The 57,671-nt window shown below is 36.4% G+C and carries 46 protein-coding genes, 4 tRNA genes and 1 riboswitch (2 of these 51 running past the window's edge); of the genes, 24 read left to right on the top strand and 26 right to left on the bottom strand.

Translation table 11 applies throughout. The annotated features are described in order from the left end of the window. Positions 1-18, bottom strand: the beginning of a protein-coding gene (locus tag ACO05K_RS14835; RefSeq protein WP_421945206.1) for a hypothetical protein. It extends 432 nt beyond the left edge of the window; the window shows 18 of its 450 coding nt (coding positions 1-18); it begins with the start codon at positions 16-18; its stop codon lies beyond the left edge, outside the window. An 85-nt stretch (positions 19-103) separates the two neighbouring features. Continuing rightward, entirely contained in the window at positions 104-2,476 is a 2,373-nt protein-coding gene (locus tag ACO05K_RS14830) for an ABC transporter permease (RefSeq protein ID WP_421945205.1), read from the bottom strand. 342 nt (positions 2,477-2,818) lie between these two features. On the opposite strand from ACO05K_RS14830, the gene ACO05K_RS14825 reads away from it, so the two are divergent. Next, a complete protein-coding gene (locus ACO05K_RS14825) occupies positions 2,819-3,364 on the top strand; it encodes a hypothetical protein (RefSeq protein ID WP_421945204.1) in 546 nt (181 codons plus the stop codon). Between the two features lie 65 nt (positions 3,365-3,429). After that, on the top strand, positions 3,430-3,813 hold the full coding sequence (locus ACO05K_RS14820) for a hypothetical protein (protein WP_421945203.1): 384 nt from the start codon (positions 3,430-3,432) through the stop codon (positions 3,811-3,813). A gap of 17 nt (positions 3,814-3,830) precedes the next feature. Here ACO05K_RS14820 and ACO05K_RS14815 read toward each other — a convergent pair whose 3' ends face one another. Beyond that, on the bottom strand, positions 3,831-4,145 hold the full coding sequence (locus tag ACO05K_RS14815; protein ID WP_421945202.1) for a hypothetical protein: 315 nt from the start codon (positions 4,143-4,145) through the stop codon (positions 3,831-3,833). A gap of 137 nt (positions 4,146-4,282) precedes the next feature. Here ACO05K_RS14815 and ACO05K_RS14810 point away from each other — a divergent pair, with 137 nt between their 5' ends. Next, positions 4,283-5,140, top strand: coding sequence for a hypothetical protein (locus tag ACO05K_RS14810; RefSeq protein WP_421945201.1), 858 nt, complete (start codon positions 4,283-4,285; stop codon positions 5,138-5,140). Between the two features lie 44 nt (positions 5,141-5,184). Here the strand turns inward: ACO05K_RS14810 and ACO05K_RS14805 are convergent, their stop codons facing one another. Further along, positions 5,185-6,327 (bottom strand): Gfo/Idh/MocA family protein, encoded by a 1,143-nt coding sequence (locus ACO05K_RS14805; protein WP_421945200.1) that lies wholly within the window; start codon positions 6,325-6,327, stop codon positions 5,185-5,187. A 217-nt stretch (positions 6,328-6,544) separates the two neighbouring features. Here ACO05K_RS14805 and treF point away from each other — a divergent pair, with 217 nt between their 5' ends. Further along, positions 6,545-8,137, top strand: a complete 1,593-nt coding sequence (gene treF / locus ACO05K_RS14800) for an alpha,alpha-trehalase TreF (RefSeq protein WP_421945199.1) — start codon at positions 6,545-6,547, stop codon at positions 8,135-8,137. Positions 8,138-8,205: 68 nt separating this feature from the next. Here the strand turns inward: treF and ACO05K_RS14795 are convergent, their stop codons facing one another. From ACO05K_RS14795 to ACO05K_RS14765, 7 genes are all read right to left on the bottom strand, one after another. Then, entirely contained in the window at positions 8,206-10,242 is a 2,037-nt protein-coding gene (locus tag ACO05K_RS14795; protein WP_421945198.1) for a glycoside hydrolase family 65 protein, read from the bottom strand. Positions 10,243-10,311: 69 nt separating this feature from the next. Beyond that, positions 10,312-11,820: a RagB/SusD family nutrient uptake outer membrane protein gene (locus ACO05K_RS14790; protein WP_421945197.1), complete on the bottom strand. Its 1,509-nt coding sequence runs from the start codon at positions 11,818-11,820 to the stop codon at positions 10,312-10,314. A 17-nt stretch (positions 11,821-11,837) separates the two neighbouring features. Beyond that, entirely contained in the window at positions 11,838-14,861 is a 3,024-nt protein-coding gene (locus tag ACO05K_RS14785; protein WP_421945196.1) for a SusC/RagA family TonB-linked outer membrane protein, read from the bottom strand. Positions 14,862-14,979: 118 nt separating this feature from the next. Further along, entirely contained in the window at positions 14,980-15,891 is a 912-nt protein-coding gene (locus tag ACO05K_RS14780) for a carbohydrate kinase family protein (protein WP_421945195.1), read from the bottom strand. Next, positions 15,888-17,084: a glycoside hydrolase 100 family protein gene (locus ACO05K_RS14775; protein WP_421945194.1), complete on the bottom strand. Its 1,197-nt coding sequence runs from the start codon at positions 17,082-17,084 to the stop codon at positions 15,888-15,890. The genes ACO05K_RS14780 and ACO05K_RS14775 overlap by 4 nt, the downstream gene beginning before the upstream one ends. Further along, positions 17,084-18,433 carry an MFS transporter gene (locus ACO05K_RS14770; protein ID WP_421945193.1) on the bottom strand — a complete coding sequence of 450 codons (1,350 nt, stop codon included), beginning with the start codon at positions 18,431-18,433 and terminating at the stop codon, positions 17,084-17,086. The genes ACO05K_RS14775 and ACO05K_RS14770 overlap by 1 nt, the downstream gene beginning before the upstream one ends. 1 nt (position 18,434) lies before the next feature. After that, positions 18,435-20,189, bottom strand: coding sequence for a glycoside hydrolase family 13 protein (locus ACO05K_RS14765; protein ID WP_421945192.1), 1,755 nt, complete (start codon positions 20,187-20,189; stop codon positions 18,435-18,437). A gap of 260 nt (positions 20,190-20,449) precedes the next feature. Here ACO05K_RS14765 and ACO05K_RS14760 point away from each other — a divergent pair, with 260 nt between their 5' ends. Beyond that, positions 20,450-21,448 carry a LacI family DNA-binding transcriptional regulator gene (locus tag ACO05K_RS14760; RefSeq protein WP_421945191.1) on the top strand — a complete coding sequence of 333 codons (999 nt, stop codon included), beginning with the start codon at positions 20,450-20,452 and terminating at the stop codon, positions 21,446-21,448. A gap of 43 nt (positions 21,449-21,491) precedes the next feature. Here the strand turns inward: ACO05K_RS14760 and ACO05K_RS14755 are convergent, their stop codons facing one another. Genes ACO05K_RS14755 through kaiC form a run of 4 tightly spaced genes read right to left on the bottom strand, consistent with a single transcriptional unit; the run spans position 21,492 to position 25,554 of the window. Further along, a complete protein-coding gene (locus ACO05K_RS14755; RefSeq protein WP_421945190.1) occupies positions 21,492-23,198 on the bottom strand; it encodes a PAS domain-containing sensor histidine kinase in 1,707 nt (568 codons plus the stop codon). A gap of 3 nt (positions 23,199-23,201) precedes the next feature. Continuing rightward, the gene (locus ACO05K_RS14750) at positions 23,202-23,516 is read right to left on the bottom strand and encodes a circadian clock KaiB family protein (protein ID WP_421945189.1); all 315 of its coding nucleotides are present in this window, start codon (positions 23,514-23,516) and stop codon (positions 23,202-23,204) included. A 2-nt stretch (positions 23,517-23,518) separates the two neighbouring features. Next, a complete protein-coding gene (kaiB, locus tag ACO05K_RS14745; protein WP_421945188.1) occupies positions 23,519-23,806 on the bottom strand; it encodes a circadian clock protein KaiB in 288 nt (95 codons plus the stop codon). Continuing rightward, positions 23,806-25,554: a circadian clock protein KaiC gene (gene kaiC, locus ACO05K_RS14740; RefSeq protein ID WP_421945187.1), complete on the bottom strand. Its 1,749-nt coding sequence runs from the start codon at positions 25,552-25,554 to the stop codon at positions 23,806-23,808. Before kaiC ends, kaiB begins: the two co-directional genes overlap by 1 nt. A gap of 205 nt (positions 25,555-25,759) precedes the next feature. Between kaiC and ACO05K_RS14735 the strand changes: the two genes are divergently transcribed. Continuing rightward, complete coding sequence (locus ACO05K_RS14735; RefSeq protein WP_421945186.1) at positions 25,760-25,912, top strand: hypothetical protein; 153 nt, start codon at positions 25,760-25,762, stop codon at positions 25,910-25,912. Positions 25,913-25,957: 45 nt separating this feature from the next. Here the strand turns inward: ACO05K_RS14735 and ACO05K_RS14730 are convergent, their stop codons facing one another. Beyond that, positions 25,958-28,072, bottom strand: coding sequence for an ATP-binding protein (locus ACO05K_RS14730; RefSeq protein WP_421945185.1), 2,115 nt, complete (start codon positions 28,070-28,072; stop codon positions 25,958-25,960). A gap of 243 nt (positions 28,073-28,315) precedes the next feature. On the opposite strand from ACO05K_RS14730, the gene ACO05K_RS14725 reads away from it, so the two are divergent. The 8 genes from ACO05K_RS14725 to ACO05K_RS14690 all read left to right on the top strand — a co-directional run bounded on the left by ACO05K_RS14725 (position 28,316) and on the right by ACO05K_RS14690 (position 39,565). After that, on the top strand, positions 28,316-30,736 hold the full coding sequence (locus ACO05K_RS14725) for a hypothetical protein (RefSeq protein WP_421945184.1): 2,421 nt from the start codon (positions 28,316-28,318) through the stop codon (positions 30,734-30,736). Between the two features lie 144 nt (positions 30,737-30,880). Further along, positions 30,881-32,128, top strand: a complete 1,248-nt coding sequence (locus ACO05K_RS14720) for an efflux RND transporter periplasmic adaptor subunit (protein ID WP_421945183.1) — start codon at positions 30,881-30,883, stop codon at positions 32,126-32,128. A gap of 1 nt (position 32,129) precedes the next feature. Further along, positions 32,130-33,587 (top strand): TolC family protein, encoded by a 1,458-nt coding sequence (locus ACO05K_RS14715; protein ID WP_421945182.1) that lies wholly within the window; start codon positions 32,130-32,132, stop codon positions 33,585-33,587. Positions 33,588-33,812: 225 nt separating this feature from the next. Then, the gene (locus ACO05K_RS14710; protein ID WP_421945181.1) at positions 33,813-34,478 is read left to right on the top strand and encodes an ABC transporter ATP-binding protein; all 666 of its coding nucleotides are present in this window, start codon (positions 33,813-33,815) and stop codon (positions 34,476-34,478) included. A 9-nt stretch (positions 34,479-34,487) separates the two neighbouring features. Next, complete coding sequence (locus tag ACO05K_RS14705) at positions 34,488-35,717, top strand: ABC transporter permease (protein WP_421945180.1); 1,230 nt, start codon at positions 34,488-34,490, stop codon at positions 35,715-35,717. 47 nt (positions 35,718-35,764) lie between these two features. Further along, positions 35,765-36,922, top strand: coding sequence for an ABC transporter permease (locus ACO05K_RS14700; RefSeq protein WP_421945179.1), 1,158 nt, complete (start codon positions 35,765-35,767; stop codon positions 36,920-36,922). Positions 36,923-36,939: 17 nt separating this feature from the next. Continuing rightward, positions 36,940-38,313, top strand: coding sequence for a sigma-54-dependent transcriptional regulator (locus ACO05K_RS14695; RefSeq protein WP_421945178.1), 1,374 nt, complete (start codon positions 36,940-36,942; stop codon positions 38,311-38,313). Beyond that, the gene (locus tag ACO05K_RS14690) at positions 38,297-39,565 is read left to right on the top strand and encodes a sensor histidine kinase (RefSeq protein WP_421945177.1); all 1,269 of its coding nucleotides are present in this window, start codon (positions 38,297-38,299) and stop codon (positions 39,563-39,565) included. Before ACO05K_RS14695 ends, ACO05K_RS14690 begins: the two co-directional genes overlap by 17 nt. A gap of 37 nt (positions 39,566-39,602) precedes the next feature. Here the strand turns inward: ACO05K_RS14690 and ACO05K_RS14685 are convergent, their stop codons facing one another. From ACO05K_RS14685 to ACO05K_RS14655, 7 genes are all read right to left on the bottom strand, one after another. Further along, the gene (locus ACO05K_RS14685) at positions 39,603-39,992 is read right to left on the bottom strand and encodes a DUF1398 domain-containing protein (protein WP_421945176.1); all 390 of its coding nucleotides are present in this window, start codon (positions 39,990-39,992) and stop codon (positions 39,603-39,605) included. Between the two features lie 282 nt (positions 39,993-40,274). Then, a complete protein-coding gene (locus tag ACO05K_RS14680) occupies positions 40,275-40,775 on the bottom strand; it encodes a helix-turn-helix transcriptional regulator (RefSeq protein ID WP_421945175.1) in 501 nt (166 codons plus the stop codon). A 675-nt stretch (positions 40,776-41,450) separates the two neighbouring features. Continuing rightward, positions 41,451-41,741, bottom strand: a complete 291-nt coding sequence (locus tag ACO05K_RS14675) for a hypothetical protein (RefSeq protein ID WP_421945174.1) — start codon at positions 41,739-41,741, stop codon at positions 41,451-41,453. A gap of 203 nt (positions 41,742-41,944) precedes the next feature. Next, positions 41,945-42,016: transfer RNA gene (locus ACO05K_RS14670), tRNA-Glu, on the bottom strand. A gap of 80 nt (positions 42,017-42,096) precedes the next feature. Beyond that, positions 42,097-42,172: transfer RNA gene (locus ACO05K_RS14665), tRNA-Met, on the bottom strand. Between the two features lie 77 nt (positions 42,173-42,249). After that, a tRNA-Glu gene (locus tag ACO05K_RS14660) sits at positions 42,250-42,321 on the bottom strand. A gap of 79 nt (positions 42,322-42,400) precedes the next feature. Beyond that, positions 42,401-42,476, bottom strand: a tRNA-Met gene (locus ACO05K_RS14655). Positions 42,477-42,589: 113 nt separating this feature from the next. Here ACO05K_RS14655 and era point away from each other — a divergent pair. The 3 genes from era to ACO05K_RS14640 all read left to right on the top strand — a co-directional run bounded on the left by era (position 42,590) and on the right by ACO05K_RS14640 (position 45,763). Then, positions 42,590-43,486, top strand: a complete 897-nt coding sequence (era, locus tag ACO05K_RS14650) for a GTPase Era (RefSeq protein ID WP_421945173.1) — start codon at positions 42,590-42,592, stop codon at positions 43,484-43,486. Positions 43,487-43,617: 131 nt separating this feature from the next. After that, entirely contained in the window at positions 43,618-44,919 is a 1,302-nt protein-coding gene (gene der, locus ACO05K_RS14645) for a ribosome biogenesis GTPase Der (protein WP_421945172.1), read from the top strand. Positions 44,920-45,175: 256 nt separating this feature from the next. Beyond that, complete coding sequence (locus ACO05K_RS14640) at positions 45,176-45,763, top strand: GNAT family N-acetyltransferase (protein ID WP_421945171.1); 588 nt, start codon at positions 45,176-45,178, stop codon at positions 45,761-45,763. On the opposite strand, the gene bla is transcribed toward ACO05K_RS14640, so the two are convergent. Genes bla through ACO05K_RS14625 form a run of 3 tightly spaced genes read right to left on the bottom strand, consistent with a single transcriptional unit; the run spans position 45,753 to position 48,611 of the window. Then, positions 45,753-46,475: a BlaB/IND/MUS family subclass B1 metallo-beta-lactamase gene (bla, locus tag ACO05K_RS14635; RefSeq protein ID WP_421945170.1), complete on the bottom strand. Its 723-nt coding sequence runs from the start codon at positions 46,473-46,475 to the stop codon at positions 45,753-45,755. The two genes, ACO05K_RS14640 and bla, sit on opposite strands and share 11 nt — an antisense overlap. 3 nt (positions 46,476-46,478) lie before the next feature. Then, on the bottom strand, positions 46,479-46,988 hold the full coding sequence (locus ACO05K_RS14630) for a GNAT family N-acetyltransferase (protein WP_421945169.1): 510 nt from the start codon (positions 46,986-46,988) through the stop codon (positions 46,479-46,481). Between the two features lie 21 nt (positions 46,989-47,009). Then, complete coding sequence (locus tag ACO05K_RS14625) at positions 47,010-48,611, bottom strand: S41 family peptidase (protein ID WP_421945168.1); 1,602 nt, start codon at positions 48,609-48,611, stop codon at positions 47,010-47,012. Positions 48,612-48,801: 190 nt separating this feature from the next. Between ACO05K_RS14625 and murQ the strand changes: the two genes are divergently transcribed. The 7 genes from murQ to ACO05K_RS14590 form a co-directional block, all read left to right on the top strand. Next, complete coding sequence (murQ, locus tag ACO05K_RS14620) at positions 48,802-49,617, top strand: N-acetylmuramic acid 6-phosphate etherase (protein WP_421945167.1); 816 nt, start codon at positions 48,802-48,804, stop codon at positions 49,615-49,617. A 100-nt stretch (positions 49,618-49,717) separates the two neighbouring features. Continuing rightward, entirely contained in the window at positions 49,718-50,284 is a 567-nt protein-coding gene (locus ACO05K_RS14615) for a hypothetical protein (protein WP_421945166.1), read from the top strand. 40 nt (positions 50,285-50,324) lie between these two features. After that, the gene (locus ACO05K_RS14610; protein WP_421945165.1) at positions 50,325-51,080 is read left to right on the top strand and encodes a Bax inhibitor-1/YccA family protein; all 756 of its coding nucleotides are present in this window, start codon (positions 50,325-50,327) and stop codon (positions 51,078-51,080) included. A 112-nt stretch (positions 51,081-51,192) separates the two neighbouring features. Continuing rightward, a riboswitch (SAM riboswitch) is annotated at positions 51,193-51,298 on the top strand. 121 nt (positions 51,299-51,419) lie between these two features. After that, positions 51,420-55,121, top strand: coding sequence for a methionine synthase (metH, locus tag ACO05K_RS14605; RefSeq protein ID WP_421945164.1), 3,702 nt, complete (start codon positions 51,420-51,422; stop codon positions 55,119-55,121). 40 nt (positions 55,122-55,161) lie between these two features. Next, positions 55,162-55,536, top strand: a complete 375-nt coding sequence (locus ACO05K_RS14600) for a four helix bundle protein (RefSeq protein ID WP_421945163.1) — start codon at positions 55,162-55,164, stop codon at positions 55,534-55,536. 10 nt (positions 55,537-55,546) lie between these two features. Next, positions 55,547-56,500, top strand: coding sequence for a methylenetetrahydrofolate reductase [NAD(P)H] (gene metF / locus ACO05K_RS14595; RefSeq protein WP_421945162.1), 954 nt, complete (start codon positions 55,547-55,549; stop codon positions 56,498-56,500). Positions 56,501-56,539: 39 nt separating this feature from the next. After that, a protein-coding gene (locus tag ACO05K_RS14590) for a pyridoxal phosphate-dependent decarboxylase family protein (RefSeq protein ID WP_421945161.1) crosses the window boundary here: on the top strand, positions 56,540-57,671 show its 5' portion. Its footprint extends 260 nt past the window's final position; 1,132 of the gene's 1,392 nt are visible here — the first part of the coding sequence; the start codon lies at positions 56,540-56,542; its stop codon lies beyond the right edge, outside the window.

The raw sequence follows: 57,671 nt of genomic DNA, 5'->3' as shown, positions 1-57,671 counted from the left end.
GGTGTTGTTCTGTTTCATTGTGATAATTGATTATTATATTATCCTTCCACTCTCCCAAGTAGTGGGACTATTAATGCAAGCATTTTGGGTTTACAAAGAAAATTTATTCTGACTTTAGCGCATCAACAGGATTAATACTAGCAGCCCTTATCGCTTGCATACCAATTGTTAACCAGGATATAAGCACAGCAGCAAGACCCGAAAATGCAAAAAACCAGAATTTAAGCTCAATCCGATATGCAAAATTATCAAGCCAGTACCTGCTAAGCAAGTAACTCAAGGGTAAAGAAAAGATTACCGACACCACCACTGGCTTTAGAAAGTCTTTTGAAAGGGAGAAAATCATCTGACCGGTATTAGCCCCCAAAACCTTCCGGATACCAATCTCTTTAAACCGTCTCTCGACGGTAAATGTTGCAAGACCAAAGAGGCCAATACAGGAGATGAAAATTGCCAGGACTGCAAAATATTTTGACAATGCGGAAACCCTTAACTCTGCATTATATTGTCTCTGGAAATCTTGGTCCAAAAACTTATAGTAAAAGCTGCTTTTCGGATTTAAAAGCGCATATTTTTCCTTGATGGCATCAATTGTTTCCTTAAGTTTCATCGATGCAATTTTTACAAAAATACGGTTGGTATGCTCCGGTTTAAAACGGATGAACATCGGGCCGATAGCTTTGTGCATCGATTCAAAATGAAAATCCTTCATCACACCAATAATCTGATAATTTGTGCCCCACAGGGTAAAGGTTTTTCCTACAGGATTTTTCATTCGCATGGTCTTTATTCCGGCCTCATTAATTATAATCTTGAGACTGTCGGACCCGTTTTCATCTGAGAATGTCCGTCCTTCAAGTATCTTAATGCCGAGTGTTTGTGTGAAATTCAAACCCACGTCTGCACGCTGGAATTTAACCACCTCACGCGAATCCCTTACTTCCCAGTTGAAAGCGCCGGTTGTATAGCTTAGATCCCCTAAAATTTCGCGGTCAACACTGGTAACATTCATAACTCCAGGTAAATTTCCAATCTCAGCGCTTGCCAGTTCAGCGTTGTTTTTCAGCTGCCCATCAGCCTCGAAATAAATTACATTTTCCCGGTCAAATCCCTGACTCGTGTTCTGTACATACTCAATTTGTTTGGAAACCACCAATACCCCCACAATGAGGGTGATAGATATGGCAAATTGAAAAAATACCAGTCCCTGTCTAACTGTTATGGTGCTTTTCCCTTGATGGCTAATACCTTTGAGTGCTCGTGAAGGCATAAATCCCGAGAGGTGCACAGCAGGGTAAATCCCGGAAATAACTCCGGTAATAATAGTTACAATAGTAATCAGGGCGATAAGATTTAAATTATTCACCAGACTTAGGTTTTTGCCCGTTATGGCATTAAAGTTTGGAAGCAGCAATTCTGCCAGCAGCAATGCCAGGAACATTGAAATGGTACTAATCAGAACAGATTCAGTAAGAAATTGAATTTTAAGGGCAGCCCGCGAGGCACCGATTACTTTCTTAACGCCAACCTCTTTTAATCTTTTTGTTGAACGTGCAGTGGAGAGGTTCATAAAATTAATGCAGGCCAGCAGTAAGATAAATACCGCAATCAAAGAGAAAAGACGTACATACTCAATCCTTCCTCCGCTAACTTTGCCTTCTTTAAAATTGTTATAAAGGTAGTTGTCCGAATACGGAACTGCAAATAGGCTACTGTTCTCTACACCCTTTGCTTTTAAATAGCCTTTTATCGTTTCGTTAAAATACTTAAGGTTTGTACCTGGTTTTAAAAGTACATAGGTACTTGGTCCATAATTGTTCCATTTCCGATAAGTTGCCCCGGCAGCATCAAGCATTACTTCAGCAGAAATCAAAAAGTCAAATTGCTCAGACGAACGGGCATCTGTGTTTTTAAAAATGCCGGTGATGTTACCCTTATTTTCTGACTGCAACTCTGTATTTGTCCAGGTAATTTCTTTTCCAACAGCATCTGAAGTATTAAAAAGCTTTATTGCTAGTGCCTCGGAAATAACAATGGCATTCTTATCCGCCAGTACATTATCTTTTCTACCCTGCAATAGCGGGAAATTAAACACATCAAAAAAATCTTTACCCGCAAATTTTCCGGCAGCATTTATTGTTTTTCCAGCGTTTGCAAAAACCTTGCTTTCTGCAAGCCAGTATGCAGGAGAGGTTGTTACCGCATAAGAAACCTGCGGGAAGTCTTCTTTTAAATTCTGTGCCAGGATACCTGGCGTTCCCTCTACCGTATTTACCACATCACTCAGGTGTTCGTTTTGCATGAGTTGATAAACCTGGCTATTGTGGAAACCATCAATCGTGGCCTCATCTTCCACCCAGAGGTAAATCAGCAGCGCACAGCAAAGGCCTGTTGATAAACTGAGAACATTAATTAAAAATGAAGTTTTTGACTTTAAAAAACTCCGGAATATTAATTTAAGCTGAAGGAAAAACATAATCCTGATTTTGAAGTGAGGGTTTCAAACCATATGCCAATCTAATAATCCCGAAATACATATCACTTTTACCTATTTTTCATGTAACAGGTGTTCGTATATGGATATTAATGTCCGTTATTGAACAGGCAGCTAAAAATAGTAAAGTCAAGCTAATCCAGTGTAATTTACCTCCATGATGCACAAATGCGAATCGCTAGAAGAGTTGTTTCTGCGATATAATATAATATCAGGATTTAATTTACAAAGTTTATAATTTTGCATGCTATAATTATTTTATCGGTGCTGTAGCGTTAATCTATCCATTTCCGTTTTCCTATCAAAACCTCAAGAACCCAACCGATGAAAAACATAACGCTTAAAACCAGCATCTTACTGCTCAGCCTAACCATATGCTTTAGCTGCAAAAAACCGTTTAGTACGCCTGCACCTACAAGATCTGATTCCTTCCTGCCTATGCAAGTTGGTAATCTTTGGTACATGAACAGCCAGAACTACACCGAAATCAAAGACAGCGTAATGATTAGCGGAAAACTTTATTATAAATTCGTTTCACTCATCGGGGGCGATGCCTTTGCTACCAGTTATCTGCGCATAGATGAAAGCGGTAAACTGATTTCAAGCGATCCGAAGTATCCGGATTTAAAAGTTATCCGTGGAGATTTCAGTGCCAAAGTTGGCGACCAGTTCTTTACCATCGGAAGCGGTACGGACACAGACCAGCAGGTGACTGTAACAGAGAAAACCGATAGCAAAATAAGTTTTTCTTTTGATTACATCTACCACGTTAACCTGAAAGGGAATCCTTATGTGAACAGCTACATTAAAGGCCAGGGCTACCCTGGAGACTGGACCAGGTTAAAGATAAATGGCGTGGTGCTGAGATAATCAGCTATGCTAACCAAAGCTAAAAACAATTCCCTATCTTAAACCTTAGCCCTAAACTAAAGCAAATGAAAAGAATCCTGGTTTTTATTTTTACGATCACTATGATTATCGGTTGTTCAAAAGAGAAGATGAGCGGCCAGGACGGACTGGAAATTCGATTATCAAACAGTAGCCAGCAAAACTTTAAGAACGTAATTGTTGATACCGGAACGGGAAAGGTAAGTTTTGGCGATTTGGACGCCGGAAAAAACACAGCCTACAAGAAATTTAGCAAAGCCTACAGATACGCGTTTGTACAACTGGAAATTAATGGGCAGACTTACACCCTCCAGCCAATTGATTATGTAGGGGAGGTGCCGCTGGAAGATGGCCGTTATGCTTATCAAATAAGCGTAAACGGGAATCAGAATCAATACGGTAATCTGAGTTTAAAATTAATTGAAGAATAATAAACGTATGTTCAGATCTAAGTGCCGGCTTTTGATTTGAAATTAAGAGAAGGCTCTCCCTGTTTTCGAGACTCTAGCGCCAGGCCATATGCTGCGAAATCTGTATAGCCAATAAACTGGCTCAAACTATTGAGGATAAAAGGAGAATTAAATTGAGGATGCTCTCCCTCATAAAGATAAAAGCGGCATACACCAGACCTTGAAATATAATTTTTAGTTTGCAAAAAGACTTGTTCGGATATTAAGCCGCAATGGCTTTCGTCAAACTGCTTCAGGCCACATTTTCTCAAAACTCCTAGTTTTAATTGTTTCTGTACAAGCAGCTTATCCATAAGTGCGTTATTTTTTGATTAATTTAGAAACAGCAAATAATCAAACAATTCGTTAAAAAAAAAGTTTTGTTAACCAGGATAACGGAACTAAAAAAAATAGCGTATTGTTATGCTCAAATATTCTGCCTGTAAGCACGATGAAAAGAAATAACCAAACCATAACACCTGTTCTGTTTAAGGCGTCAATTGAAAAAAAATTGATTAAGGAAGTTGAATCACTGATTAGAAAAGCCTTTTCTTTAAAAAAAGTAACAATTTATTTTAATCATGAGCCTGCAATAGAACTTAAACTGGATTCCGTTGGTTTTGAATACCTTTTTGAAACAGGCGACGAGCAGCAGGGTTTGGTTGTGTTAGAAGGACTGAATAAAAAAAGTTTGAGTACTGCAGAATTAAAACTTCTGAAAAATATATTAGTTATGTTGACGTCGCAACATCTTGCGCTTGGTTTATTTGATGAAGTACAGTCTAGATTAATTTTAGCAGAAAAAGAGGTTAAAGTACTTTCTACTGAACTTGAACTTGCTTATTCAGATTTAAACACTGCACATCAGGAACTTAGTGATGCTTATAACCTTGGTCAGCTAATTAGCAGAAATCTTTCTAGAACCAGAATAGAACTCAAAAGCTTCCTTGAGCAAGCTCCGATTGCATTTGGTATTCTGCGCCATAGAAGACTGAAAATTGAAATTGCAAATGCACTGATATTAAAGTTATGGGGTAAAAATAAATCTGTTATTGGGAAAACCCTGGAAATAGCCCTTCCAGAATTAGCCGGCCAACCTTATTTAGGTATATTGGATAATGTTTACACAACAGGTGAACGTTATGTAGGTAGAGAGGCACCCGTAAGCCTCGAAGTAAAAGGAAAAATCCAGATGGTTTATTTCAATTTTATTTATGAGCCAATAAAAAATGAAAAAGGCATCACCAATGCGATTATGATAATCGCAACTGACGTTACCGAAATGGTGCAAAATAGATTAACCGGGTAAGTGCTTATTTAAGCAGCAAGTTTTGTCAAGTATAGGTTGAAACACTATTTTATCAAAACTTTCTTACCCGTTTTAGCCGAAGTCTTGGCCGCTTCTAAAATCTTAACTACAATTAAATTATTTTCTAAAGAAGATAAATCATTTAGTGGTTTAATTTCATTTTTTAATACCGCAGCCAAATAACCTAAACTACTGGCGTAATTAGGTGCCAATGGTTTTGCTTTATATACCTTATAATCGGCTTTGCCATTTTCTTTTAACCTTAAATTATTTTCGTTAACGGCCTGTATGTAACCTTTATCTCCAAACACTTCCATGTCTTTAATACTGAAAGGCCAGTTCCACGAAGCTTCGATTATTCCGGTAGCGTTAGGGTATTCTAATAGAATTGTAGCATCATCATCAACATTTGGATAGGTTTGCGGTTTGATTTGATGCGTGATGGCTGAAACGGATATTGGGGCTTTCCCATTCATTAACCAGGTCATAAGATTAGCGCCATAACAACCAAAATCTACCAAAGCACCTGCACCATTCTTTTTAGGATCGGTTAGCCAGCTTAAAAATTCCTTACTTACGCCAATTTCCTTTGGCCCCTGGTGACCATCGTGAACAATCATTTTTCTCACATCGCCAAGTAAATTTTGCTCTTTAATATTTACGAAGGCCTCCTGATTGCTTGGATACCAGGTGGTTTCGTAATTGGTTAATAAGTGAATGTTGTGTTGCTTTGCCAATTGTGCCATGCGCTCTGCATGTTTAACAGATATGGCCAAAGGTTTTTCTACCATTACAGAGATACCCAGCGGAGCCGCTGCTTCTACCACAGCCAGGTGATCGCTAATTGCATTATAGGCCAATACGGCATCGGGTTTTCTTTTTTGTAAAAGGGAAGGCAAGTCGTTAAAAAATATACTGTCGGCAAGCTGATAACGCTTTTTAAATCGCTGCACCAATTCAGGATTACTTTCTGCAATGCCAATAATGTTAACCTCTCCTTTTTTATAGCTGTTCATAATCAGGTAAATGTGATCATGATTTAATCCGGCTACTGCAACATTTAACTTGGTTTGAGCTGTAGCTATTGATGATATTAAAAAAGTGATGAGTATTGTAAATACAAATTTAAGTGTATATCTGTGGCTCATGGTTAAACGATTTAGAATGGTTGGATGATTAATTTTCAATGTAGAAATTTAATTTAAAGAATTTTTTAATGGAGTAAAAATATTACAATTTAAGCTTGAAATCTCCTAGATAATCATCAGCAGTTTTGAAACCAGATGGCTCTTCTTTTTTACATAAAAATTCAAACTCATTATTAATGTTTGTTGTTACATTTTAAATAAAAGCTGAAAGTTTTAACCCTAAAATTGATTAAGTTTATACAACTAAATATATAATATGAGCAAGGAAAAAAGGTGCCCTATTTTAAATCGAGTGTACTTTAAAACGATAATTTTTATCTGTTTTCTGATGATTTCTATTCAGGCAATTGCTCAGAAAGAACTCAGTCCGAAACAATTGTACCCCGGATTATTTGAAAAGGTTCAGCTTGAGAAAATTTATCCTGATGGTAAGTCTTTTGTTGATGCGATTCCGAAGATAAAGCCTGCTGAAATTGTAGCCGCTTACCAAAAGCAAAAAGATTTGAAAGAATTTAGTTTAAAGAAGTTTGTAAACGAACACTTTTCCATGCCTGAAAATCATAATGCAGTTTATCAATCGGATATTAATGCAGGTATTGAAAAACATCTGGATACCTTATGGACCGTTTTGAAAAGAAATCCGGATACGGTTTCTAAATTCCAAACCTCTTTACTTCCATTACCAAAACCTTACATCGTTCCCGGAGGAAGGTTCAGGGAGATTTATTATTGGGATTCTTACTTTACCATGTTGGGTTTGCAAAAGGCAGGAAAAACTCAAACCATGAAGGATATGATTGATAATTTCGCGTTTCTGATAAATAAGTATGGTTTTATCCCCAATGGAAACAGAAGTTATTATTTAACCCGTTCTCAACCACCATTTTTTGCCGCAATGGTGCAGTTGTTAACTCAAAATAACAGCGATGTTAAGTTGAGCGATTATAAGGATGCGCTGGAAAAAGAATATAATTTTTGGATGAAGGGCGCTGCGGAATTAAAAAAAGGCGAAGCGGCAAATCATTCGGTAAAACTAGCTGATGGAACGGTCTTAAATCGTTACTATGATGCAGGCGACCAACCGCGTGAAGAATCTTACAGAGAGGATTTTGAGGCAGCAAAGTTAACTAAACAACAACCAGCAGTTTTTTTACGTAATGTTCGTTCGGCAGCAGAGTCGGGGTGGGATTTCAGCAGCCGTTGGTTTGCCGATGGAAAAAACTTCAGCACCATAATTACAACTGATTTACTACCCGTAGACTTAAATACCCTAATGTATAATCTTGAAATTGCAATATCAGAAGCAAATAAGCAGGTCGGGAATCATTCGAAATCACTTTTGTTTGGTGCAAGAGCGCAAACCCGTAAAACGGCAATTTTAAAATATTTCTGGAACACAGAACTGGACTTTTTTACTGATTACAACTGGAAAACCAAATCATTATCTAATCAGTTGACATTGGCTGCTTCATTTCCGCTTTACTTTAAATTGGCCACTCCGGCTCAGGCAAAAGCCGTTTCTGCAAGGGTCGAAAAAGATTTCTTAAAAGCGGGTGGGTTGATTACAACCTTAACTACAACGAAAGAGCAATGGGATGCACCAAATGCATGGGCACCGTTGCAGTACATCAGCATACAAGGCTTACATAATTATGGTTTTGATAAGCTTGCCGATGACATCACCAATAGGTGGATAAACCAGAATATTGCTGTTTTTAAAGAAACAGGGAAATTGATGGAAAAGTACAATGTTGTAGAAACAAACAGTAAAGGTGGTGGGGGAGAATACCCACTGCAAGATGGTTTTGGCTGGACGAATGGTGTACTTTTAAAACTGATGAAAAAGTAACGATTCAACTAAACCTTTAAATCTAAGGGATTGCAAATCGTTATTAATTTGCAATCCGTTAAATCCTATCAATTTTTATTGGTAACTGAAAAAGTTTTCTTTTCGGTGCCTACACCTGTAATCTTTATTGATTTCCAATTTGCAGGTAAAACGGACGGAATTTGAGCAATGCCTTTATTGTTAATATCCAGTCCTCCAAAACCCATAAGCACACTTTGTAAAACACCACCGGCACCAGTTGCAAAATAAGGATTAGTGCCGCCTTTTGTTTCGGCAATAACTCTAAATGGAGGGTTTAAGTTAGGTTGATAAGCTTCTTTGAAATATTTATAGGCTTTTTCTGCATTATCCGTTCTTGCGTAAAGCAAAGCAAAAATTGCATGTGTCATGGCCGGTGTACCTTCATCAGGTATTCTGGTTTCGTAATATGCCAAATCTTTTAAGATTTGACTTTTATCTGTAATGGTTTTTAAAGGATAGGCAAGCAAATTAACATCGGCCTGTTTTATGCCTTCGCCTTTGTAAGTTGCATGTTCTTTAGTTACACCATCTGGAAATTTTAGAATCGGAATATTGTTTTCCACCAATGTCCAATCTTTATTTTGTGGCAATCCTAAAACTGCTGCGGCAAGATTTGCGTTTTTTAGGTTTAGTTTTGCTGCGGCATTGGTGAAGGCATTATTATCTACGTTTTCTGCCCATTCATCAGCTGCAACCACGTTTTTAATATCGAACTGATTTGGACCATTTCGTTCCACTCTGCTCGCCCAAAATTCTGCTGTTTGAGATAAGATTGGCCAACCTTTCTCTTTAAGCCAGACTTTATCCTGGGTTACGCAATAATAACTCCATGCGGCTAGGGCAACATCAGCCGAAATGTGGTGTTCGAAAGGGCCACTTAATGCCCAAACCGGCGTTTCTTCAACACCCGTATCTGCACTTTCCCAGGGATACATGGCGCCTTTAAAGCCATGAGAAAAAGCATTTTTCTTTGCAGCTTCCAATCTTTCAAAACGATACTCAATTAAAGATTTTGCAATATCAGGATGTAGCACTAATAGGGCTGGAAACATCCAGATGTCGGTATCCCAGAAGATGTGTCCGTTATATCCTAAACCAGATAGTCCCATTGGAGATAGAGAATATGAAGTTCCCGCCCGCGAAAATGAAGTGAGATGATACAGCATACTGTGAACATCTTGTTGTGCCTGAGGATCGCCATCTATCTGTATGTCAGATTTCCAAAGTTCGTCCCATGCCGAATTGTGAAATTTCACTAACCTATCGTGTCCTTCAAGTTTGGCAAAAATGGTCATTCGTTCTGCTTCGTTAAGCGGATCTGCATGTTGTGCTGAGCTAATTGTACTTCCAACAACAGAATAGGTATAGCTTTCACCAGCTTTTAACGTTTTATTAAACTTCATTAAATGGCTGTTATTGTCCCACATTTCATGGATGATTTTTGGTTCATTTCCGTGCTGCTCATTAAATAAAAAACTGTTTGAGGCACATAGCTGTAATTTGCCGGTTGGGCTTTTTGCTGTTGATGTTAACAAACTTAGCGTAACATGTGGCCTGTCAATTTCATTGTAGTAGTTCTCCACATCACGAAGTGCATCAGGCGTTTCCATAACACTCGCTGCAGTTAATTTAAAATCTTCCTTTGCGGTGATGGTTACATCCATTAAAACCGAAAATGGCAATTGCCTTAAAGCGTAGTAAGTGTATTTAATGCTTGCTTTGTTGCCATAATTAAGTTGAGTGGTGAAAGAAGCATGCTGCATATCAAGTTCTTGCTGAAAACCCTGTGTGTTTTGACCATCAAGTCTTTTTCCATCAATTTCAATGTACATATTAAGCAGATTGAAACCATTTAAAAAGTTGCTCACACGGCCACGACCATAGGTATCATACGCACCTGCCAAAACAACGTTTTTTACCTTAAAGGGCTGCGGTGCAGAAACTATTCCAATAATTCCGTTTGCAACCGTTACACCATAGTAATTATTAGGGTCGATTTTATCGGCTTTGATTTTCCAGGGATGCTGTGCTTTTAATATAAAGCTGAAGAATAGCGTTGTTAAAAGTAGCGTGAATGTTTTCATAATTGGATTTATACTAAAAAACTAAGCCTGAAAGAATCAGGCTTAGTTTTGTTTAATATTTGGATTAATCTAGTATCCGGGATTTTGGATTAAGTTTGGATTACCAAGCTGATTATCAGGGATTGGGAAAACAAGGTATTTTGCCTCGCTTGCCGGTTTTTCCTGCCATGCGGCAAGGTATTTTCCGAAGCGGATTAAATCTTGTCTTCTGAAACTTTCCCAGTATAATTCACGACCACGTTCATCTAACAAAACATCTAATGTTAGACTGGTTAATGCTGAAGCCCCTCTAACCGTTCTTATTGAATTTACCAATGTTAATGCCTGAGCTGTTAAAGATGTTCTTAATTGTGCTTCTGCTTTCATCAATAAAACATCAGAATAACGGAAATAAACCCAGTCATTTTCTGGTTTTCTTGAACCCGAATTGGCATAATCAACAGGATATTTAATTACACGAATACCCGCTACTTCCAGGTGATTTGGATCGCGTTCGATAATTGAAACTTCTGGTGTAAAAGCTAAAGGATTTCCTTTCCTATCTTTCAAAGCAACACCGTTTTGGTCAAATTGCTGACCAACAAGAAAACCGACTCTTATGCCCGAAACATTTGTCTGGCCAACGTAACTTCCACCTCTTCTGGTATCTGTTGCTTCGAATTTTGCATAGAAATTCGAAAGTGAAGAGAAGCCATTGTAGCCGTTAGGATTTTGATTGTAGTGTGTAGTACATTTCCATTGACCATCTAAATCGCTTCCATTTGCACCACCGATGTTTTGAGCAGTGAAAATGTTCTCTTTCGATAAAATATCGTTAGTGGGTGCAAAATTATCGAAGTAGTTTGGTGTTAACGTGTAGCCGCCTGTTGAAATTTCATCGGCAAGTGTAATCACTCTTGCCATATCTGCCGCATCAAAAGTTGGCGTTGTACGATTTAAGAAAGCACCTTTATTTAAATAAACTTTCATTAAAAGCGTTCTGGCTGCGTTTTTATTGGCAACAATAGCTGGGCCAACCGGCAGATCAGGAATAATTGCATTTAGCTCACTTATTAGATAAGCAATTTCATCAGCTGCGCTTCTTACTCGTGAAGGTTTAGTAACATCCTCTCCCGGGTCTCTGTATGGAACCTGTCCCCATCCATCTAAAATAGAGAATTGAGCAAATGCACGTAAAAATCTAGCCTGAGCTGCCTGGGCAGGCGTTGGACTAGCGCCCAAAACACTCGTTGCTACATATGAAATACTATTTAAATCTCTGAAAACATCAGAAATTCTGGAGTGATCTGGTGCCCATTTGTGTAAATGCAACGAGCGCCATGCACCATTATCATCCCAATCGCCTGCACGTGTTGGAACAATAATTTCATCAGATGTTACTTCCTGTAATGCCGACCAATTCCATGGTGCCTGATAAGGGCCAATCATGGCTGCATATGTTGCACTTAATAAACTTGAAACATTACCTCCACTCACGCCGGCACTACTTACCTGGCCATTCAGGTTTTCATCTAACTTGGTACAACCCGCAAAACTTAGGGCAACCACAGTAAAACCGATAATATATTTATTTTTCATATCTGTATTTTTAAAAATTAAAGAGAAAAATTAACACCGAAATTGAATGTTCTTGCAGTTGGGTAAGCTGTATAATCTATACCTGCTGATGGAACACCACTTACACTCTTGTTTACGTTAACTTCCGGGTCGAAACCTGTATATTTTGTTATTACAAAAAGGTTTTGGCCGTTTATGTAAACATTAAGTGCTTTGATTGATTTTCCGATGTTACCGAAATTGTAATTCAGGGTAGCGTTTGCCAGTTTTACGTAATCACCTTTCTCAATATATCTTGATGATGCTGCAATTGGATTAGCCAACGATTCTGCCACTGGTAAACTTACAAGTGCCGAAGAAATATTTCTTGTTCCTAAATTTGAAATCGCTAATACAGAGTTTGCGGTATTGTTATAAATGCTCTGACCAAATGCACCATTAAAGTTAGCTGTGAATGATAATTTTTTATACCTGAAATTGGTACTTAAACCCATAATAACCTTAGGGTTTGGATTACCAACATAATAATTGGTAAAACCATCGTCAGTGTAAAGAGAAAATCCATTTGCATCTAAACCATTATACTGTCTGGTAACCATTGCAAATAATGGTAGGCCATTTTGAATAACTTCCGTAGTTACACCACTTAAACCCTGACCATTTAACGAACCTGTTTTAATAATTCCGTTAATGTTTTGAACCTTATTTTTAATGAAAGTTGCATTACCACCTAACGACCATGAAATATTATCTGTTTCAACAATGTTTCCGTTTAATGTAAGCTCGATACCTTTGTTGATAATCTGTCCAGGTAAATTTACCCAAGTCGGTACATTACCACCAACAGCTGGTACGAATGAAATTTGAGGGAATAATAAGTCGTTTGTTTCTTTATGGAAGTAATCAACTGAACCTGTAAACCTGTTTTTCATAAATGCAAAATCAACTCCTACGTTGGTTTGTACATCCGATTGCCATTTTAAGTTCGGGTTTGCATTGTTGATGGCTACTAAAGTTGGCGCTCCGTTTGAGTTACCAAAATCATAACGTTGTTGTGCAGAACCCGACGGGAAATCCTGATTACCTGTTTTACCATAACCAACTCTTAGTTTTAATTGGTCAAGCCATTCGGTATTAGCCATGAAAGCTTCTTTTTTAATGTCCCATGCTGCTGCGAAAGAAGGGAAGTAACCGTAACGGTTAGATTTACCAAACTTAGTAGAACCATCTGCCCTAAAAGTTGCAGTTAAAATGTATCGGTTATCATAGTTGAAAATCGCTCTTGCAAAATAAGATTGCAATTCTGTTGTTGGATTGTTAAATGCAGAGAATGTACGGTTTGCTGGTGCAGTTGTTTGAAAAGCATCAGTATAATCTGCAGCAATTTCTCCAAAACCTGTAGCGGTGTTTGTAGTTCCTTTATTTATAAAGTTTGAATACTCGTAACCAATAATTGCATTTAAGTTTAATTTGGTTGCGATTTCTTTATTAAAGTTTAAAGTATTTGTAAACTGCTGGGTAATTAACTCGCTATTTGAGTAACTGGCATAACCACCTAAGAAACTTCCTGATGGCTGAATACCCTGTAGATTTAAGAAACTTCTAGTTGATGCTCTTCTGATACCAGTGCTGTAATTTACACTCGCTAACATACGATATTCTAACCATGGTGTAATTTTGTAGTAAGGCGATACACTACCCAAAATAGTCGAAACTTTTGCCTTATCATCATTTGCTGCTAATGCCGCTAAAGGATTGATGGTAGTAGAACCATAATCAATAAATAAGTTGCCATCAGGTTTGTAAAATGACTGCGTTGGATTCCATGATAATGCCTGGCTAATCAAACTTCCTGTAAAACCTGCATCTGTTGTAATTGGAGCAATTTTTTCAAGGTATTGATTGCTAATCATGTTAATGTCCAACCCTAATTTTTTGCTTTCTAAAAACTTAAAGTTTCCGTTAAAGCCGGCGCTGTATTTTTTAAAATCTGTTGTTTTGATAATACCTTGCTGATCCTGATAACCTAACGAAGCACGGAATGTATTACCGTTAGCACCACCACTTATACCTACAGAATAGTTTTGATTATAAGCCGTTCTGGTTATTTCATCTAGTGCATCAACACTAGTACCAAAATTACCGTTCGCAAGGTTGTATTTTGTTAAAGCTGCACGATATTCATCACCAGATAAAACATCAACTCTTCTTGCAATGTTACTTACACCTGCAGAAGCACTGAAATCGATTTTAGTATCGCCAGATTTACCACGTTTAGTCGTGATTAAAACCACACCATATGCAGCACGAGAACCATAAATGGCCGTTGCCGAAGCATCCTTTAAAATTTCCATCGATTCTATATCGGCTGGATTAATAAAGTTTAACGGGTTTCCGTCTGGTGCGGTACCGATACCTGCACTTGTAGATGGTCTGGCCGAACGTCCATCAAGCGCTACTCCATCAACAACATAAAGTGGCTGACCTGTACCTGTAATAGCCGAGTTACCCCTGATTCTTACGGTTGAAGCACCACCTGGCTGACCGCTGTTGTTAATCATCTGCACACCTGCAACTTTACCCTGAATTAACTGATCAGGAGCATTTAGCGGACCTTTGTTAAAGTCTTTCGCAGAAACAGTAGTTGCTGCGCCTGTTAAATCACTTTTTCTTACTGAAGCATATCCAACTACAACAACCGCATCAAGGTTATTTAATGATGCTAAAGTAATGTTCAATATTGCTTGGTTATTAATGCTTACGGTTTGTGTTTCAAAACCTACAAAACTTACTGTTAACCTTGATGTTGGAGAAGGTGCCGTTATTTGATATTTACCTTCTGCATCACTTTGTGTTCTTGTATTAGTACCTGCAACCTGAATTGTTGCACCTGCTAATGGGGCTTTATCACTATCGTAAATTACACCTTTTACAACGGTTTGGGCATAAGCTACTGTGCTTAAAAAGACCATAAAGAAACTTAAAATTGTAAGTTTCTTCAGTACATGCAATTTCTGTTTCATTGGTGAGCCAGACCAATTGCTTGGTAGAGTCATGTTCATAATAGATTTATTTAATTGGTTAGAAAATTTAGTTTTTTGTGTCGATTTGTGCTTTTTAAATCTTAAGGGGGATGATATTTCATATTTCGTTTCTTAGTTTATGTTAATGATAGATTATTTATGATTTGTATAAGGCGCTTGCCTTTTCAATTTTAAGTTTCGCTGTTCTCAGTGCTTCACTAATGCTATCTTCAGTTGATTTTTCATTGAGAAAAGCGGATAAAAAACCTGCCCAAAATGCATCTCCAGCTCCGGTAACACCAGCAACAGTTGATACAGGCATTGCAGATTTGTGCTTCCAGCTGTGATTTTTTTCTTTATACCATACGCCATTTTTTCCACAGGTAAGGCAAATAATTTGTGCATTTAAATCATCTAGCCAGGCTATTGATTGTTCTATTGTTAAAGATTCTCCCGTGAAACGTTCCAAATCGTCAACACTGATTTTTAGCAAGGGATTTAGTTTGAGCAATTTTTTAAAAACATCTTTACCATCATCATCCTGCCAGATGGACGGTGCGAAATTCCAATCGATTGAGATAAATTTTCCTGCTTGTTTTGCTCTTGTTAAGGCATTTAGAATATTAGCCCGTGCAGGCTCTTTACTCAGCGCAAATGCAGTTGTATGTACTATCGCTGCTGATTCAATCACTGAATCATCGATTCTTTTTATGGCTAAATCTGCATTTCGGTATGGAACAAAATCAGGGGTTTGTTCATTTTTACCAACCAATACAATGCTTGTTTGGCGATTTATGCAACGATGAATGTAAGTTTCTGCTATTCCTGCCGATGTAAGTTCGTTTATTAGAAACTTACCCAAATTATCGTCTCCAACCGTAGCTACTAATTCTGAATTAATACCAAGCCACTTTAAATTGATGCATAAATTGGCCGCACTACCACCTTGATTTGTCGAAAATTTAGCTGCAAAAGCCAGCGATTCAATATTATTATCAGAAATAAGATCGACAAGCAATTCTCCTACAACTAATACTCTTTTCTCCGAAACATTTCCTGTCGAACTCATCCTTTTTTATTAAAAATTAAAAGTTTATTAAAATCATTATTTACTAAAGCCTGCGCTCCAATTATTGCTCCGGCCGCACTCCAGGTACAATTAGGTATGCCACATGGATTGTGGATGGTTCCATGTAAGCATTCATTAAATAAATCATCTTTCATGTTTGATTTATCGATGTCGGTTAATAAATCTTGTGCAAAATCATTTTCATTCTGAACCTTCAAAGCTGCCACAAGCCAGCCATTCCAAACAGGCCACAAACCTCCATTATGGAAGTAACCTGGTTTATTCCGGAAGCCATAAGCATGATTATTTTTTAATTCTTGCATGTCATAATCATTATCCTGAATAGTTGGGTGAAAGGACGGCAACATAGATTGCCTGTTTTGATATAGATTTTTGATGTAATTAATTACTGATTTATTTTGATTATCATTTCCCAAACCAAGTAACAAGCAAAAGGTATTTGCCTGTAAATCGAAGTATTTATAAATCCTTGCGGGATTAAAGCCCATTAACCAAAAATCATCTGATGCTTCTTCTAACTGGTGAGCTAAATTGGCAGCATAAACGTTTTTCTGTTCTTCGTTTTTCCAATAATTCGCTGTAATCGATTCAGTAATATGCAAGGCTTTATCCATCCAGCTTTTATTATTCGATAATTTCGAAGCTAACTTTAATGCCCAAACGCGTAATAACTGATCGAACAAGATATAACCATGTTGAATATATTCATCAGCCCAATCTCCGCTTTGCGGTACATAAACTAAATTTTTCCCGTTAAATTCCCAGCTTTCCAGTACAGCAAAACATTTATCAACCTCATTATTATATTTATTCCAAAGCGTATTATCATCAGTTAGGATTGTGTAACTGGCTAAACCAATTACTGCCCAAGATGGATTATCGGCTCTGCCGGATGTTCCTCCGTAACTCACAGAACCATCTATTGGCGAAACATTTGATGGCATGAAGCCGATTTTATGCTGATTGTTAAAAAGCGTTTCTAAAGTTACTTTTGCTGTTTTTATCAACGCTTCATCTCCACTTAATAATGCCGCAATCGATGTTATTACACCATCTCTTGTCCACACCCGTTTATAATTATCCTGTTCTTTCACAGCTGCAACAAATCCGTAGGGAGTTGATGCCTCATGCAAAAGGTTTAAAGCCAGGTTATATGGTTTTGAGTCGATCATTATAAAGTGTCTGGACTGTTTTTTCTTTTAATTAATAATACCATGAAGCCTGCAATCGTGATTAATATGCCGGCAAATAGTATTGCGTTTTCAGGCTTATGCCCGAGCAAATACCTGTATATGTATTTGAAGGTAATGGTTTCCAATAGCATTGGCATAACGATAAACATATTTAAAATGCCCATGAAAATTCCTGTCTTTGCTTTCGGGATACTTCCAGCAAGCATGGCATAAGGTGTTCCCATCATACTTGCCCATGCAATGCCTAAACCAATTATCGGGATAAATAAGAGTAAAGGATTGTGAATCATTGGCAGGCATATCAAACATAAACCACCAAACAGCAAGCTTATTAAATGAACCTTTTGCGCTGTTATTTTTCGGGCAAAAAAAGCAAGTGGGAAGGCAACTATAAACGTTACTACATTATAACCGCCGTTTACTGTGCCTGTAAGTAATTGTGCAGAAGCAAATCCATCTGAAGCGGCATCGGTAGTGTTGTAGATGGTTTTAGCAAGGCAAAGCGTAATAAATTGCCAGTATATAAACATCGCGTACCAGTTGAACAGATAAACTATGCCCAATTTCTTCATGGTTGGTGGCATAACTTTGAAAGCTTCTGCAATGTCTTTGAAAACCATTTTCACACCACCAGGCTCGGCTTTTATTTTTTCAATTTCCTGAGCTGATAAAGGTGTTTCTTTTGTAGTAAAACAACTGTACATAATTGAACCAATGGAAACTATCCCACCGATAAAAAATGCAGCATAAGTGGTATATGGAATGTTATTTCCGCTTCTGGCATGAATGCTGATTAAACCTGCGGCGATTAAAATTCCAGGCGTAAGGTTTGCTAATGTAATTCCAAGCCCGGTAAAAAAACTTTGTGTTAAAAAACCAAGTGCATGTTGTTCTGAGGGTAATTTATCGCTAACAAAGGCACGATAAGGTTCCATGGTAATGTTGTTACCGGCATCTAAAATCCATAAGATTCCGGCAGCCATCCAAATAGAACTGCTGTAAGGCATTGCAAAAAGACAGATGCTACAGATGATAGCGCCAATTAAAAAGAAAGGTCTTCTTCTGCCAAATCTGCTTGTGGTTTTATCGCTCATTGCACCCACAATTGGCTGAATAATTAAACCTGTCATTGGTCCGGCTAAGTTTAACAGCGGAATTTGATCTGCATTTGCACCGAGGTAAGAATAAATCGGTGTCATATTGGTTTGTTGCAAACCAAAACTGTATTGAATACCAAAGAAGCCAAGGTTCATGGCAATGATTGAACCGAAGTTTAACTTTATGGCTGATGCGAAATTATCAGCCTTTTCTGCTTGAGCAACTATCATATTAAGGCTGATTAATTTTAAAAACTACCGACTGCCAAGGCTTCAGGCTAATTTTGTTGTTGGTTAAAGCTGTAACTCCATTATAGTTGTTAATAAGTAATTTCGCTGCGGTAGTATTGATTTGCTTATCAATGGTATAAGTAAATGCTTTTGTAGAGAAATTTAGTAAAACCAAAACCTTATCTTTTCCATCGGTTCTGGTATAACAGTAAATATCAGGGTTTTCAATGTCAAAAACTTTGTAATCGCCATAAACCAATACTGGCATCGATTTTCTCAAAGCAACAATCTTTTTGAAGTATGAAAGCTCACTTGAGGGATTCTTTTCTTCGGTAACGACATTTACTGTTTTATAATTAGGATTTATATTTATCCAGGGTTTGCCTGTTGTAAAACCAGCGTTTGGCGATGCATCCCATTGAAATGGTGTGCGGGTATTATCTCTCGAAATAAACTTCTGTTTATCCATAAAAGTCTGCACATCTTCGCCTTTGGCTTTAATGCTTTTATAAGCGTTTATTGTTGCAATGTCGCGGTAATCATCAATGTTATTAAACTTAATATTCGACATGCCCAATTCATCACCATTAAAATAGAAAGGAGTTCCTCGCATCGTCATTATCAGGGTGGTTAATAATTTTGAAGAATAACTTCTAAACTGCAGACTATCATTTCCGTATTTGCTTACCATTCTGGGTACATCATGATTGGAAAGGAAAATGGCTAGCCAACCTTTATCGGCAAAAGAGTAATCCCATCTGGTAAAAGCTTTCTTTAAATCGGTGAGTTTATAACCTCTGGGATCGTTCCCGATATCCATTATTTCAAAATGATAAGCCATATTTAACTCATGCCTATCTTCATCAACCAAAGCGTGTGCATCTTCTAAAGTGCTGCCCGCACCTTCAGCAACAGTCATAACATTATATTTACTAATTACGGTTTTATTCATCTCCTTTAAATATTGATGGAGATTCGGACCCATTCCGTAATACTTAATAATTTCTTTTTCATAACCTTCCGGATATTTTTTCCAGGTGGTATCTTTAGAAGCGTATTGAAAAGCATCCATCCTTAAACCATCAATGCCTTTATCCAGCCAGAATTTCATCATATCATAAACTTCATTGCGAAGCTTTTCATTCTCCCAGTTTAAATCAGGTTGTTTTTGAGAAAAATAGTGCAAGTAGTACGATTTGGTAGTTGCATCGTATTTCCATGCATCATTATTAACATCGAAGAAGCTGTATCGGGGAGTAGGCTTACCCTTTTCTTCGGGCCACCAATGGTAGTAGTTTCTGTACGGATTTGTGCGTGAAGATTTAGCTTGCTTAAACCATTCATGCTCATCGCTGCTGTGGTTAAGCACCATATCTAAAATCAATTTGATTTTGCGTTTATGTAATCCGGCAAGCAGCTCATCAAAATCTTTCATGGTGCCAAACTCCTTCATAATGTTTCTGTAATCGCTTATATCATAGCCATTATCATCATTTGGAGAAGAAAAAATAGGATTTAGCCAAACAGCATCTACACCAAGACTTTTTAAATAATCAAGTTTAGAAATGATGCCTTTTAAATCACCAACTCCATCGCCATCGCTATCTTTAAAACTGCGGGGATACAATTGGTAAACGACAGCTTCTTTCCACCACGCAGCTCTACTTGCCTTGTTGTTATTGGAACTTTGCTGCGAAAAGCAGTTGATAACGAAAAATATTAGACATGTAAAAGTTAGGCCAATAGAGTTTCTCATATTTTCTATTTCATTGCAAGCTTCCTTAAAAAGAGGAAACATGAATATTTTGTAATCTTTAATATTTGGTTATGCAGTTGAAATAGTAAACAGATCTTCAGGATGATGCTGGGTATATTTCGTAATGTTAATATGAAGATAAGGTTATATCTAAATTAAAAGTATAGAAATCAGCGATTTATCTCCGCAAACGTTTGCGGAAACATTTGCGAAAATGTTTGCTGTGGAAAACTTATATTTGAGTAACCAAATGTAAAACCATGAAACAGAATCCAACTTTAAAAAAGATTGCTGAGCGGTTAAATGTGAGTATATCTACAGTATCCAGGGCGTTAAAAGATCATCCTGATATTTCTGCTGATACCAAGAAAAAGATAAATGAACTTGCAGAATTACTGGAATACGACCCAAACCCCTATGCCGTAAATTTGCGTACCCACAGTAGTAAAGAGTTTGCTGTTGTGGTTCCAAGCTTGTCTAATTTCTTTTATCATTCGTTTATAAGCGCCATTGAAGAAGATGCCAGGGTTTATGGTTATTCAGTTATTATTTATCGCTCATCAAACGATCCGGAAATTGAGCAGCAAATTTTAAAAAGTTGCAGACATAAAAGAGTTTCAGGAATTTTTATCGCAATTACTTCAGAAACAAAAGATATTGAACCTTTTTTGAAATTGGACGTTCATGGTATTCCGGTTATTTTTTTCGATAAAGTTCCGCAATATGAATCGTGTAATAAAATATGTGTGGGAGATGAGCATGCTGCAACCATAGCGGCAGAAGAAATTTTAAAAAAAGGCATTGTGAATGTACTCGGTATTTTTGGAGATAAAAATATGTCGATTACAAAAGCAAGGTTGCAAAAGTTTACATCTGTTCTTTTTAAGGATGATGTTAAAATCAATCTGAAAACGGTTCATGCCAGAAGTTCTGAAGAAGCAGAGCAGCTTACACTTTCATTACTAGCTGGTTTTAAAGGCAAACGATTTGCAGTTTTTTGTATGAGCGATGAAATTTTAGCAGGCTCTATGAAAGCCATACAACGAAAAGGTTTGCAAGTGCCTAATGATTTGGGGGTAATTGCCATAAGTGATGGGATGATTCCACAACTTTTTTATCCAGAAATTACCTATGCAGAAACAAGTGGTTATCATTTAGGTAAGCTGGCATTTGGCAGAATGATGCGTTGCATTGCCGGAAGTTCTTTTGCACAAACCATAATTGATGAATCAAGATTGGTTGTTGGCGGCTCTATTTAAAGATAATTCGCCAAATGGTACATAGACTACAAACGGTTGTGATTTAAAGTGGAATGCTAAAATAGAAAGTGGAACTTTTACCGAATTCACTTTCTGCCCAAATTTTACCACCATGTCTGGCAATGATTTCTGATGAAAGATAAAGCCCAATTCCAAAACCAGCAACTGTTGCTGTCTTTTGATTTTCTACGCGATAAAATCTTTCGAAAAGTTTTGGTAAATCCGTTGCCCTTATGCCCATTCCAAAATCCTTAATGCTGAATATGGCACAATTATCTTTTTGGTAACAGTGGATTAAAATCTGGCTATTGCCTGGAGAATATTTTAAAGCATTACTGATAAGGTTATTAATCACCTGCCCAAGTTTATCCCAATCGGCAAGAATTGATAATTCACCATCATAATTCTGGATAAACTCATGTCCGGTAGCGCTAGGAATATATTCTTCGACAATTTCTTTTACAAGCTCAACAAGATTAGTGTTTTTGAAATCCATCATTATTTTACCGGATTCCAATCTGGCAACATTTAGGAAACCATTAATCATACTGGTCATTTTTCCAACTTGTCGGTCTGCTCCATCCAAGGCTTTGTTTGCAAAATCGAGATTTTCTTTTTTTGCTTTCGCCTGAAGAACCTGAATGTAGCCCTTCATTGAGGTTAAAGGGGTTTTGAGTTCATGGCTAACCATTGCAATGAAATCATTTTTCCTTTGTTCATCTTGCTTTTGGTCTGTTACATCCATTAAAATGGCATAAACGCTTACAAATTCATTCTCTTGATTCTTTTTGCACTTTCCGACTACTCTCATCCACCGTCTTTCTCCAGTAATCAGGTGTTTTATCGGGTAGGTACTGTCAACAGGTGTGCCTATTTTTATACACCTTTCCAGCACCTCATTCAACTCAGAAATGTAAGCCTTATCAACCGCACTAAGTACCATTTCCCAGTTAATTTCTCCTGAGATTGGCAAACCATAAAGTGCACGGAATTTCTCAGACATTTCAGCTTTCCCGGTTTTTAAGTCCAGGCTACAACTACCCAGTTCGCCAGCATTAAAGGCAGAATGTAGGTTGTCTTCACTTTCCTGTAGATCATTTAATGCGCTGATAAGCTGGTTATTCTTAACCTCAAGTTCTTGTGTTCTGGTTTTAACAATAAGTTCGAGGTTTTCGTTAAGCTCATCGGCAACTTTTCTGGCCACCTCTAGTTCTTCATTTTTGGATTGTAGTAATAACTGTGTTTTCTTAAGGTCGGTTAAATCGGTAATTATGATGCTTAAAACAAAGCCTTCATCGAGCCTTAATTGTTTCAGCGAAAGTTGTACCGGTATATCTTCCCCATCTTTATCCTTAAGGTACAATTCTGCTTTTGTATCTATCTCCCAGGCATTATCAATAATTTCATTCGCAAAATCGTGATATTGAAGCGATACAAAATCAGAAAACTTTTTACCGATAACGCTTTCTAAAGGTACGTTACAAAGCGCTGCAAATTGAGAATTTGAATAAGAGATAATTCCACGAGCATCGAGTGTTATTGCACTCTCGATCATCTGCTCGATAAATATTCTATAAGATTGATCTGCACTTTTGAGGGTAAATAGCTGATGGCCATCTTCGCCGTTTACAACCAGTGCGTCAACTTCTCCAGTTCTAATGGCATGAATAATATCGTTTGCTTCTTCAAGTTGAATCCTGAGCTCACGATTAATTTCTTCAAGTTTGCTATATTCAATAGATTTATCCATCTGCTAGTACCTTAAACCTAAGCCTTTCAAAACCTTTTCACGATCTGAGAAATCACCAATCAACCGTCTTTTGGGTTGAGGTTCTTTTTTAATAAGCATTGGGATGGCTGTAACATTCTCATCCTTTACCAGCTGTGGTTGCTGATGGGCATCAATAATTTCCAATGTAAAGCGACCTGTGAGAAATTCCTCACAGATGTCACGAAGATTTTTAATTGCCCTCACCGAAACAGGAGATGAGCCGGCGATGAAAAGCCGTAAAGCAAAATGCTCACCTGCTGAACTGTTTTCAGGATTTATTTGGTAGCCATCGTCCATTGTTATGATGTTATTCTAGGACGAATATCTAGACCCACCAATACTTTCTCTACATTGGATAAATCGCCAATGATTTTTCTTACTGGTTCTGGTACTTTTTTTACAAGCGTAGGTATGGCCAGAATCTGATCTCCTTCTGCCAATTGCGGTTTTTCTAAAAGATCGATTACCTCAATACTGTATTTGCCTTCCAAGTGTTCTTCGCAAATCTTTTGAAGATTTGCGAGTGCAACAACAGATTTAAGCGTTTTTCCTGCGACATACAATCGCAACTCATATAACTTACCCACTATTTTTTTCCTTTTTTAGATGACTTACCCTGTGATGAAATATCTGCACGGCGCAAATCAGTCATTTTTGATATCGTATCGCCCATTATCTGTTTCTTTAAAGCTTCTTCTACGTAAACTTTATTTAGCTCTTCCTCAGCTGATTCATATTCCGATTTAAGGCTGTCAATTTTAGATTCGAGCACCTTACGTTTGCGACTTAGTTCTCTGTCTTTTCTGCTGATCGCTTGTTCGTGAATAATTTCACCAGTTTGTTCAAGCAATAACCTTGCCTCTCTAGCCGAACCGGTTAAAACGCCATCTTCGGTTAAGAACACATCAACTAAATCCAATCCTTTGTCTGTAATTACAAATTCTCTAATTTGGTTAGAATGTTTCATACCTCTCGATTTCATGATGTATAATCCACGGTTACGCTCGCCATTATTTTCGATGTCACGTATTAATAACCAGGCATCAACTAAAGAAGAAACACCTTCATCGGTTTGTTCATTTACTATATTGTTTAGCGTTAAGGCGGTAAACATAACAGTAATCTGTTCTGTTTGAAGGAAATCAATCAATCGAACCAACATGGTTTTAACCTCACTTACCGAGCCAATTGTAATCAGGTTTGTGATTGGATCTAAAATCACTACAGAAGGCTTAAACTTACGTATCGCTTTATGGATGGCAACCAAATGCATTTCCAATCCAAAAAGGGTTGGACGAGAGGCATAAAATTCAAGAAACCCTTTGTCCACATGTTTCTGCAAATCCATTCCGATTGAACGCATGTTGCGGATAATTTGCTTTGGCGATTCTTCAAAGGCAAAAAACAGACATTTTTCTTTCCTTAAACATGCTGCATTTGCAAAACTTGTGGCGATACTTGTTTTACCTGTACCGGCAGTTCCAGATGCAAGGATGCTGCTTCCTCTATAAAAACCAGAATTGCCAAGCATTTGATCGAGTGATGCTACGCCAGAAGATACACTATCAGATGAAACCTCTTTATCTAATTCTAGTGAAGTAACAGGTAAAACTGAAATCCCTTCATCATCAATTAAGAATGGATATTCGTTTGTACCATGTACCGAGCCTCTATATTTTACAATTCTTAATCTACGGGTAGAAATCTGATTAATTATTCTGTGATCTAAAAGTATTACACAATCAGAAACATATTCTTCCAAACCTTGTCTGGTCAGACTTTTTTCACCGCGTTCTCCGGTAATAATTGCGGTTACACCTTTAGATTTTAAAAACTGAAATAATCTGCGAATTTCTGCCCGGAGTATGCCTTCATTTTTCAGGCCTGAGAAAAGATTCTCAATTGTATCCAATACTACACGCTTGGCTCCAATACTATCAATGGCATAACCCAATCGTATAAATAAACCTTCAAGGTCGTATTCGCCAGTTTCTTCAATTTCTGATCGGTCTATATGGACATAATCAAGGCGTATTTTTTTATCGCGTTCTAGTTTATCAAGGTCGAAGCCAAGAGAGGCTACATTGGTTTTTAATTCATCAGCCTTTTCTTCAAAGGCGATAAATACACCAGGTTCATTGTAATCTAAGGCACCTCTAACAATAAATTCTATCGAGAAAAGGGTTTTTCCAGAGCCTGCCTCACCACAGATAAGGGTTGGGCGTCCGGAAGGTAATCCACCTAAAGTAATTTCATCAAGTCCAGAAATACCGGTGAGTGTTTTAGAGATGGCTCCAATCGATGGAGCATCGGGCTTTTTGATTGTTTTAGCCATTAAAAAAGTATTAAGAACTAAAGCTATTAAAAATATGCGATTTTCCTACTTACATCCTAAACAAACTGGGAATAGATTAACTTATCAGTTATGCTAATTGATATTTCTATATTCATTTGGTGTGCTTCCAACACATTTTTCAAATTATCTGATAAAATGCTCCGGATATTTAAAACCGAGTTTGTAAGCAATTTCACTAAGGCTTTTGAAAGACGATGTAATTAAATGTGCGCCAAATATTGAGCATTGGCATGACGCAAGCCGAGACAGTAGCTTTACCCAACTTGCAGTTATTGGTAGAGAAAAAGGTGAAACCAAATGGCTGGAATTGGTAACTGATAAAGAATATTTACAGTAATTTCTTTTTGAAGTTTAACTGATCATGATGAGTTATTGTTTTTATTTAAGATAAAGCCCGGGGAATTGTAAACCAAAAACTGCTACCAACACCAACTGTGCTGTCTACGCCAATTTCTCCACCATGCCTTTTTATAATTTCCGATGAAATGTATAGGCCTAAACCTAAGCCAGAGTAAGTTTTACTTTTGTTGTTGGCTCTATAATATCTTTCGAAAAGAAACGGCTGTATTTCAGGAGCTATTCCGTCTCCGGAATCTTTTACCGTTACCTTTATCTTATCTTCGAAGCTATCTACAATTAAGTATATGTTCTTGGAATTTGGAGCGTACTTTACAGCGTTGTTTACTAAATTTACCACAACCTGATCTATCCTATGTTCATCTGCAAAAATCTTCGCTTCTAAATCTCCTTGCACAATAAGTTGGTGTTTTCCAGCTATTCTAACATGATTACAACAAAGATTAAGCATTTCTGAAACAGTGAAAGTTTCTTTAACAAGCTGTAATTGCCCATCGCTAACTCTGTTAATATTTAGGAGGTCATCAACTAAAGCATTTAGCTTATCCATACTTTTAGCCGACTGATCGATTAATCTCGGAATCATTTCATGGTTTGGCGTATCCTTAAGTTTCGATAAAAGCTGAATACTTGCTTTTAAACTGGTTATTGGTGTTTTAAGCTCATGACTGGCAATACTTAAGAAATCATCTTTTTGTCGTTCGTAATTCTTTCTTCTGGTGATGTCAACTGTTACGCCGTTCATTTTTGCAGGATTTCCTTCTGCATCATAATCTGGAAGTCCAGACGCATTAATCCAATGTATAGTGTCATCGGGCCATTTAATTGAATACTCTGCATGATAAACTGAATTGGTTTTTATCGCCTCTTCTACTTTTTGCTGTACCTTTTCTCTGAATTCGGGTACAATTGCCTCCATTAAATCTTCAAAATCAAACCTATCACTTTCTGTCAATCCAAAGTTCTTTTTGCATTGGTCGGAGCAAGTCATTTTTCCGGTCGTAATATCCAGACTATATGAGCCAAGCTCTCCTGCATGTAAAGCAATTTGAAGCTGACTATTAACACTCTCCAGTTCCAGCTTTCTGGAAATTCTATCCGTTACATCGTTAGCAATTACAATAATGGCATTAGTTTCTCCAGATTCATTTTTAAGAGGCTCGTAAATAAAATCGAAATAAGAGTCTTTCAACTCGCCATTGTAATTAAGCTTCACATTAGCACTTTCTCCAATATATGTTTTGCCCGATGTAAATACATTATCTAAAATTTCCAAATATGGTTGCCCTTTTAATTCTGGAAGTGCTAGCTCAAGTGGTTTATTAATAACGGTTTTAGTTTTACCCCATACTTTTAAAATCATATCATTGGCAACCTCAATAATTAATTCTCTGCCGCTAAGAATACCAAAGGCAACCGGCGCTTTATTAATAAATGATTTAAACCTGATTTCGCTATCCCTTAAACTCCTGTTTAACAAAACAGTCATATCGTAAGAATGGCTAATGTTTTCATTAGCAGTGCTTAGTTCTTCATTAATGGAGGCAAGTTCTTCAACCGATTCTTTAAGTTCTAATTGTGTAGCCTTTAAGTTATCATTTGCAAGCTCAAACTTTTCTATGGTATCTAATGATGAAAGTCTGAGCTCTATTTGGTCCATAGCCGTTTTTGCCAATCCTTCGAGTATTACTCTATCAGTTTCACTAAACTGTCTAACTTTTTTATCTATGATGCAAAGCGTTCCAATTAAAAAACCATCATGCGTTATTAAAGGTGCTCCGGCATAAAATCTTAAACCAAAATCACCAACCACATTCGGATTGGCCATTAAACAAGGCTCTTTCAATGCATCTTCAAAAACTGTAACCTTTTTATCAAGTACAGCAAGTGCACAAAGACTTTTACCCCGGTTTGCATCTTTAGCCTTACCCATACCAACATTCGCCTTGAAAAATACTGATTCGGCATCAACTAGTGATAAAAGCGAGATTGGAACATTGAAAATTTGTGTCGCAAGCTTTGCAATTCCATCAAAACTATCTTCTGATGGTGTATCTACAATTCTATAGCGATACAAAGCTTCGAGGCGAGAAGCATCATTATCTGGCACGATATTGATGCCAAAGGTATTTTCAATCATATAAAAACTGCACTAATAGGGATTGTAAATATACATTATGTGCACATAATTTGAAAAGCCGTCTTACAACTAAAACTATTAATAAGCAGACATAATTTTGTTGCCCTGAGAGAAACTATTTTAACTTAAAAGCAAGTAATGTTTTGTAACAATGAAACTATGAAATTAGTTTTTAAAACTCGAATGACGATATTACAATAATATTAATGTGTTGATTATTAGTTTGCTGCCCGAGTTAACAAAATGAAAAAGATTTTTCTCCTCTGTTTTATATTTCTTCACGCTTTAAGCTCATGGTCGCAAACCACAATTAATCAAAATTTAAATCAGTTTCGTAAAATTAAGCCGACGGCCTTTTTATTTCTGCACCACGATAAGGGGATATATACTAATAACGAGAAAATCTGGTTTAGTGCTTATCTGCTCAATACTCCAAATCCGGTAGGCGAGCATAAGGTTTTAAATGTTGCGCTCATAAATGAGTTAACTAAAAAAGTAGAAGTCTCTCAAAAATTTAATATTACTGATGGTTTAAGTTCGGACTTTGTATTGTTGCCAGATTCTGTTCCTCCCGGGAATTATCAGATAATGGCTTATACAAATGTTTTAAATTCTCAAGAACTACCAATTGCGCAATTTACTACATCTGTTAAGGTACTAAATATTAGTCAGCCAACTTTTACCAGTAAACTTACTTTAATAGATACGGTAGTAAAAAACGGAGCTATTCGTGCTTTGGTTGAAGTAAATGGTCTGGATGCGAACCGAAAAGCAAACATTGTGGTAAATTATCAGATTAATGAGCATTTTTCAAAATCTATCAAGCTGGATAAAAAACAGGTAGCAATCACTATTCCTGAAAATTTGCTAAAACATCGGGCTACATTATTACTTAATGTAAATGTTGATGGAGAAGTGCAATACCATACAAAATCATTGCCCGAAATTGAGAAGCAAAACGTGGATGTTAAGTTTTACCCGGAAGGTGGGGAATTGGTTGCGGGTTTGCAATCGCGTGTAGGTTGGGAGGCTAAAACAACTGATGGCCGACCACTTGCTTTGAAGGGAATGTTAATGAAAAATAACGAAGCGCAATATGAAATATCAACAAACGCTTACGGAATGGGCTCTTTTACAATCCATCCTCAAACAGGTGAAAGCTATAGTGTAAACTTATATTCCGGGGCATACGTACCAGAAAATTCAAATGTAAAACTTCCAAGTGCTTCAGATGATACAGATGTAACTATCAGTCTTCCGAAGGCACTCGTAAATGATAGTTTGCGGTTTATCTTATCTTCTAAAGAGGCAAAGCCAATTCAAATTATGCTACACAACGATTTGGGCGACTATGTTTTACTAAATGGAAAATCAAACGAATCTGCGAGAATTTTTAATGTTTCGCTTCTTGCACTTCCTAAAGGAATAACAACTTTGACGGTTCTTGATGATACCGGGAAACCACTTGCTGAAAGGCTGTTTTTTGCGCATTATAATCAGCAGGAATTAACTTCAAAAATTGAGCTCGAAAAAAGTAATTATTACAAAAGAGATTCAGTACGGATAAAACTGAAGTTAGCAGATAAAGGTGGTAAAGCTGCATCTGGAATTGTTTCAGTAGCCGTGGTTCAGCGCAACCGAATTAGTGTTAAGACAGCAAATATAGAGGACTATTTTTACCTGCATAATAATTTAAAAAACCTACCTGCAAATCCTTCGGGTAATGGTATGTTAGATAAAAATTATCTGGAAGATATTTTATTGATAAAAGGCTGGAGAAGATATAAGCGAGAGGAATTGATTGCACAAAATCAGGATTCGGTTTTTAAAACTCATTACCCATTAATGACTGGGGCAATTACGAGCGGTAAAAAATCATTAAAAAAAGCTGTTGATTTAGTTTCTTTTGGAGGGATAAATACCGGAATTATAAGCAGTAATACTGATGGTTCTTTTGAATTGAGCAATGATAATTTACTCGTGGAACAAAATAAGAATATCTATTATCGATTGGGATTGGAAAAAAATGGATATGATATTAAAGTGAATGATGCCTTCATCCCAATTACAAATACATTAGCTAAAAATGTAAAACCTTCCATATTTGAGAACTTATCTAACAATCAGGAAAACTCAATATTAAAGAATCTTCAAAACGTAATTTCTTTAAAAGATGTGGAGATAACCGTAAAGCAAGGCAGCATGTTCGGTACTAAAGGAGAGCTTGGTGCAAACGAATGTGGTGACTATGTGGATGCTCACAAATTAGGAATTTTAAATTATCCGGGAACTCCACTTTCAAAACGACTTAAACCAATCAAGAACAAAGAATACCTGATACGAACTGATTTGGATGGTGCTTGGTTTAGAGTTGATAGAGTTTGGTACATAGGCTGCTTAACCGAGAATGAAAAAAAAGGACTTGCTGTAAAAGGCATTAATAGTGGTAAAGAATATTATATGGCTATTGAAGATGATGGCGGTTTGCAATACCATTCAACGTTGTACTGGCAATCCGGATTGACTACGGATGCTTCAGGAGAAATTCCTATCAGTTTCAAGGCAGGAGATATCGCTGATGATTTTTCAATCATCGTTCAGGGCATCAGCAATAAAGGATTGGTGAATATGAAAGAAACTTTTAAAATTAGCGATAAGCCTTAAATTTTATTTCCCATTAAAATGCCCGATATGAAACACAACGTTCGATATCGGGCATTTTTTATTTTTTAATATTTTTCAAATACTTGATTAATAGATGTTTAACTTTGGCATTTTGCTTGTAAAAGCTTGTTCAAAAATATTTAAATGGACAAGCTCATTGAAGAAGAAGTTTTAGCTAAGAAAAAGAAGAAAACGTACTTTTTAATTTTCATAATCTTACTTGTTTTTATCGCTGTGATTTGGTTAGTGAGGTTTTATTTTAAACCAGCCTTAACCGATGCCGATATCACAACTGCAAAAGTAGAAGTTGGCATCATCGAAAATACAATTAATGCAACCGGCGAGGTACTTCCAGAATTTGAAGAAGTGTTAACCAGTCCGATAAATGCATCAATACAAAATGTTTTAATGGATGCAGGCAATCAGGTAAAAAAAGGACAATCTATTTTAACGCTCGATAAATCGGTTACTGAAGATGAGTTTGGTAAGCTTCAGTTTCAAATGGAATCTAAGGAGAATGAAATCCGTAAGCTAAAGCTCGATTTAGAGAAAAGTTTTTTCGATATAAAATCCAGTAACAGTATAAAACAATTGCGTATCAGTAATCTAAAAGATGCGGTTTCTTCTGCAAAACGTTTGCTTAAAGCTGGTGGTGGTACACAAGAAGATGTGGAACGGGCAGAGCTTGATTTACGAGTTGCCAATCTGGAAAAGCTTCAACTGGAAAATGAAATTAAGAGTAAACAGCAAACCATGAAAATTGAAATCAGGGAAGCTGAAATTGCCTTGGCCATTCAGCGAAATGATCTAAACGGATTGAAACGCAAGCTTGATTTGGCGAATCTTACTGCCACTCGTCCTGGCGTAATTACCTGGGTGAATAAAAACATTGGTACGAGTGTTCAAGCAGGCGAGGCTTTAGTAAGAATAGCAGATTTAAGCGGCTTTAAAATCGCAGGCAGTATTTCTGATAATCTGTTAGATAAAATTCATCAAAACATGACAGCTATAATCAAGGTTGGAGAAGAACAGTTACGTGGTACAATTACCAATATTTCTCCATCTGTAAGCAATTCTATTGTTTCTTTTGATATTCAGCTTAACCAAAAAGACAGTAAAGTGTTACGTCCAAACCAAAAGGTTGATGTTTTTCTGGTAACGGATACCCGAAACGGGATTTTACGCGTAGCCAACGGACCAGCTTTTAATGGTTCAAATCTTCAAGAAATATTTGTTTTAAATAATGGTGTCGCAGAGCGAAGAACGGTTAAAACCGGATTAAGCAATTTCGATTTCGTCGAAATTAAAAGTGGTTTAAAAGCCGGCGACGAAATTATCACGTCGGATATGAGTGATTTTAAAAGTGTAAAAACCGTAACGCTAAGTAATTAAAATGATGAAAGGAATTTTACTTACCGGTTTATTAATTGGCTTGAGCATTTTGAGTTTCGCGGCAGATACCGATACGCTTAAACTTACATTACCACAAGTTGTTGAAATGGCAAAATCAAATTCAATTGCATCAAAACAAGCCACAACTGTTAAGGAAACCAAATATTGGGAATGGCGAACTTTTAAATCAAACTATCAGCCACAGCTTTCTTTGGAGGGTGTTTTGCCGGGTTACACTAAAACTTATAGTCAGGTACAACAGCCTAACGGAACAATACTTTTCCAGCCGGTTCATTTTGATAATTCGTCGCTAACGCTAAACTTTAGTCAGAGTATAGCCGCAACAGGTGGTACAATTTTCGGAACTACGCAACTCCAGCGTTTTACCGATTTTGACAGAGATAACATTCTTTACAACGGTATACCTTATGGAATTGGTTACACGCAACCACTTTTACAATTTAACAGCTTAAAGTGGGATAAAAAAATTGAACCTTTAAAGTACAACGAGAGTAAGCAAACTTTTATCGAAACACAGGAGAAAATATCAATTACCGTAACCGAATACTTTTTCGATTTATTATTGGCGCAGGTAAACCTGAATATTGCTGAATTAAATTTCACTAATACCAAGCGTATTCTTGGCATAGCCGATACAAAGTTTGAGTTAGGCAAAATATCAAAAAATGAAATTCTTCAACTTCAGTTGGAGGTTTTAAATGCGCAAAAGGCAGTTGGAACGGCTAAAAGAGATGTAGAAATTGCCACATTAAATCTTCGCAGTTATACCGGGATTGAGGGTGATAATCGCATTAAACTTGAAATGCCTGCTGTGGTTGCGCAAATGTCTGTCGTGGCCGAAAAAGTATTGGCACAGGCTTTTGAAAATCGTTCTGATGCCATTGGTTTTATCCGCCGCCTGGCGGAAGCAAAAAGGGATGTTGCCAGAGCTAAAGGTGAAAACGGTTTGAAAGCAACGCTTAGAGCAAATTTAGGTTTTTCAAATGCAGGCATGAATGTGTTCGATGTTTATCGGAATCCAAGAAGCCAGCAATCTGTAGAAATACAATTATCTATTCCGGTTATGGATTGGGGCAGATCTAAATCCCGCACCAAAACGGCATTGGCAAACGAGCAATTTACCACGTACGCTGTAGAACAGGATAAACAAATTTTCGAACAGCAAATTATCACCCAGGTAACACTTTTTAATATGATGAAGGAGCAAATTAAATTAACAGATGCAGCAGAAGAAATCGCATCTGAAAAGTATAAAATAGCCAGCGAAAGATATGTTTTGGGCAATTTAAGTATTACAGATTTGAGTATTGCCTTTCAAGAAAATGATAGAGCCAAACGCGATTATGTTTCTTCGCTTCGCGATTTCTGGGGCGCTTATTACCAGCTTCGCTATTTATCGTTATACGATTTTGAAAAAAATGTAAAAATTACCTATTAAAAACATAGAAACCGGATTAAGAGAACTGAGCCTGTGGTGCTCCACTAAAGGCTAAAATTAGTTTAATTGTTAAGATTCTTTTCAGCTGCTCTGGTTCTCTTAATTAGGATAATAAATTATGAAATGAACAATAAGTAAATATCAATGCTCAATAAACAAAATACAATTTGCAATTATCAATTTCAGTCCATCATCCATTAACCATTTTACACTAAATTACACATTATGATACGCTTACAAAATATTGAAAAGGTTTACCGAACCGATACTGTTGAAACACTGGCGATTAATAGCATTAGTCTGGATATTGCAAAAGGCGAATTTCTATCTATCATGGGGCCGTCTGGTTGCGGAAAAAGCACCTTGCTTAACATTATGGGTTTGCTTGATGAGCCATCTAAAGGTAACATCACTATCGATAGTCAGGATATTAGTCGTTTTTCAGATAAGAAACTGGCAAACTTCAGGAATGAGAAATTAGGGTTTATTTTCCAGAGTTACCACTTGATTAACGATTTGCAGGTGCTGGATAATGTAGAGTTGCCCTTGCTATATAGAACTTCATCAGCTAAGGAAAGAAAAGAACTTGCGACTGCGGCTTTGGAAAAAGTAGGATTAAGCAATCGTTTAAAACATTTTCCAAGTCAGCTTTCTGGCGGACAAAGGCAGCGTGTAGCCATTGCTAGGGCAATTGTTGGACAACCACAAATTATTCTTGCCGATGAACCAACAGGAAATTTGGATAGCGCCATGGGAAATGAAATTATGGATATCCTTATCAACCTAAATAAAAATGAAGGTACAACCATTGTAATGGTAACACACGATGAAAGTATGGCACAGAAAACCCACAGGTTAGTACGTCTTTTCGATGGATCTCAAGTTCAATAATTTACAGCTATGTTAAAGAATTACTTTAAAATTGCAATAGCTGTATTAAAAAGAAGAAAGTTTTTCACTTTCATCAGCTTGTTTGGCATCAGCTTTACGCTAACCATTTTAATGGTAGCCACTGCACTTGCAGATAAAATGTTTAGTCCCGATTATCCGGAAGATAAACAAAATCGATCGCTCTATGTAGAAAGGATTGAAATTAAAAATACAAAAGAAGGCTGGATGAATATGAGCAACCTATCATTTAATTTTTTTGAGCAATATGTTTCGAAACTGAAAACGGTAGAGAAAATGGCCATTTCATCTGGCGAAAAATCTTCAAATGCTTATGTGAATAACAAAAAACTCGTTATTAGTTATAAATACACCAATGCCGATTACTGGAATGTTTTAAACTATAAATTTTTGGAAGGGAAACCTTATGGCGATAAGGAAATTAAAAGCGCTGAACGTGTTGCAGTAATTTCTCAGGAAACCAAAGAGGCCTATTTTGGCGATGCAAAATCGGTAATTGGTCAATACATTTCTGCTGACAATATTAACTACCGTGTAATTGGAGTAGTAGAAAATGTTCCCGGGTCTGTTCGAAACTTTACAGGCGATATGTATTTGCCATACACACTTTCTAGAGATAGTAAAGATACTGGTTTAATGGGGCAATGTAATGCAGTATTATTAGGCCGCGATGAAGACGCCTTGCCAAAAATGAAAAAAGAGTTTGCGCAAATGGTAACAAAATTGCCTATTCCGCTAGATTTTGATAAAGTTTATTGCAACGCCGATGAATATTTAATTAGCAAAACGCGTAGAATGGGTGGAAATTCTACAGATGATGGTGTAACAAAAGTGCTTACCATAGGCGGTGTATTTGTGTTACTTTTCTTGTTGCTTCCAACCATCAATTTGGTAAATATTAACATTACCAGAATTATGGAACGTTCTTCAGAAATTGGTGTTCGTAAAGCTTTTGGAGCTTCATCTAAAACGTTGGTTTATCAATTTATTGTCGAAAATTTAATTCTAACTTTTATAGGCGGACTTATCGGCATATTCCTTTCGATAGTGGTTATTCACCTTATAAATGAATTAGATTACATATCTAATTTTAACCTCAGCATGAATTTAAAAGTCTTGTTTTTAAGTCTGATAACCTGCTTTCTCTTTGGGTTAATTTCTGGAGTTTATCCAGCCTGGAGAATGTCTAAATTAAATATTGTTAAAGCGTTAAAGGCTTAAATCGCCATAAATAAAGATATTATATGTTTAAGCATCTATTTAAATTAATGTGGAATAAAAGAGGCCAAAACTTTTTATTCCTAACAGAAATTCTGATTTCCTTTTTGGTTGTGTTTGCTGTTTTTTCTTACATAACTTATTACTATCAGAACTATTCAAAGCCGTTGGGCTTTGATTATAATAGGGTTTGGGCAATTGCTTATAGCGGTGAGCAATTGTCTAAAAACCCTGATACTTTAACCACCTTTTATGCTAATCTGGAGAAAAGCTTAAAATCCATGCCCGAGATTAAAGAAGTAAGTTTTGCAAGTCCAAATTATCCCTATTCATCTAGTTTTATGAGTACAGGACTATCTCAAGGGGGTAAAAAATTTAATAACATTAGCGATTTCCATGTGGGTACTGATTACCAAAAGGTATGGAATGTAAATTTGATTGATGGAAGGTGGTTTGTTCCGGAAGATTTAATCGGCAAAGATAAGGGGATTATTATCAATGAAACCTTCAGCAAAGAAATGTTTGGAACTGTAAAAAGCACAGGTAAGGTTATTGGTGACTTTGATGATAAAAATAAATTTAAAATCATTGGTGTAGTGAATGATTTTAAGGCAAATGGCGATTTTGTACCCGGCAATAACGTAATGTTTAGCCAGCTTGATACAGCCTATTTAAAATGGACAAGTACCGTTTTGATAAAAGTAAGTGAAAAAGCTGATGCAACTTTTGAAAGCAAACTGTATAAGTTTATGGCAAATACCACACGAAGCGCTGTTGAAATTCAACATGTTGATGAAATGCGTGAATCAAGAAATCGGGAAACCATTATTCCGATGTTGTTATTTATTATCGTTGCAAGTTTCCTGATTATTAATGTTGCTCTTGGGTTGTTTGGAGTATTATGGTACAACATTAACAAAAGAAAAGGAGAAATTGGTTTACGACGGGCAATCGGTGCGAGTGGTGCTTCAGTTTCATCTCAGATGGTTTTGGAGTCACTAATTTTAGCTACTTTATCTATCATAATTGGCTGTTTCTTCGCTGTTCAATTCCCGCTTTTAAATGTCTTTAACATTCCGGCAAACGTTTATTTTATAGCCATCTTAATTTCAATATTGTTTATTTACGCACTAGTTGTAGCCTGTTCTTTATATCCAGGGAAGCAAGCTGCGGCAATTCGTCCGGCTATTGCACTGCATGAAGACTAAATAATTTAACTTTGTATATGATTTTAGTTGTTGATGATGACATCGCTGTAAGAACCTCAATCTCGCTTCTTTTAAAAGGAGCAGGGAACGAGGTTCTTTTAGCAGATAATGCGGTTCAAGCTTTAGAAATGGTGAAAACCAAACAACCTAACCTGATTATTTTAGATTTGAATTTTTCCATTGATACATCGGGTAAAGAGGGGATGAGCTTGCTTAAAAAAATCAGAGCTTTTGATGCAAAAGTGCCAATCGTTTTAATTACCGGATGGGCAAGTATAGAACTTGCTGTTGAAGGAATGAAACTAGGTGCAAATGATTTTATAAACAAACCCTGGAGCAATGATTATATGTTGCAAACCGTAGAAACCTTGTTGCAGCTAAATGGCAAACCAGCCATCTCGCAAAGCAGAAAATCGTTAACTAAAAAATACAATTTCTCTCAGATAATTGGTGAGGATGCAGGCTTGATAAGTATTTTGGAAACCATAGGAAGAGTAGCAGGTACAAATGCTTCTGTTTTAATTACAGGAGAAAGCGGTACGGGTAAGGAATTAATTGCTGAAGCCATTCACGAAAATAGTACGCGTTCTGCAAAGCCTTTTGTTAAGGTAAATTTAGGTGGAATTTCTTCTTCGCTATTCGAAAGTGAAATGTTTGGCCATGTTCGTGGCGCTTTTACCGATGCCCGTTTCGATAGAACAGGTCGTTTTGAAATGGCTAATAAAGGCACCATTTTTTTAGATGAAATTGGTGATTTAGAAGCATCATGTCAGGTAAAGCTTTTACGTGTTTTACAAGATAGAACTTACGAAGTTTTAGGCAGCAGCAGAACTAAAACTGTTGATACCCGTGTAGTTTGCGCAACAAATAAAAACCTGAATGAGATGGTTTCTTCAGGATTATTTAGAGAAGATTTACTTTATAGAATTAACCTGATAACCATACATTTACCTGCACTTAGAGAACGCCCGACAGATATTCCACTCTTGGTAAATTTCTTTATCGATAATATGAAAGAACTTTACGGTCGACCAGATTTGCAGGTTTCTCCTGCGGCCATGCGATGGTTACAGCAATTACCTCTGCCTGGAAATATCCGCCAGTTAAAAAATCTCGTAGAACGTACTGTTTTAATCAGTAGTAAAAATGAGTTAGGTATAGATGATTTTCAATCGCAGCTCAATTTATCACCTCTAAAAAATGATAAAGTAAAACTACCAGGTGTTGGTACAATGACTTTAGATCAGATGGAAGCTGAAATGGTAAAACAAGCCATGAATTTTCATAAGAATAGAATTACAAAAGCTGCGGCTTCTTTAGGTATTACCAGAAATGCGCTTTACCGACGTTTAGAAAAGCATCAAATTCCTTTTAATGAAACTGAAGACTAAGTACATTCTTTTCGTGGTTATTTTGCACCTTATTTGTTTGGTGTTGAGCTATTTTATTTTCCAGAAAGAGAAGTTAGTTTTCATGCTAACAGAAGTTGCAATTCTAATTTCTGTAGTGATTTCTATTAATTTATATAAGCAATTAATTAGTCCGCTTGGTTACCTAAAACAAGGTATTTCTGCCATAAAGGATAAAGATTTTAACGTTAAGTTTTTATCAACAGGTAAAAAAGAGGTTGATGAATTGGTTGATGTTTATAACAAAATGATTGATGAGTTAAGGGCAGAAAGAACAAGGCAGGAAGAACAGCATTTTTTTCTCGAAAAGCTAATTCAAACTTCTCCAACCGGAATTATTACGCTCGATTTTGATAAGCAAATAAAACAGATTAATCCTAAGGCACTGGAAATTTTAAAGGTTAATCCCGACTTGCTTGAAACACATATCCATGATATGAAAACCGGAACATCAAAAATGATTCGTGTAGATGGTTTGCAAAGTTACAAAGTTCAGAAATCTAAATTTATTGATAGAGGATTTGAACGGATTTTTATTATGATGGAGGAAGTTACGGCGGAGATTTTTGCTGCAGAAAAAGGGGTTTATAACAAAGTTATTAGAATGATGGCACATGAGGTTAACAATACCATCGGACCAGTAAATTCTATCATAAATAGTGCATTAGCCCAACAAAGTTTGTGGATTAATGATGAAGAATTAATGCTCAAAAATGCAATGAAGGTTGCCGCAGAAAGAAACCAGAACTTAAATGTTTTTATGCGCAACTTCGCCGATTTAGTTAAGCTACCAAAAGCCAATTGCAAACCTTTGGATTTAGTTCCTTTGCTAATTTCTATAACTGAATTAATGCACTTTACCACAAACGATCGAAATATAAAATTCGAATTTCTTATTCCAGATAAGCCATTTATCATTAATGCTGATGTTGAGCAAATGGAACAAGCCATAATTAATGTTGTAAAGAATGCTGTTGAAGCTATCGGTAATAATGGTATAATTAAAATCTATATTAATTTCGAAGATTATAGTCTTAACATTACCAACTCGGGAAATGGTATATCTCCAGAGAATGAAGAAAAACTTTTCAGTCCTTTCTTTACAACAAAAAAAGATGGTCAAGGCATTGGTCTTACCCTTGTCAGAGAAATTCTTTTAAATCACAATTACGGCTTCAAACTTAAAACTTATGGCGTTGATGATACCAGGTTTGAAATAAAATTTAAGAATTAGTTAGAATAATAGCTTTGGTATTTGTAAAAGCTATATTTTACTGCGGAACGTTTTCAACCAAAACTTCAGTTCCAGCTTTATCGTAGTAAGTACAAGTCATTTTATCAAGGCATACTGACCATTTTTCAATTCCAGTTTCTGCGCAATGTTTGCAAAAAGTGTAGTAATCAGTTTGTCCTTGCTGGTGGCTCTTTAAATAACCTACAAATTTTTCCTTATCTATTTCATCAGTTATTGCAAGCTCATCATATTTTGGTAACGATGCTGTGCTAAAATCACTAACGCCAAAATATTGTGTGTGGCTATCTTTTACCCAAGTCTCATAAGCAGTAACGCCAAATTTTTTAATTTCTTGAATATACGAAGGGAAATCTGCTCCTGATTTTACCTTCGAATGTGCGTTTTGAATTTGTTCAACTGTAAACATATTTTGATTATATTATTGATAAATTAATTTGTAAGCGAAAACAATCCATGTAAGCACCTTATCCAAGATATTATGCTCAAATAAATGGCTTCGGCTTATCGCCATTGGGATGATTAGTTAATTAAATAGTGGAATTCTGCTATTGCTGGGATGTGCAATTTTTCTTGTAGAAGTCCTTGTTTTACGATAAAATACTAGTTAAACTACAGTATTAACTATTTCGCAAAGATAAGGGAGATCTCTGAATTTGAGAGTTAATTCAGTAATCTCAAATTGCTAACGCTACAAATTAACTATCCATGTTGCTAAATCATCGTCAGTTGTTAAACCTATTTTCTTTCTAATTCTATACTTACGGCTTTCAACAGCTCTCTGTGATGTGCGTGAAAAATATGCAATTTCTTTTGTGTTGAAACCAAGTTTTAATTTGGCACATAAATCTAAATCAGAAGATAAAATATCAGGAGAATGCTGAGTTAACTTATAGATAAAAATTGGATGATGTTCTTTGAATTTTGCATAAAATGCAGGATCGTTGGTTTTTACCAAGCTACTAATCTCTTTTAATACATCCTCACTTAGTTTATCAACCTGCAAATCATCAAATTTTTTATTAAGTAAACTTTGCTCTTCTTTGTGCGTTTTTATAGATTTCGTATGCCTTTTACGCAGTCTTAAAAAAGCAAGTATGGTAATCGATAAAAAGATTATAATGCAAACAATAATCGTTAAATAGTTTCTCTCACTCTTAGCTTGAAAAATTTCTTTATCCTTGATAATCAAATCTGCAGTTACTTTCGATGTGATTTTGTTCGCTCGGGCTAAACTATCTGTAATCACTCCAAATTTATTCGCATATTCTTGAGCTTTATTTTTATCGCCAATTTTAGTGTAAAAATCCGCAAGTAACTTGTTAGTTAATTTAATATTACCAACTCTCTTAGCTTTTTCAGAAAATTTTAAGGCAGTTTTATAATAATATAAAGCACTGTCGTTTTTACTTAGCTTGTCGTAAACCTGGCCAAGTCCGATTAACGATTCTATTCCAAGTTTATCAACTTTTAAACTCTTTGTTAAGGCCTGAGATAGCTGATAATAATGTTTTGCAGAATCTAGTTTTCCTCTTTCTAAAAATAGATTTCTATAATTAATGGACTCTTGGAAGGGTTTTTGGAAATTAACCGTTGAATATTATAACTTTTCTTTCGGTAGTACATTACCGAATCTAAGTTTACCGGAACGCTTGTGTTATTCTGAATATTAATTGCCCATAAGCGGTAAAACCTACCTAAGTTATAATATCTCGTATCGTTATCTGCAATTTTTTCTGCATAATATTTGGATTCACGTAAATATTCGTTGCTTTTATCAAAGTAGAATAAGTTCCCGTAGCAGTTGGCTTTTAATGCAAGTAAATGATACAGTTTTGCAAAGTTTTGTACTTCGCGAACTTCTGGTTCAATCCCATTGATAAACTTTTAATGCCTGATCAAATTTTCCACTGTTGTAAAGATTTACAGCCCTCAATAGCACCAAGTTAATTGTTCCTGAATTGTAATTGCTTGCTCTAATTTCCTTCAGGAGTTTTTCAATCATTAACTCGCTAGAATCTAAATCAGTCATATCTCTGGCAATGAAATAAAGACTGTCAATTCTTTTCTTGTTTGCTTGCCCAAATGCAGAATTTATACAACACAAACTAAAAATAAGAATAATACTGAGCTGTATTAACTTTAGATGGGATGACATGTTTGGTGGATGATGTAATCAAAAATAATTAAAACAATTAACATGTAATACAACTTTTTGGAGTTATTTTTTGATGTATATTTGATCGGGCATTTCAAATAATGATTGAAACTTCTGCATTGAAATCAATGCCCAAGCCAGTCTATTAATTTAAAAAGATTTTAAAATAAAAAAACCGCTTCAATTTCTTAAAGCGGTTTTCGTAGCCCGTAGGGGAATCGAACCCCTGTTTCCAGAATGAAAATCTGGCGTCCTCACCCCTAGACGAACGGGCCATTTTCGATATTTGAGTTTCGATTTTTGAATTATGATTTTTTCAAATCTAAATTTGTAAACCTACCATCGTCAATCTACTTGGTAGCGGGGACACGACTCGAACGTGCGACCTTCGGGTTATGAGCCCGACGAGCTACCAACTGCTCCACCCCGCATTACATTGTATTTTTAAGGATATACCAACCTTTGTTTTACTGATAAAAAAACCGCCAAATTTCTTGAAGCGGTTTCGTAGCCCGTAGGGGAATCGAACCCCTGTTTCCAGAATGAAAATCTGGCGTCCTAACCCCTAGACGAACGGGCCATTTTAATTTATGATTTCGGATTTTTGAATTACGATTTTTTCAAATCTAAATTCTTAAATCTACCATCGTCAATCTACTTGGTAGCGGGGACACGACTCGAACGTGCGACCTTCGGGTTATGAGCCCGACGAGCTACCAACTGCTCCACCCCGCACTATATACAACTCGTTTTCCGCTTGAATTAAATCCTTAACTCTGTTTCCGAATTGGAATGCAAAGATATAATTCGTTTCTTTGTAGTGCAAATTTTTTTTAAAAAATATTTTAATGGCACATAAGGCAGGTTTTGTTAGTATAATTGGTAAACCAAATGTTGGTAAATCAACCCTAATGAATGTGCTTGTTGGCGAGCGACTTAGCATTATAACACCTAAGGCACAAACCACAAGACATCGTATTTTAGGCATCGTAAATGAAGAAGAATATCAGATTGTTTTTTCTGATACACCGGGAATTATTAAGCCAAAATACAGTTTGCAAGAGAGTATGATGAGCTTTGTTAACGGATCTTTAACCGATGCTGACGTACTTTTGTTCGTAACAGACATTAATGAAGAACATGATGAAGAAGATGTTTTAGAGAAAATTCTAAATAGAAACATACCAACTATCGTTTTAATAAATAAAATAGATAAAGCGTTACAAGAACAGGTTGATGAAAAAATTGCTTATTGGCAAGAGAAGCTAAATCCTGTAGCTATTTATGCAATTTCTGCTTTACACAATCATAATGTAGATGGTTTGTTGGAACGAGTTCTCGAAATGTTGCCAGAACATCCACCGTATTACGATAAAGAGGATTTAACCGATCGTTCAGAGCGTTTCTTTGTTTCTGAAATTATTAGGGAGAAGATTTTCTTAAACTATCAGAAAGAAATTCCTTACAGTACCGAAGTTATTGTAAAGAGTTTTAAAGATGAAGAAATGAAGAATGGCAAAGGTGCAATGGTTCGCATCACTGCAGAAATTGTGGTAGAACGCGATTCGCAAAAGAATATTCTTATCGGTACAGGTGGAAGCATGCTTAAAAAAGTTGGCACCGAGGCCCGCATTGAAACTGAGAAATTTTTAGATACAAAAGTTTTTCTTGAGCTGTTTGTTAAGGTAATTCCAGACTGGAGAAGCAAAAAGAATTACTTAAAGAGCTTTGGTTACGATAATTAAGCGTACCTTTGCAGCCCGAAATAAATCGGTTAGTAGTTGATAGTCAATGGCTGATAGCCAAATCGTTTAGGCAGCTTGCTTAAACACACAGACCGTTAACTATAAGCCATTAACTATCAATAACACATACAATGAGTAATATTATCGCCATAGTAGGCAGGCCAAACGTAGGAAAAAGTACCCTTTTTAACCGATTAACTGAAAGTCGCAAGGCAATTGTTGATGATATGAGCGGTGTAACCCGCGATAGGCATTATGGCGTTGGCGAATGGACCGACAGACAATTTACAGTAATTGATACTGGTGGTTACGTTGCAAATTCCGAAGATGTTTACGAAGCAGCCATCCGCGAACAAGTAATGATTGCTATAGAAGAAGCTAGCGTGCTTATTTTTATGGTTGATGTTACTACTGGTATTACTGATTTGGATGATGATATTGCTCAAGTGCTTCGTAGAAGTAACAAGCCTGTTTTTGTTTGCGCTAACAAAGTAGATAATACAGCTTTATATAACGAAGTTCATACTTTTTACGGTTTTGGTTTAGGCGAGGTTTATCCGCTTTCATCAATGACGGGTTCTGGAACAGGTGAGTTGTTGGACGAAGTAATTAAAAACTTCGAAGATATTCCTGAAGAAGAGAATCAATTACCTAAAATTACAATCGCTGGTCGCCCAAATGTTGGTAAATCTTCTTTGGTAAATGCCTTAATTGGTAAAGAGCGTAACATCGTAACCGCTAACGCAGGTACAACACGTGATTCGATTAAAATTCATTATAACCAATTCGGTCACGAATTTATGTTAATTGATACCGCCGGATTACGTAAAAAAACTAAGGTTAAAGAAAATCTTGAGTTTTATTCGGTAATGCGTACCATCAAAGCTTTGGAAGAAGCAGATGTTGTAGTATTAATGATTGATGCACAGGAAGGTATCGAAAGTCAGGATATTAATATTTTCCACCTTGCCGAAAAGAATAAAAAAGGTATTGTGATTTTGGTAAACAAATGGGATTTGATTGAAAAGAATACCCAAACAATGAAAGCTTTTGAAGATCAGATTCACGAACGCATTCGTCCTTTTACCGATGTGCCAATTGTATTTACTTCGGTTTTAAACAAACAACGTATTTTTAAAGCTATTGAAGTTGGTTTAGAAGTATTTAAAAATCGTAGTAAAAAGATTCCAACATCTAAATTAAACGATGTTATGTTGCCATTAATCGAGGCTTTCCCACCGCCGGCTTTAAAAGGTAAACACATTAAAATCAAATACATTACGCAAATTAACGGAACATCGCCAATGTTTGCCTTCTTCTGTAATTTGCCACAATACGTTAAAGATCCATACAAACGTTTTATCGAGAATAAATTAAGAGAGCACTTTGATTTTGCAGGTGTGCCAATTCAAATTTATTTCAGACAGAAGTAAGCTTAAAGTTAAAAAAATAATTAGAAAAGCAGGGCTGGTATTTCTTCGGGAAATTCAGCCCTGCTTTTTGTTTCAATCCCCGATGAAAAATCGGGGGATTTTCACTGCAATCAGGTTTAGATACAATGGGTTGCTCTGTGCTATTTTTATAGAAATTGTCCTAGTGGCTGGTGTCTCATCAACCATCGATTTAGATTTTAAGTTTTTGGATGAAAACTATCTTGATTGTTTCAGTTGGTGAGACACCAACCGATAGATGAAGAAACTCAAAATTATGCAGTGCATTTGCGCTTCTAAAATTTTAAAACGTAAACTTTATAGTACTTTTACGCCCATGCAAATTGAAGTAAAAAACAGCATCTCAAGCGATATTGATAAAATTTTTGAATTTTATGATATGGCAATCGCCCACCAAAAAAAGGTTTTTAATAAGCATTGGCAAGGTTTCAGTAGAACATTGGTAGAAACAGAAATTGAAGAAAATCGCCAGTATAAAATCTTGGTAGATGGTGAAATTGCTTGTGTTTTTGCAGTAACCTTTAACGATAAATTAATTTGGGGCGATAGAGATAAAGATTCGATTTACATACACAGGATTGTAACGCACACAGATTTTAGAGGTTTTTCTTTTGTGAAGGAAATTATAAAATGGGCAAAAAATTATGCTGCTGAAAATGCACTTAGCTTTATCAGAATGGATACCTGGGCCGATAATGAAAAGCTTTTACAATATTATACAGCCTGCGGTTTTGAATATGTTGGAGTTGTAACCATGGAAAAAACAGATGGTTTGCCTAAGCACTATGAAGGCATTAGTTTGAGTTTATTTGAAATTAAGGTTTAACTTCTGCAGCCTTTAACAACTCTAAAGTGTGGTTAAGTGCTTTTGGTGTATTGCCATTACCGTGACCTGGAATTAGTAGTTTTACGTTTGGATATTTTTTCTGCAAGTTTTTAATGCTTTGCGGCCATTGTTTAACATTTGCTTCGCCAACGTAACCTAAATCTTCTGAATCAGTACTTTTAACAAAACAGCCCCCGTACAAAACTTTATCTTGCTCAAACCAAACGGTAATATTGTCTTTTGTATGCCCTTCTCCGGCAAAAAATGTTTGAATATTTACGCCTCCAACATTGAAAGATGTATCGCCGTTAAAAGTAAACTGTGCAGTAGGTTTTTTTAATTTTGAAAGTATTTTATTGGTATTTTTTGTTGCGTACGTTTTAATGCCTTTTGCTTTAAAAAATGCCAAACCTCCGGCTCTGTCATCGTGAGAATGGGTTGCAATTGCAAGTACAACTTTTTGGTTGTGTTTAGCTTTTATACTATCTAGAAATGGCTGAAATTGAGTCGGATCCCAAGGTGCATCTATTACGACAACACCTTTTTTAGTTACCAGATAAACTGCATTGGCATCGGTTACAGCACCTTTGTATGTGTTATAAGTGGTGTATTTGTATAAATTCGGTGCTATATTTATAATTTTTAGCTTTGGGTGTTGTGCCAAAACGCTCGTAAAAATTAAGCAAAAAGTTATTGAAAATAATGTTCTCATAATTTATTTTAAACTTAGTTTCCAGGTAAACATGCCTTCGCCTTCGGCAATTTTAATAAAATTATTTTTTTCCAAAATAGAATAAGAAGCGATGTTGTCAACTTCGGTAGAAGCTGTAATCATTTTTACATCTGGTTGTGTTGCTGCCCACTCAATTAATCTACCAATGGCTTCGGTCATGAAGCCTTTATTTCTAAAATTGGGGTAGGTGCTATAGCCAATTTCGATTTCACCATTTGCATCAGGTTCGCCAACAAAACATAAATCCCCAATTAATTGCTCATCGGTTTTTGAAATAATCGACCATAAGGTATTGTATAAGTAGTTTTTATTCGAATCGATTACGTTAGGCAAAATGGTTTCACGAATCGCTTGCTCAAGTTCATCTGAAATTATGTTTTTACCTGGTTTCAGCTTAAGTTCTTTTTCAAGCGAATTATTGTTTCTAACGTACTTTAGTAGCTGGTTATGAGTTAGCGGATGCAAAATCAATCGGTCCGTTTCAAGTGTCATAAATAATGCTGAGCGGTTATATTATTGCAAACTATTTAAGGCCTGTTTAACTACATTGTCGTTTTGATTTGCAGCCCTGTAATAACCAACATCTCCTAAATAATATCTGCAAAGCAACGCTTTCAAATCGTTTAAAATTAACCCACGCGAATTATATAGCTGAAAACGGTCGATTTGAACATTCTTACGTTGAAGAAAACCAATAAAATCTTTAAAATCTAAATCGTTTAGGTTAATGGTATTTATGTTTTGTTCAATATATGAAGAACTGTATTTTCCTGTTAAAACATTAAAAACATAATCAGATAATACTTTTTTACTTACTAAAGTGTTGTAAAATTTATTGTAACCAGTGGTATCTAATTTTACAAAAACATCAGGCTGTATGCCGCCAACTGTTTTAGGTTTTCTTTGTGGGAGGTTTACACCATTATTTTTTTCCAGCGAATCTTTAAATGAAGTTAAGTCTCCGGTTAATTCGCCGTCGTTCATGCGTTCATCAAGCTCGTGTTTGTAAGCATCGTAACCTTTTTTGTATGATTTTTGAATGCTTTTGCCTGAAGGTGTGTAATATCTTGCAATGGTTAGGTTTAATGCCGAACCATCGTTAAAAGCAAATTGTTCTTGTACTAAACCCTTACCAAAAGAACGTCGACCAATAATAACACCTCTGCCTAAATCTTGAATTGCACCGGCTACAATTTCGCTTGCAGAAGCTGTATTTTCATTAATTAAAACCGCCAATTTTCCCTGCTGAAATGTACCACTTCCGGTAGAAAAATAATCTGTACGAGGTTCGTGCTTGCCTTGAGTATAAACTATAAGTTTATTTTCAGGTAAAAACTGATCCGCTAAACCTGTTGCGGCGCTGAAATAACCACCGCCGTTATCTCTCAAATCCAAAATAAGCTTTTTCATGCCTTTAGCTTTTAAGTTGTTTGCCGCGGCAGAAAAATCATTATCGGTATTTGCGCCAAATTTACTAATGCGTATGTAGCCAGTTTCAGTGTTAATCATGTAAGCGGCATCTATGCTGCTTATATTAACTTTTCCTCTAGTTACCATTACCCTATTAGGGAGCTGACTTCCGCTGTGTTGGAGCAATACATTAACCCCACTTCCGGCTTTTCCTTTAAAACGCCCAGCCAACTGTTCTTTAGGTAAATCTCTTCCGCTAACAATGGTAGAATCGATGCTTAAGATTTTATCGCCAAGTTTTATTCCGGCTTGATATGCTGGTCCATCTTTTATAACTCCGGTTACCATCATGGTATCGTTAAGCATATAATATTCTAAACCAACACCTTCAAAGTTGCCTTCCAAATCATCTTGCATATTTTGAGCATTTGTTGGCGGCAAATAAACACTATGCGGATCTAGCTGATGTAAAACACTATCAATTGGTAAATTTTGAAGCGAATCTGTATTGATATCATCAACGTAATTACCGTTGATGATGTGAAGAATTTCATCTAGTTTCTCAGAATTTGCAGCGAGTTTTGTTGGCTTTTGAACACCATATCCCTGATCTTTTATAAACTTAATACCCAAAAACATGCCAACTATTAAGATTACAGAATAGCTTATAGCAATTAGTGCATTATTTCGGGTGTTTTTTTTCATCAGCGTTGCCACAAATTTATGAAAATAAGCGGTTTGATTAATTTTTTAACTCATTTTAATAGTCTTTTGTTTATAATATTTAACATAAATTAACTCCGAATAAGAAGCTATAGAACTTTTGTACCCTATATTTTTAAGTTTTTGGTTACTTTTTAAAAAGAATTTACCGAATTTTATCAAAATTAAATTTATGAATAGAGTTACCGAGCAGGAATCACACTACAACGACATCGACAAAATGTCGGTACTGGAGGTTCTTCAAGGCATTAATAATGAAGATAAAACAGTTGCTTTTGCAGTTGAAAAATCTTTGCCTCAGATAGAAAAATTAACTTCGGCTGTGGCCGAAAGAATGAAAAAAGGCGGTCGCTTGTTTTACATAGGTGCAGGTACCAGCGGGCGTTTAGGCGTTGTTGATGCATCAGAATGTCCACCAACTTATGGCGTACCATTCGACTGGGTTGTTGGTATAATTGCTGGTGGAGATACCGCAATCAGAAAAGCTGTAGAATTTGCTGAAGATGATGCAGAGCAAGCTTGGAAAGATTTGCAGGAATTTGATATTAATGAGAAAGATTGTTTGGTTGGTTTAGCGGCATCAGGCACAACACCATACGTAATTGGTGGGTTAAATACCGCAAGAAAATTGGGCGTTTTAACCGGGTGTATTGTTTGTAACACTGGCGGGCCAATTGCGGCTGAATCTGATTTTCCTGTGGAAGTTGTGGTAGGGCCTGAGTTTGTAACTGGTTCTACTCGGATGAAATCAGGTACTGCGCAAAAGTTGGTTTTAAACATGCTGAGTACCACTGTGATGGTTCAGCTTGGACGTGTTGTTGGCAATAAAATGGTTGATATGCAGTTAACAAATAATAAACTGGTTGACCGCGGAATACAAATGGTAGCTGATGAATTGCACATTAATTACGATGAAGCTGCAGATTTATTAAATCGACATGGAAGCGTTCGTAAAGCCGTTGAGGCAGGACATTTGAATTTACGATAGTAGATTTATGAGTTACGATTTTAACAGCCTAGTATCAAACGAATAACATTTGCGATTACTAAATCTAAAATCGTAAATCTTTAAATCTAAATTTTACCTAATGCATGAGATAGAGCCGTATTATCAGTGGAGGGATGAATATATCTCAGCAGAAGATGAGCGTTCGCCATTTTACAATACAGAATATTCTGAGTTATACTTCGATAAGCAGATTTATAATTTTCTATTACATCCGCAATGGGATGAATTTGGATCGAGTACTTTGTATATGAAGGTGCTTTTTGTTGATTATGATAGAAGTTATGCCATCATCGAATTTATTGGGGAATGGAACGATGCCATAAATAATGATATTATGTTGCTTAAACGCGATATTTTAGAATTAATGATGGATGAAGGCATCAATAAATTTATCCTGATAGGAGAAAATGTTTTAAACTTCCATTCATCTGATGATAGTTATTATGAAGAATGGTTTCAGGAAGTTGAAGATGGCTGGATTGTTGGTGTAAATTTTCAAGAACATGTAATAAGAGAATTTAAAGATAACAACATCGATTATTACATCAATTTTGGGGGTTCGTTTGATGAAATGCCATGGCGTACGCTAAAACCGTTACAATTCTTTAAAAAAGTTGAAGAGTTGCTGACAAAAAGATTGAATTAAAATATCTATTTTTATATAATTTAAATACACAAAACAAAAAATGGAACAACAAAATTATCAATATCAAGATAACAGCGTTTTTGTACAACAAGGCTCTGTTTCTAAAAAATTCTTTGCAAACGTTTTTACCTGGATGTTTGTAGCCCTTTGCCTTTCAACAGTTGCTGCTTACTTATTTAGCGAGAACAAAGAATTAATGCAATATTTATTGACTGTAAATCCATCAACAGGAAAAGTTGGTATGTCGATTTTTGGTTATATCGCAATGTTTGCACCACTTGGCTTAGTTTTATTAATGGGATTTGGCTTAAGCAAACTTTCATACACCTCATTAATTGGTGTGTTTGTGCTTTATTCTGTTTTAACAGGAATTAGTTTGAGCTTTATCTTATTGGCTTATACCTCAGGTTCAGTAGTTAGTTGTTTTGCTGGTGCTGCCGGTATTTTTGGTATTATGGCAGTAATGGGTTACACTACTAATATCGATTTGAGCAAATTTGGTCCAATTTTAATGGTTGGGGTTATTGCATTAGTAATCGCAAGCTTAGTAAATATGTTTATTCAGAGCGAACAATTTAGTTTAGTTATGGCATTTATCGGTATCGCAATTTTTACAGCGTTAACAGCTTATGATGTGCAAAAGATTAAAAGAATTGGCGAAGGTATCGAAGCAAATGGAGAGCAGGTTTTACAAGTAGAATCTAAGAAAATGGCTATTGTAGCTGCATTATCTTTATACCTTGATTTCTTAAATATATTCCTTTTCTTACTTCGTATTTTCGGAAGTAGAAAGTAATAAAAACAGAACATTATTTTAAAGGCCATGCATTATTGCATGGCCTTTGTAATTTTATTTGGCTTCAGAGCGATAATTTTTGGAATTGATGTTGCTTTGTTGCATTTTTGTATGCTTATTAAGAAAGACGGAGGGATTAGACCCAACGATGTCTTAGCAACCTGTTCCCACACAAGGTGCTAAATTCTAATCTCAGCAGTGGCGAGAGAAGATAAGTTTTAGTGGTAGTCAACACCCCAACTTTTAAAATAAGCCTTTTTGGAGATGTAATATGTTCAATGTAAGATGTTTGATGCATCTTTCCATTTTCCATTTTCCATCTTACATTTTACAAAGCAAATGAGTATAAGAGCAGAATTAGAAAAACGTATTTTGGTGATTGATGGTGCTATGGGTACCATGATTCAGCGTTATACCTTAACGGAAGAGGATTTTAGAGGGGAGCGATTTAAGGATCATCCTTGTGATGTAAAAGGCAATAATGATTTGCTTAACATTACCAGACCAGATATTATAAAGGCTATCCATCTGGAGTATTTAAGTGCTGGTGCAGATATTATCGAAACCAATACCTTTAGTACACAGCGTATTTCTATGGCAGATTACCAGATGGAAGACCTGTCGTACGAGTTAAGCTTTGAGGGTGCACGCGTAGCAAAAGAAGCAGCAGTAGAGTTTATGGCTGCAAATCCAGATCGCAAATGTTTCGTTGCAGGTGCAATTGGTCCAACCAACCGTACGCTTTCTATGTCGCCAAATGTAAACGATCCGGGTTACCGAGCTATTTATTTCGATGAATTGGAAGAAGCTTATTACGAGCAGGTTCGTGGTTTGGTAGATGGTGGTTCTGATGTACTGCTCATTGAAACGATTTTTGATACCTTAAATGCAAAAGTGGCCATCGTTGCCATAAAAAAATACGAAGAAGTTATCGGTCGTAAACTCGAAATTATGATTTCGGGTACTATTACTGATGCTTCCGGTAGAACATTATCAGGACAAACAGCCGAAGCTTTTCTAAACTCAGTAATGCATGCAAAACCTTTAAGTATTGGTTTTAACTGTGCTTTAGGGGCAAAAGAGATGCGTCCGCATATTGAAGAACTTGCGGCAAAAGCTGGGTGCTATGTTTCTGCATATCCAAACGCTGGTTTACCAAACGAATTTGGCGCTTACGATGAGCAGCCACATGAAACAGCACATTTGGTTGATGATTTTATACAATCAGGCTTTGTTAATATCGTTGGAGGTTGTTGTGGTACAACGCCAGATCACATTGGCTGTATCGCGAAAAATGCAAAAAAAGCATCACCAAGAAAAATTCCAGCTATTGAACCATTTATGCGTTTGAGTGGTTTAGAGCCAGTAACCATAACGCCTGAAAGCATTTTTGTTAACGTTGGTGAAAGAACCAACATTACAGGTTCTCCAAAATTTTCAAAACTAATTTTAGGTGGCGATTACGAAGCGGCTTTGGCTGTTGCATTACAGCAGGTAGAAGGTGGTGCACAGGTAATTGATGTGAATATGGATGAAGGTATGCTTGATTCTGAAGCGGCCATGTCTAAATTTTTAAATCTTATTGCCTCAGAACCTGATATTGCGAAGCTTCCAATCATGGTCGATTCTTCGAAATGGTCGGTTATTGAAAACGGATTGAAATGCTTGCAAGGAAAAGGTATTGTAAATTCAATTTCCTTAAAAGAAGGTGAAGACAAATTCCGGGAAAGCGCCCGTAAAATTATGCAATACGGTGCAGCCGTTGTTGTTATGGCTTTTGATGAGCAAGGTCAGGCTGATAATTATGAACGTAGAAAAGAAATCTGTAAGCGCAGTTACGATATTTTAGTTAATGAAATCGGTTTTCCTCCAGAGGATATTATTTTCGACCCAAACATTTTAACGGTTGCAACTGGTTTAGAAGAACATAATAATTATGCTGTAGATTTTATAAATGCCACAAGGTGGATAAAAGAAAATTTACCATATGCAAAAGTAAGCGGTGGTGTTTCTAATATCTCTTTTTCTTTTAGAGGGAATAATGTAGTTCGCGAAGCGATGCACTCTGCGTTTTTATATCACGCCATTCAGGCGGGTTTGGATATGGGAATTGTAAATGCCGGTATGCTAGAAGTTTATCAGGAAATTCCGCCAGAGCTACTTGAGCGTGTAGAAGATGTACTTTTAAATAGGAGAGAAGATGCTACGGAGCGATTGGTTGAATACGCCGATACAGTAAAATCAAAAGGAAAAGAAATTGTAAAAGATGAGCAATGGAGAAAGGGAACTGTTGAAGAGCGTTTATCCCATTCTTTGGTAAAAGGAATTGTAGAATACCTTGATGATGATGTTGAAGAAGCCCGTCAGAAATATCCACGCCCAATTCAGGTAATTGAAGGTCCGTTAATGGATGGGATGAATATTGTTGGTGATTTATTTGGTGCAGGTAAAATGTTTTTACCTCAGGTTGTAAAATCAGCAAGGGTAATGAAAAAGGCTGTTGCTTATTTATTGCCTTTCATCGAGCAGGAAAAGTTAGATAATCCTGATCAAAATCAAAGTTCATCAGCAGGGAAAGTATTAATGGCAACGGTTAAAGGCGATGTTCACGATATTGGTAAAAACATAGTTGGTGTTGTACTGGCTTGTAATAACTTCGAAATTGTTGATATGGGGGTAATGGTTCCTGCTCAGGATATCATTAAAAAAGCAAAAGAAATTAATGCCGATATTATTGGTTTAAGTGGGTTAATTACGCCTTCTTTGGATGAAATGGTGCATTTTGCCAAAGAAATGGAGCGAGAAAACTTTACCATTCCATTGATTATTGGTGGCGCAACAACTTCCCGTATTCATGCGGCGGTTAAAGTAGCTCCAAATTATTCTGGTCCGGCGATTCATGTTTTAGATGCATCAAGAAGTGTTACGGTTTGCAGCACTTTAATGAATCCGGAAACTAAAGATGATTATGTTGCGGGAATAAGGGCGGAATATGATAAAGCCCGTGAAGCACATTTAAATAAACGTTCTGACAAGCGTTTTAAAACACTTGAAGAGGCTAGAACCAATAAATTCAAAATAGATTTTAAAGAAGAACTTCCAGTTCCTGAATTTACCGGAACTCGTGTCTTTGATAATTATCCGTTAGAAGAATTGGTGCCATATATAGATTGGACGCCATTTTTTCATACATGGGAATTAAGAGGTAGTTATCCTAAAATTTTCGATGATAAAAATGTTGGCGATGAAGCCAGAAAGCTTTTCGATGATGCGCAAACGCTGTTAAAACGTATTCTTGATGAAAAGCTTTTAACTGCAAGAGGTGTAATTGGTTTTTGGCCTGCAAATTCGGTTGGCGATGATATTGAGTTAACTGTTGACGGTTGTCAGTTACCTGGTAATGAGCAGCTGGAAACAGATAACAGAAAACCCATCACAATTCATACCCTTCGCCAACAGGCTGAAAAAGTTGATGGACAGCCTTATTATGCGCTTTCTGATTTTATTGCGCCAAAAGAATCTGGAATACAGGATTATTTTGGTGGTTTTGCGGTAACAACAGGAATTGGCATTGATGAACTGGTTGAAGAGTTTGAATCTAAATATGATGATTACAACAGCATCATGGCCAAAGCTCTAGCCGATCGTTTAGCTGAAGCTTTTGCAGAGCGCATGCACGAGCGTGTTCGTAAAGAGTTTTGGGGTTATGCAAAAGGAGAAAATTTAGATAATCAGGCTCTAATTAAGGAAGAATATGCAGGTATTCGTCCGGCGCCAGGTTATCCTGCTTGTCCGGAGCATACTGAAAAAGGAACTTTATTTGAGTTACTAAATGCTGAAAAAGAAATCGGACTTCGATTAACGGAAAGTTATGCCATGTATCCAACTGCTGCGGTAAGCGGATTTTATTTTGCTAATCCTGAATCTAGGTATTTCGGTTTAGGTAAAATAACCAAAGACCAGATTGATGATTATGCTATACGTAAAAATATGCCTGTAGAAGAAGTTGAAAGATGGCTTAGCCCGAATCTAGCATATTAGTTTGTTGGTTGTTTGGAATTTAGTTTTTTAGGATTTAAAAATGGCTTATCAAAAATATACAGAATTAGAGGTTTGGAAGAAGGCTAGACAATTTGCGACATATATTTATAATTTGACATCATCTTTTCCGAAGGAAGAAACTTACGGACTAATTTCTCAAATCAGACGTTGCTCAGTTTCTGTTCCATCAAATATTGCTGAGGGTTCAGGAAGGCAGCATGTAAAAGAAACAATTCAATTCTTAACAATAGCGAGGGGTTCGCTGTATGAGCTGGAAACTCAAATTTATATTGCGTTCGACATAGGATTTCTTATAGATGTTCAACTTAAAGAATGCCTTGAGCAAATCGAGGTTTTAGGAAAACTAATTAACGGATATATCAGGCATCTAAACAACCAAACACCCAAGAACTAACCAACAACAAATGAAAATCATAGACCATATAAAAAACGCAAAGGGTAAACCTTTATTCTCTTTCGAACTTTTACCGCCAATAAAAGGGCAAAGTATACAATGGATTTACGATGCAATCGATCCGTTATTGGAGTTTAACCCACCGTTTATAGATGTTACTTCATTAAGAGAAGATTACATTTACAAAGAGCAGGAGAATGGCTTATTGCAAAAGGTTTCCTATCGTAAACGTCCGGGAACGATAGCAATTTGTGCGGCAATTATTCATAAATATAAAATCGATGCTGTTCCGCATTTAATTTGTGGAGGATTTACCAAAGAAGAAACTGAAAACGCACTGATTGATTTACAGTTTTTAGGCATCGACAACGTTTTAGCCTTAAGGGGTGATGCAAGGGCTGCAGATCATTCTTTCGTGCCAACAAAAGGCGGACATTGCTATGCCACAGACCTAATTCAGCACATTAAAAACCATAATGAAGGTAAATTTTTGCATGAAGATGTAGAAACCTTTAAAAGTGATTTCTGTATCGGCGTTGCCGGATATCCTGAAAAGCATTTCGAGGCACCGAACTTAAACGCTGATTTTAAATATTTGAAAAAGAAGGTTGATATGGGCGCAGAGTTTATTGTTACCCAAATGTTTTTTGATAATCAAAAATACTTCGACTTTGTTAAAAAATGCCGTGAGAACGATATTAACGTACCAATCATTCCGGGGCTAAAACCAATAAGTACACTTACTCAACTAAACGTTTTGCCTAAAATCTTTCATATTGATTTACCTGATGAATTAACGGATGCATTATCTCACGCAAAAAATAATGCTGAAGCAAAAGAAATTGGTACAGAAGCGATGATTAAGCAGTGTAAAGAATTAATAGATTTTGGCGCACCAGTCCTTCATTTTTATACAATGGGCAGACCAGAGCAAACAAAACAAATCGCAAGGGCAATTTTTTAAATCAACCTCATTCAACAGGATAAACCGTAAATAAACATTATGAGCCTTCTAAATAAAGACAACGAGAACCTTGACCAAATACTTAATGCAGTAAAAGAACAAGGTATAGATTATTTAAATAAGGTTGATAGTAGGCTCACTTCTACACAAATTCAAGCTGAAATCGATAATCGGTTAAATGTTGAAGGCTTGGGTTCAATAGAGGCTTTGAATGAATTTAATGATAGGTTTGAACCATTAATTGTTGCTTCTTCTGGTCCGCGGTATTGGGGTTTTGTAACTGGCGGTACAACGCCTGCAGCTATAGCTGGAGATTGGCTTGCTTCAGTTTACGATCAGAATACACAATCTGCGAAAGGAAATGGCGATGTTTCGGCTATTATTGAATTAGAAACCATCAAATTATTATGCTCACTATTAAATCTTCCAGATAATTTTTTTGGAGGTTTTGTAACAGGAGCTACATTATCAAATTTTACAAGTTTGGCTGTTGCAAGACAGTGGATTGGCAAGCAATCAGGAAAAGATTTTGCCCGTTCAGGAGTTTCTGATGAGGTAAAGGTTTTATCTGCAACACCACATTCATCTGCTGTAAAATCTTTATCGATGTTAGGTTTAGGTAGCGATAATGTGATAAAAGTTGAAGTTGCCAAAGGGAACAGAGAGGCAATTGATATTGATGATTTAGAGCGAAAAATTAATGAATTAGATGGTCAGCCGTTTATATTAATTTCTAGTGCCGGAACGGTAAATACTGTTGATTTTGATGATTTCAAATCCATGAAAAAACTAAAGCAAAAGTATAATTTTTGGTGGCATATTGATGCAGCTTTTGGCGGTTTTGCGGCTTGTTGTCCTAAATATTCTCATTTGGTTGAAGACTGGGACTTTGCCGACAGTATTACAGTTGATTGCCACAAGTGGTTAAATGTGCCTTATGAAAGTGCTGTGTTTTTAATTAAAAATGAGCATCAATTATTGCAAATGGAAACCTTTCAAAATGCTAATGCAGCATATTTAGGAAATCCTTTAGAAAACTTTAGCTATTTAAACTTTCTTCCTGAAAATTCTCGTCGATTAAAAGCTTTGCCTGCATGGTTTACTTTAAAAAGTTATGGTAAATCAGGTTATCAGGAAATTGTAGAACAAAATGTAGAACAGGCTTTGTTTT

The sequence above is a fragment of the Pedobacter sp. genome, assembly GCF_965227205.1.
In the GTDB taxonomy this organism is placed as follows: Bacteria; Bacteroidota; Bacteroidia; order Sphingobacteriales; family Sphingobacteriaceae; genus Pedobacter.
Note: the sequence above shows the minus strand (reverse complement) of the source record. Positions and strands in the feature narration are given on the sequence as shown.

Coding starts and splice junctions, on each gene's coding strand:
- ACO05K_RS14810 (WP_421945201.1), top strand. CDS start 4,283: ATGAAAAGAAATAACCAAACCATAACACCTGTTCTGTTTAAGGCGTCA.
- ACO05K_RS14640 (WP_421945171.1), top strand. CDS start 45,176: ATGAAGAAACTCAAAATTATGCAGTGCATTTGCGCTTCTAAAATTTTA.
- era (WP_421945173.1), top strand. CDS start 42,590: ATGGCACATAAGGCAGGTTTTGTTAGTATAATTGGTAAACCAAATGTT.
- ACO05K_RS14615 (WP_421945166.1), top strand. CDS start 49,718: ATGCATGAGATAGAGCCGTATTATCAGTGGAGGGATGAATATATCTCA.
- treF (WP_421945199.1), top strand. CDS start 6,545: ATGAGCAAGGAAAAAAGGTGCCCTATTTTAAATCGAGTGTACTTTAAA.
- ACO05K_RS14795 (WP_421945198.1), bottom strand. CDS start 10,242: ATGAAAACATTCACGCTACTTTTAACAACGCTATTCTTCAGCTTTATA.
- bla (WP_421945170.1), bottom strand. CDS start 46,475: ATGAGAACATTATTTTCAATAACTTTTTGCTTAATTTTTACGAGCGTT.
- ACO05K_RS14780 (WP_421945195.1), bottom strand. CDS start 15,891: ATGAGTTCGACAGGAAATGTTTCGGAGAAAAGAGTATTAGTTGTAGGA.
- ACO05K_RS14820 (WP_421945203.1), top strand. CDS start 3,430: ATGAAAAGAATCCTGGTTTTTATTTTTACGATCACTATGATTATCGGT.
- kaiC (WP_421945187.1), bottom strand. CDS start 25,554: ATGGCTAAAACAATCAAAAAGCCCGATGCTCCATCGATTGGAGCCATC.
- ACO05K_RS14730 (WP_421945185.1), bottom strand. CDS start 28,072: ATGATTGAAAATACCTTTGGCATCAATATCGTGCCAGATAATGATGCT.
- ACO05K_RS14815 (WP_421945202.1), bottom strand. CDS start 4,145: ATGGATAAGCTGCTTGTACAGAAACAATTAAAACTAGGAGTTTTGAGA.
- ACO05K_RS14630 (WP_421945169.1), bottom strand. CDS start 46,988: ATGACACTTGAAACGGACCGATTGATTTTGCATCCGCTAACTCATAAC.
- metH (WP_421945164.1), top strand. CDS start 51,420: ATGAGTATAAGAGCAGAATTAGAAAAACGTATTTTGGTGATTGATGGT.
- ACO05K_RS14610 (WP_421945165.1), top strand. CDS start 50,325: ATGGAACAACAAAATTATCAATATCAAGATAACAGCGTTTTTGTACAA.
- ACO05K_RS14710 (WP_421945181.1), top strand. CDS start 33,813: ATGATACGCTTACAAAATATTGAAAAGGTTTACCGAACCGATACTGTT.
- murQ (WP_421945167.1), top strand. CDS start 48,802: ATGAATAGAGTTACCGAGCAGGAATCACACTACAACGACATCGACAAA.
- der (WP_421945172.1), top strand. CDS start 43,618: ATGAGTAATATTATCGCCATAGTAGGCAGGCCAAACGTAGGAAAAAGT.
- ACO05K_RS14755 (WP_421945190.1), bottom strand. CDS start 23,198: ATGGATAAATCTATTGAATATAGCAAACTTGAAGAAATTAATCGTGAG.
- ACO05K_RS14625 (WP_421945168.1), bottom strand. CDS start 48,611: ATGAAAAAAAACACCCGAAATAATGCACTAATTGCTATAAGCTATTCT.
- ACO05K_RS14725 (WP_421945184.1), top strand. CDS start 28,316: ATGAAAAAGATTTTTCTCCTCTGTTTTATATTTCTTCACGCTTTAAGC.
- ACO05K_RS14750 (WP_421945189.1), bottom strand. CDS start 23,516: ATGGACGATGGCTACCAAATAAATCCTGAAAACAGTTCAGCAGGTGAG.
- ACO05K_RS14675 (WP_421945174.1), bottom strand. CDS start 41,741: ATGTCATCCCATCTAAAGTTAATACAGCTCAGTATTATTCTTATTTTT.
- ACO05K_RS14685 (WP_421945176.1), bottom strand. CDS start 39,992: ATGTTTACAGTTGAACAAATTCAAAACGCACATTCGAAGGTAAAATCA.
- ACO05K_RS14775 (WP_421945194.1), bottom strand. CDS start 17,084: ATGATCGACTCAAAACCATATAACCTGGCTTTAAACCTTTTGCATGAG.
- ACO05K_RS14785 (WP_421945196.1), bottom strand. CDS start 14,861: ATGAACATGACTCTACCAAGCAATTGGTCTGGCTCACCAATGAAACAG.
- ACO05K_RS14690 (WP_421945177.1), top strand. CDS start 38,297: ATGAAACTGAAGACTAAGTACATTCTTTTCGTGGTTATTTTGCACCTT.
- metF (WP_421945162.1), top strand. CDS start 55,547: ATGAAAATCATAGACCATATAAAAAACGCAAAGGGTAAACCTTTATTC.
- ACO05K_RS14705 (WP_421945180.1), top strand. CDS start 34,488: ATGTTAAAGAATTACTTTAAAATTGCAATAGCTGTATTAAAAAGAAGA.
- ACO05K_RS14695 (WP_421945178.1), top strand. CDS start 36,940: ATGATTTTAGTTGTTGATGATGACATCGCTGTAAGAACCTCAATCTCG.
- ACO05K_RS14600 (WP_421945163.1), top strand. CDS start 55,162: ATGGCTTATCAAAAATATACAGAATTAGAGGTTTGGAAGAAGGCTAGA.
- ACO05K_RS14825 (WP_421945204.1), top strand. CDS start 2,819: ATGAAAAACATAACGCTTAAAACCAGCATCTTACTGCTCAGCCTAACC.
- ACO05K_RS14830 (WP_421945205.1), bottom strand. CDS start 2,476: ATGTTTTTCCTTCAGCTTAAATTAATATTCCGGAGTTTTTTAAAGTCA.
- ACO05K_RS14720 (WP_421945183.1), top strand. CDS start 30,881: ATGGACAAGCTCATTGAAGAAGAAGTTTTAGCTAAGAAAAAGAAGAAA.
- ACO05K_RS14700 (WP_421945179.1), top strand. CDS start 35,765: ATGTGGAATAAAAGAGGCCAAAACTTTTTATTCCTAACAGAAATTCTG.
- ACO05K_RS14715 (WP_421945182.1), top strand. CDS start 32,130: ATGATGAAAGGAATTTTACTTACCGGTTTATTAATTGGCTTGAGCATT.
- ACO05K_RS14770 (WP_421945193.1), bottom strand. CDS start 18,433: ATGATAGTTGCTCAAGCAGAAAAGGCTGATAATTTCGCATCAGCCATA.
- ACO05K_RS14765 (WP_421945192.1), bottom strand. CDS start 20,189: ATGAGAAACTCTATTGGCCTAACTTTTACATGTCTAATATTTTTCGTT.
- ACO05K_RS14760 (WP_421945191.1), top strand. CDS start 20,450: ATGAAACAGAATCCAACTTTAAAAAAGATTGCTGAGCGGTTAAATGTG.
- ACO05K_RS14790 (WP_421945197.1), bottom strand. CDS start 11,820: ATGAAAAATAAATATATTATCGGTTTTACTGTGGTTGCCCTAAGTTTT.